The sequence below is a fragment of the Bifidobacterium thermophilum genome, from assembly GCF_037482445.1.
Classification (GTDB): Bacteria; Actinomycetota; Actinomycetes; order Actinomycetales; family Bifidobacteriaceae; genus Bifidobacterium; species Bifidobacterium thermophilum_B.
The window spans coordinates 115,343-173,013 of record NZ_JBBHLY010000002.1 but is presented as its reverse complement, the minus strand read 5'-3'; the positions used below and the strand labels follow the sequence as shown (position 1 = coordinate 173,013).

Below are 57,671 nucleotides of genomic sequence, written 5' to 3'. Positions count from 1 at the left end.
CAGTGATGACGGCCGCGATGCACGCTGCACGCGGCCGTCATTGCCGTGCGGGCAGACTTCGGCGGCGTGCCCGGAACACAACAAGGAGCCAAGGAGCAGGGAAGTACAGATGGCAGCAACGACATTGCATGATTTCGCGGCGGGGGAGACCGGCCGCGGCCCGTTCATCCCGACCAACCGGTCGAACAACCCGAAAGCCGGGCAATGGACGAACCGGATGAGCCACAACATGATCGCCGACTACAAGCGGTTCCTCATGACCGACGGCGAAGGCATCCGCTGCTCCCTGTACGTGTCCGGATGCCCGTTCCACTGCGTGGAATGCTACAACAAGTCGATCTGGGATTTCCAGGCCGGCCACGAATACAATGACGCGCTCGAGGCGCAGATCATGGACGACCTGTCGCAGTCCTACGTGCAGGGCATCACCTTCCTCGGCGGCGAGCCGTTGCTCAACACGGGCGTGCTGCTGCCGCTCGCGCGCAAGATCCGCGAACGGTTCGGCCACACGAAAGACATCTGGTGCTGGACCGGCTACACGTGGGAGGAGCTCATGCGCCCCGGCGAGACCCAGGACAAGCTCGACCTCTTGCATGAGATCGACATTCTCGTCGACGGCCGGTATATCAAGGACCTGCACGATTCCTTGCTGCAATTCCGCGGGTCAAGCAACCAGCGGATCATCGACGTACCGAAATCCTTCGCCGCAGGCGAACCCGTCATCTGGGGCAAACTGCACGACCAGGAGCGCTTCATCCCGGAAATCTACGGCAAGGACCGTGCCGCCGGCGAAGGCCACGACAGCATCTCCTCCGAGCAGTGAGCCGGGTGGGATGCGCGTCCCACCCGGTCACACGCCGGGAATGGCGGATTGCCGCGGGTGGCGGACTACAGCAGACCGGCGATTACAGTGGCTAGGGTGATGAAACGAATCGGGTATGCGCTGTATGCGGCGTCGCTGAGCGTGATCGTTCTTGCGATTGCCGCGCTATTCCTCGTGGTGGAGAACACCGCGGTTACGCTGATTTGGGAGGTGTGGGCCGTCCGGGTGCCGTCGCGATGGGCGGTCGCCGTGCCGGTCGCGGTCGCGGGCACCCTGCTGCTGGTCTGGGGCAAACGACGCTGGGGCGACATCCCACACACCACGCGCGATGTCATCGGCGCGTTGAAACGCGGGGAAGCCATCAACTACCACACCGCATGGCGTGACCTGCTCATCGCGCTGATCATCCTCGCCGCAGGCGCGGGCGTCGGCCCGGAAGCCTCGCTGATGGGCGCGGTCATTGCGTATTCCGTGTGGCAGTGCGACAAACTGCGCTACCTGCGCACCCATGCCGACAGCGTCAGCGCCACTCCTATGCCTCAACGTCTGCGCATGCTCTACCATCCCACACGATGGATTGAGCCGGCCGCCAGCACCACAGATGCCGCCAATACCGCTGGCGCCGCCGACTCCAAGCGCACGATCCGCGTATGCGCGGCCAACAGCCTCATCGTCATCGTCATGTTCGTCGGCATGACCACCATGCCGAAATTCTCCGATCAGGGCATGGACACCCTTGATTTCTGGCGGCGCGCCTGGATCGCGCTCCCGCTCGCCGCCTACGCGCTCGCCGTCGCCGGGGTGTGCGTGCTGTTCAGGGCTGGCATCCGTGCGCTGTCGAGGCGCGTCAACGTGCCGATGACCGTACGCCTGCTGGTCGGCGGCGTGCTTGTCGTGCTCGTGGTCACCATACTGCCGGTCCTGTCGACTTCCGGCCAACACCAGATCCACACCATCGGCACGCTGTTCACCACACTGGGTGCCGGTGCGCTCTTCGCCCTCGCCGCAGGCAAGCTCCTGTTCGCACAGCTGTGCATCGAATGCCGCTGGACGGGCGGCGATATCTTCCCGATCATGTTCGCCGCGCTCCTGCACGGGTGCGCACTCGCCAAGCTCCTGCCCGGCTGCCAGCCGGTGGTCGTGGTGATGACGGTAGCCTTCTGCACGGCCATCGTGCTGGTCGGCAACGCCCCGCTCGCCGGCATCCTCATGGCGCTGTTCTTCCCCGCGAGGCTCCTGCCGCTGGAACTTGCCGTCACCCTGCTCGCCTGGGGCGCGATGCGGGTCGCCACGGCGGTGTCCGCTGCCATGAAACGCCGGCGGACCGGGAGAACGGCGGCCCAGGCATGAACGATATGAAATCCGCGCGTAGCACGACTTGCGGTACAGGTGCCCGATGGCTGTACCGTTTCGCTGGAGGCGAGTTTCGCTGACGTCCGTATGCGTTAGCATTCACTAGAGGAAATTCGGCGGGGCGGGTGCGGGCGTATGGTGCCAAGTCGCCCGGCGCCCTGCCGACAATGGATATGAGGTGTAGATGGTGGAACAGGCTGAACATGTCATGACCGGCGAACACGGGAACAAACCGTTGCGTGTCGGTCTCGACATCGGATCGACCACGGTCAAGGCGGTGGTGCTCGACCAGGGTGACACGCTTGACGACGCGTTGTTCTCCGATTATCGGCGTCACCATGCCAATGTCCGCGCCACGGTCGCCGGCCTGCTGGAGGACATCCACGCCGCGCTCGACAAGCTGGGGCGTGGCGACGAGCCGATCCGGCTCGCCATCACCGGTTCCGGTGGCCTGACGCTCGCCGACAACATGCACGTGCCGTTCATCCAGGAGGTCATCGCCGAGACGCGCGCGATCGACCAGGAGATCCCGCAGGCCGACGTCATCATCGAACTTGGCGGCGAGGACGCGAAAATCACGTATTTGAAGCCCACGCCGGAGCAGCGCATGAACGGCTCATGCGCGGGCGGTACCGGCGCGTTCATCGACCAGATGGCCACATTGCTGGATACGGATGCGGCCGGCCTCAACGAGATGGCCAAGCATTACCAGACCTTGTATCCGATCGCTTCGCGCTGTGGCGTGTTCGCGAAATCAGATCTGCAGCCGCTGATCAATGACGGCGCGGCGAAACCGGATCTGGCGGCCTCGATCTTCACCGCCGTCGCCACACAGACCATCGCCGGCCTCGCATCCGGCAGGCCCATCCACGGCAACGTCGTCTTCCTCGGCGGCCCGCTGTTCTTCATGTCCGAGCTGCGCGAAGCCTTCCGCCGCGCGCTCGACGGCAAGGTCGACGAGTTCATCACCCCGCAAAACGCCCACCTGTATGTCGCGTTCGGCGCTGCGCTCATCGCCGGCGACGACAATGACGACGAGGACGACACGGGTACTGTCGCGGTCGCCGAGCCGCGTACCTGTGCGCAGATTCTTGACGATCTTGAGCGACTGAAGAACCTGCCGAGCAACACGAAGACCATGCCGCCGCTGTTCCCCACCGAGGCGGACCGCGAGGCGTTCAACGCCCGCCACCACCGCGAGCATGTGCATGTGGGCACGCTCGAAGGGGCGAAAGGCCCGCATTTCCTTGGCATCGACGCGGGATCGACCACCATCAAGGCGACCCTCGTCAATGACGACCGCGAAATCGTATGGTCCTCCTATGCCACGAACGAGGGCAGCCCGCTGACTGCCGCCGTGGATATCGTCAAACGCATCCAGGCGCAGCTGCCGCCCGAAGCGTGGATCGCGCGCTCCTGCGCGACCGGCTACGGCGAAGGCCTGATCTCCACCGGTCTGCACCTGGACGAGGGTGTCGTCGAGACGATGGCGCACTACCGTGGCGCCGAAATGGTCAGCCCCGGCGTGACCGCCGTCATCGATATCGGCGGCCAGGACATGAAATACCTCGCCATCAACGACGGGGTCATCGACTCGATCGCCGTGAACGAGGCCTGTTCATCCGGCTGCGGGTCCTTCCTGCAGACCTTCGCCCAGTCCATGGGCCTGAGCATCGAGGAATTCACACAGAAAGCCCTGAATTCCACGCATCCGGTCGATCTGGGTTCGCGCTGCACCGTGTTCATGAACTCCTCCGTCAAACAGGCCCAGAAGGAAGGCGCCTCCATCGAGGACATCGCAGCGGGCCTGTGCTATTCGGTCGTACGCAACGCGTTGTACAAGGTCATCAAACTGCGTGACGCCGACGCGCTCGGGGACACGGTCGTCGTACAGGGCGGCACCTTCCTCAACGACGCCGTGCTGCGCGCCTTCGAACTGCTGACCAAACGCGAGGTCACCCGCCCGAATATCGCCGGCCTCATGGGCGCGTACGGCGCCGCGCTGACCGCCCGCATGCATTACATCGACGCCGCGGACGACGATCCCGCCGCCGAACACACGCGTTCGGGTATTCTCAGCGGCCAGGCGCTTGACAACCTGTCGATGACCACGTCCCGTGACGTGTGCAAGCTGTGCCAGAACCATTGCAAGCTCACCATCACGACCTTCCAGGACGGCTCGCGCTACGTGACCGGCAACCGGTGCGAGCGCGGCGGCGACGCGAAGAAGAAGCGTTCCGACCGGCCGAACCTGTACGACTACAAGTACAAGCGCTGCTTCGCCTACCGTCGCCTGACCGACAAGAAAGCCACCCGCGGCGAGATCGGCATCCCGCGTGTGCTCAACATGTACGAGAACTACCCGTTCTGGTTCACCCTGCTCACCAACCTCGGCTTCAAGGTCATCATCTCCGGGCGTTCCAGCCACGAACTGTTCGAAACCGGTATCGAATCCATCGCCTCCGAGAACATCTGCTACCCGGCGAAGCTCGTGCACGGCCATATCAAATGGCTGCTCAACAAGGGCGTCAAGACGATCTTCTACCCGTGCGTGAGCTACGAGGAGAACCTCGTGCCCAACACCGACAACCACTACAATTGCCCGGTCGTCGCGAACTACCCGGTCGTCATCGGCGCGAACATACCCGAACTGCGCGAACCGGGCATCCGCTACATGCGCCCCTATTTCAACCTCGCCAACCATGAGCTCATGGCCAAGCGCATCGTCGAGGAATTCGCGTGGGCGAACGTGACGATGGACGAGGCGCAGGAAGCGGTCAAGGCCGCATACGCCGAAGACAAGCTGTTCAAGTACGACGTGCAGCAGGAGGGCCTGCGCGCGCTCGCCTACATGAAGGAGCATGACTGCCGGGGCATCGTGCTTGCCGGGCGGCCGTACCATATCGACCCGGAAGTCAACCACGGCATCCCCGAGACGATCTGCTCGCTGGGCATGGTCGTGCTGTCCGAGGATTCGATCTGCGAACTGCAGCCCGGCGAGGACCTGCATTTGAGCGACTACCTTGAGGCGGGGGAGAAGAGCCCCCGATCCCATGACGCCGCAGGATTCCGCGAGGTGGGCGACCGCAAAGTCACCCGTATGCCGTTGCGTGTGCAGAACCAGTGGGCCTACCATGCCCGACTGTATTCGGCGGCACGCTTCGTGTCCTCCTATCCGGGGCTTGAACTCGTGCAGCTCAACTCTTTCGGCTGCGGCCTCGACGCCATCACCACCGACCAGGTCAGCGAGATTCTCGCCGACAAGGCCGACGTGTACACCGTGCTCAAGATCGACGAGGTCAGCAACCTCGGCGCGGCCAAGATCCGCCTGCGTTCGCTGAAAGCCGCCGTCGAGGAGCGTGAACGCAACGCCAAACGGCAGCATCAGGATGCGCGGGACGGGCATAAAACGCAGTCCGCCCGAATCACGTCGGCCGCGTCGGTCGTGTCCGGCAAGCCGGTTGCGCCCGCCACGCAGGCCACGCCCGACGACGGATTCCGCCATACCGGTGGACCCGCGCCGACCCCCGGACGCCAGGTGATGCTCGACGCCGTGATGGCCGACAACCCGAAGCTCACCGAAGCGGTCAGGCAGGCATCGCGTCGCGCCGCAGCCCAAACACCGCAACTGGACGGCGCGAAGGCCGGCAAGCGCGGCGGATCGGCCCGCAACGAGGCCACGATGACCCGGTACGCACACAAGGTCCGCTTCGAGAAATCCATGCGCGAATACACCATCGTCTGCCCGCAGATGAGCCCGGTGCATTTCTCGCTGGTCGAATCCGTCATCCGCTCGGGCGGCTACAAATTCGACGTGCTCAAACACGCGAGCAATGAGGATGTGGAAACCGGCCTCAAATACGTGAACAACGACGCCTGCTACCCGGCGATCATGGTCGTCGGGCAGCTGGTGGACGCCATCATCCAGGGCAAGTACGATCCCGACCATGTGGCGCTCGCTATTTCGCAGACCGGCGGCATGTGCCGCGCCACGAATTATTATGGCCTGATCCGCAAGGCGCTGATCGACGCCGGATACCCGCAGATCCCGGTCATCGCGCTGAGCTTCCAGGGCCTGGAAAGCAACCCTGGATTCAAGGCGACGCCGGCGATGCTGGAACGCGCCGGCAAGGCGCTCGTGTACGGTGATCTGCTCATGAAATGCCTGTACCGCGTGCGCCCGTACGAGGCGGAACCGGGCAGCGCGAACGCCTTGTACGAACAGTGGGACACGATCCTGCGCGAGACCATCGAGCACCACGGGTATTCCAAGACCGCCAAGCGCGTGTACGGCAAGGGCTACTGGCTGTACCCGCAGCTGCTCAAGAAGATCGTGCGCACTTTCGACGAGCTGCCTTTGAAGAATATCCCGCGCAAGCCGCGCGTCGGCGTGGTCGGCGAGATTCTCGTCAAATACCATCCGGACGCCAACAACCATGTCGTCGACCAGATCGAGGCGCAGGGCTGCGAGGCAGTGGTGCCGGGCATCGTCGAATTCATGACCCAACACCCGTACACCGACAAGTGGAACGAGGACCATCTGGGCACCGGCGGCAGCCAGGTGGCGGACGCGATCATGCGCTGGGGCCTCAACCGCGGGCTCAACCCGGTGCGTCGTGCCATCGCCACCGCGCACGGCAAGTTCAGCCAGGACGAGCGCATGGAGCAGCTCGTCAAGACCGCCGACGAGGTCACGTCCGTCGGCGTGCAGGCAGGCGAAGGGTGGCTGCTGACCGCCGAGATCATCGAACTCATCGAATCGGGCTGCCCGAACATCGTGTGCGCCCAGCCGTTCGCGTGCCTGCCCAACCATGTGACCGGCCGCGGCATGTTCGGCAAGATCCGCCGCCTGTACCCGCAGGCCAACATCGTGTCGATCGACTACGATCCGGGCGCGTCCGAGGCGAACCAGCTCAACCGGCTCAAGCTCATGATCGCCGCCGCGAAGAAGAACCACAAGGCGCTTCTCGATGAACCGATGCGCGGCGGGCACGGCGATGCCGCCGGGCACCGCGAGGCCGCCGGACATGCGCCGTTGTCCACCGCGGACTGAACCTCCCGGACCACAGGCTGCAGACCGGCCCGCATGTCCACTGGCCGGAGATGCGGGCCGGTTGTAGTAGGGTACGCCGGCATGCGCCATGCGTGTGCCGGGCCTTCAGCGGTCAGGCGGGATGGCAAGGTCCGGTCGGGTTTGACTGGAATCGGCTGGGGTTGGCTGGTTTTGACCGGAGCCGTCCGGGCTTTGGTCAGGGCCTGCCGGGGTTGGCCGGGGCTCGGCCAGGCTCCCTGGTGATGACCCCGGCTCCGGATGCATCCGCCCGCTTCTGCCCGTCTGGTTCCATGGATGATGCCGGTTACTTTTCCATACCATCGGAACCGGACGGACAGATTGCATCTTTGGAGGCGGCGAAGCGTCCCGCCGAATCCCGCCGGTTACCCTGATAACCTCGGATCCTTGGTATTCCGCCGTTGTTTGTGTGCTGTGCCTCCGGCTGCCTCTATCCACTGCTGCTGATTCCACCGCATCCTCCTGGTTTCTGCCCCGCACCATGCCAATCGCGGCTCGAAACCGCGGGCGTGGAACAGGTCGGCAGGTCCAGGCAGGGTGGTGGCGGGCGGTTTTCGGACCGGATTCGCGGAATCCCGCTCTTTCTGGGTTGTTGGTTTATTCGGTGGACTCTCCAGTCATCCCCTGTTCCGCATCATTGTCTTCGTTACTGTTCCACACTGTTGGAATCGGACGTCGAATCTCCCGTCGTGGCATCGTCTCGAGGGCGCTGATGACGTCATCATGACATCATCATGCCGACCCCGTCCAGATGATCCGCACCACCGCCGGCAATGCCCCGATGCAATCCGCTATCAGTTTTTCGTAGAGCGTACGGCGCTGCCTTGCGCGCGTGGCGGCTCCGTTTCGCCTACGATGGCACCATGAGCACACCACGCATCAGCTACGCGCATATGAACGCCACCGTCAATCCCAAGCATGTCGACAGCCTGGTCCGTTTCTTCGAAAGCGGCGCCAAGCCGGAACGCAACGACGGTTACGGGGTCGAGATCGAGCATCTGCCCGTACGCAACGGCACCGACCAGGCGGTCAACTATTACGAGCCGAACGGCATCGAGGAGCTGCTCAACCGCATGCGCCCCTACTATGACGCCGACAAGGAATACTGGGAGAACGGGCATCTGGTGGGCCTAGCCCGCAAGGGGATCTCGATTTCGCTGGAACCGGGCGCCCAGGTCGAATGCTCGATCGGCGTGTTGCATGATCCGCAGGAGCTGGCGGTCGAATACGGCCGCTTCCGCGACGAGGTCGACCCGATCCTTGATGCGCTTGACTTCCGCCTGGTCAACTACGGCTACCAGCCGAACACCAGCTATGCCGACATTCCGGTGAATCCGAAAAGCCGGTATGCGGCGATGACCGATTATCTGGGACGCGTCGGCCAGTACGGCCTGTGCATGATGCGCGGTTCCGCCTCCACACAGGTGAGCATCGACTACCAGAATGAGCAGGACGCGATCCGCAAGCTGCGCGTCGGCACGGCGGTCGGGCCGATTCTGGCGTGGTTCTTCCGCAACACCCCGTATTTTGAAGGCGTGGGGAACCCGTTCCCGCTGTTGCGCCAGCGGATGTGGGATTTCCTCGACTGCCAGCGCACCAACCTGATCCCCGGACTGTACGATGACCGGTTCGGCTGGGAGGATTACGCGGTGGACGTGCTGAGCACGCCGATGATGTTCGCCGACCTGACGCACACCCCTGAGGCTGAAGGGTTGCCCGAAGAGCAGAAGCATCGGGCCGCGTTCCGCGACAACGCGGGTGAGATCTACCCCGATCGCGAGCTCAACGCGTATGAGATCAACCATGTGCTGTCCACGCATTTCAACGATGTGCGGTTGAAGAACTTCATCGAACTGCGTCATTGGGATTCGCTGCCGGTCGAACGCGCCCAGCGGCTGACGGAAGTCATCGGCTCGCTGTTCTACAACGATGCGAACCTGGATCGTCTCACGTCCTATTTCGACGGAACCAGCGATCTTGATGTGCTCGAGGCGAAGGCGAACCTGCAAGCCCACGGCCCTGAATCGACGCCCTACGGACAGCCGCTCGACTTCTGGCAGGAGTTCCTCGGGCTGGAAGGCCTGCTCGCCGACGTGCCGGGCGACCCCGCCCACCCTGACGTGTTCCAGGAGTAACCTGGCGGTCCCGGCGGGCATGGCATACGCGCCTATCGTAGGCATGCGCGTCTGGTCATGTTTTCCCGACACCGTTTGCCGGCACTGGCGTGTGAGTGTCGGTGGAGGGTGTCGGCTGACGGCGGGTGCCCACGGCGACGGGCGGTATCGGAAGTCCACGCCATGACATGCTGAATGTTGTATATGCAACAAACGTCTATGCTAGGACGTATGAGCATGCCACCATCGCAATCATTGGAATCGTCGGAATCGTCGGAATCATCCTCGGAATCTGCACCCATCTCCCCGGTATCTGCGGCTGAATCCAATCCGGTCCGCCATAAGACCATGGGCAACCGCCGACTCATCGTCGTCGTCATCGCCTTGTCCATCCTCACTTTTCTCGGCATTCTGTCGGAAACCTCGCTCAACATTTCGTACGCCACCCTGATGGGCGAATTCGCCTTGTCGGCCGACGTGGTGCAATGGTTGACCACCGGCTACCTGCTGCTGTTGTCGGTGGCGATCCCGACCTCGCCGTTCCTTGTCCGCACCTTCCCCACCCGCACGCTGTTCATCGCCGCCGTAGCCCTGTTCGGCACGGGCACGCTGATCGGCGCGCTCGCCGTGAACTTCCCGATGCTGCTTGCGGCCCGGCTGGTCATGGCGTTGGGAACCGGCGTTTCGCTGCCCCTGCTGACCACCATCATTCTTGATCAGGCCCCGTTCGACCGACGCGGTATGATGCTTGGCCTGGTCAGCCTGGTCACGTGCGCGGCACCCGCAATCGGCCCGGTATTCGGCGGGCTGGTCATGCAGTTCCTCAACTGGCATTGGATTTTCTACACCATGATTCCGTTCCTCGTGGTCTCGCTTCTCCTCGGTTCGGCGACCGTGCCGGATGTGCGGCACGGGGAGAAGGGATACCTGTCCCTGACGTCACTGCTGTTGGTCGCCTTGGGGTTGTCCGGGTTGATTCTTGCGGTGAGCTGCTATACGCAATGGTATGGCGATTGGCGGTTCTGGGCGGTGCTTGCTGCCGCTGTCGTGGTGCTTGCGGTATTCGCGGCGGTACAGCTGCGTATGGAGCATCCGTTGATCCAGGTACGTACCTTCGCCTATCCGGGGTTCACGCTCGGTATGTTGATTCTGCTTATGGCGTCCGGTGGTGTGCTCGGCGTGAATTTCCTGCTGCCGATTCTCCTGCAACGCGGACTTGGTCATTCGAGCATGGTGGCGGCGCTGATTCTGCTGCCTGGGGCGGTTGCCGGGGCGGTGTCCGCGCCGCTTGTCGGTGGCTTGTTGCGTGACCATTTCCCGCCCCGGTTCATTGCGGTTGGCTTCATGGGCATCGCGCTGATGGATGTCGGCATGATGTTCGGATGCCGGCATGAATTGCCGGTCGCAATGTCGTACGCGGTGTTCTCCGCGTTCGCCGGATGTGTGCTCGTGCCCGACCAGACGCATGCGCTCAACCAGTTGCCGCAACGGATGAATGCCGACGGGTCGGCGGTGCTCAATACCGTCCAGCAGATGGCGGGGGCAATCGGCACGGCACTCGCCTCGGCGTTGATCGCAAGCGGATCACAGGCCGCGGCTGCTGGTGGATTGGGCGAAGCGCAAGCGTATATCTCCGGATTCTCCTCCAGTATGCGCGTGTTCCTTGGTATGGCGATTGCCGGCGAAATCATGGCGCTGCTCATGTTCCGTGTGACCCGATCCTCGCGCGACGCCGCTTGATCCAACCGAACCGGCCTGCCGGAGCCGCTCGGGCCGTGACTGTGTGAGCGAATCCTCACACAACCGCCCCCAGTCAGGCTGCATCGCCCGTCCGGGTGTGCCCGGGGCTGTCATTGTGTGAGTGGATCCTCACAGGACGCCGTCCGACCCATCCGATTCTGCCTGCCGGCGCTGTCCGGGCCGTCATTGTGTGAGTGGGTCCTCACATGATGACGCTCGATCCAATCGGGCCAGTCATCAGCCACTGCTCAAACCGTGACTGTGCGAGCGAATCCTCACATGGTGCCGCCTATCCCGATCAAATCACCTGCTGCGTACTCCTCAGGCCGTGACTGTGTGAGCGAATCCTCGCACAACGGGCGGGCGTCGGGAAGTCGTGCGGGCGACGTCATGATTCGGGCTGCTGACTGGTGTCGTCATCGGTCGCCCGTGAAGCATGCCGGGGGTTCGTATCTCGTTTATCTGTAGTACTTCCTGAAGCGCATCTTCGTTATCTGTGTTCCTGATGGCCGCAACCCCGAGTACCATCCGCGGAATATCAACAGCGCTACCGCAGGTATCGGACGTTGGCGAACGCAAATACGCGAGATAGCCTCCAGCAGGTACTACAGATAATGCAGATAGCGGTGCCCGACACGTGATACACGGCTGTACCAGTCTGCGACTCTCGCTGGAGCCGATCAGATGCCATTGCCGGCCGATCTCAAACAATGAGTGCCGGAGATGCGTCGCGAGCATGATGTGGGCGTGCCTAAGCTCGATGCTGACCCATCTGATGCGCTATGTATCTCGGCAGATGCATGACGTGCGTGGTGTGACGTGGTTTCGGTGGTATTGCTGAGGATCTGTTGTGTTGTGTATGTCGTGGGATGCGCGACGGGAATGATGTCATGGGGTTAGGGGCTGGCTGGTCGTGCATCTGCCGTGTTGTGTATGTCGGGACATGCATTGCTGGCGCGATGCTGCGGGATGACTGGGGATTGCCGGGGGTCTGTGGCGTTGCGTATGCGTTTGCATACATGATGCGGCGGAGGCGCGCGGGGTGTTGGCGTCGGGGGTGAATAAGGGAACCGACTACCGGCAACAAACCGGTTCGACACGCCAAATGTTGCATATACAACTGTTGTATAGGCTACCTATTAGGATGCGATTCCAGGTGGCGCGTAACAATCGACGAACGCCGCCAATCGCAAGCCCGGCCCTACAGCAATCAGACAGGAGCAGACCGCATGGTCACAGGCACCGATTCCATGGATGCGCGTAATCCTGCGGATACGCACGTTACCGCAGACGCCGACGCATATCCTCCGGAACGGACCGCATCGGAGACTATCCTGCCGCCGGATGTCGATGCCGTCGCAAATGATGCCCTTCCGCCGGCCATGGCCCCGCCCGGCCGCGACCCACTTCCCCTGAGCATTGAGATTCAAGGACTCAGCCGTGTCGTCCGCCGCTATCTCGGCCTGACCATGCCGGTGAACGCACGTGTGGCGACCGACGGCAACGCGAATATCATCATGTACCTTGACCGGCATCGTGACGGCGAGGTGTTCCAGCACGACATCGAGTCACGCTTCCGCATCACCAGATCCACCGCCTCCCGGGTACTGACCCGCATGGAGCGCAAGGGGCTGATTGTGCGCCAGCCGGTCGCCCGTGACGCACGGCTCAAGCGCATCGTGCTCACCGAGCAGGCCGACCGGATCGTCGCCGACCTTGCCGCCAACGGCGATCGCACCGAAGACATCCTCGCCGATGGTTTCACGCCCAGCGAACTTACACAATTGAGGGACTATCTCGGCAGGCTCCGTCATAATATGGACGCCGCACTTGATGTCGCCGCCCGCGCCCAGCCCACACGGGCGCCGTCACGGCAACCGATCGAAAACCAGGAACCCCAGTATCAGGAACCTCAGTAGCGACAACCCCGATACCGAGAACCTCGGCGGATTACACGCGGCCAACCCATCGGTCGCAAGCCGAGCCAAAAGCCCGGAGAACCCCTCCAACGCCAGCAGAACACCGAGGAAGGAAAGGAACGCAACCAGTGACCGAGAGCACACTCGCGAATACGCCCAGTGCCGCCGATGCGCCGGCGAAACCCACGCACGTCATACGAACCCTGCTGCACAGCCTGCGCGAATACAAGAGAGAAAGCCTGCTTACCCCGCTCGCCGTCGGTATCGAAGCGATTATGGAAATCGTCATCCCGACGGTCATGGCGCATCTGATCGACCAAGGCATCACCGGCGGTTCCATGCCCGCCGTGTGGAAATTCGGCCTGATCCTGTTCCTGTGCGCGCTGCTGTCGTTCGCCGCCGGCACGCTCGCCGGTCGGTTCGCCGCCGTCGCCTCCGCGGGCTTCGCGAAGAACCTCCGCCACGACGTATTCGCCAAGGTGCAGGGCTTCAGCTTCACGAACATCGACCGTTTCTCCACGGGCTCGATCATCACCCGCAGCACCACCGACGTGACCAACCTGCAGAACTCCTACCAGATGATCATCCGCATCGGCGTGCGCGCTCCTGTGATGATGATCGCCGCGTGGATCTGCTCGTTCCGCATCAGCAAGCCGATTTCACTGGTGTTCCTGGTCATCGTGCCGATTCTGGGCATCGCCCTGATCGCGCTCGCCGCGTTCGTGCACCCCGTGTTCGAACGCGTCTTCCACACGTACGACAAGCTCAACAACGACGTGGACGAGAACCTGCAAGGCATCCGCGTGGTCAAGTCGTACAACCGCGAAGACCACGAAATCAAGAAGTTCGGCCGTATCTCGCAGGCGATCTACCGTGATTTCGTCAAGGCGGAACGCGTGATGAGCTTCAACATGCCGCTTATGGACGCGTGCATCTACATCGCCCTGCTCGCGGTGTCCTGGCTGGGCGCCAAGCAGATTGTCGCCTCGGGCAACAACGCGGCGCTCGGCATGACCACCGGCGACCTGACCGCACTGGTGACGTACGCGCTGCAGATTCTCATGGCACTCATGATGATCTCGATGATCTTCGTCATGGTCATCATCTCGCAGGCGTCCGCCGAGCGTATCTGCCAGGTGTTGCAGGAACGCAGCACCGTCACCGATCCCGAACACCCGATTGCGCAGGTGCCGGACGGCTCCATCGAATTCGACCACGTGACCTTCCGCTACTCGCGCAGCTCGGAGAAGCCGGTGCTTGACGACATCAATCTTGATATTCCCTCGGGCTCTGTGGTCGGCATTATCGGCGGCACCGGTTCGTCCAAATCCAGCCTTGTGCAGCTCATCCCGCGTCTGTACGACGTGACCGAGGGCTCGCTGAAGGTCGGCGGGCATGACGTGCGCGAATACGATCTGCAGGCCTTGCGCGACCAGGTCGCCATGGTGTTGCAGAAGAACGTGCTGTTCAGCGGCACCATCGCCGAGAACCTGCGTTGGGGCAACCCGGAGGCCACCGACGAGCAGATCCGCCATGCCGCGCAGATCGCTCAGGCGGACGGCTTCGTCCAGGAATTCCCCGACAAGTACGACACCATGATCGAACAGGGCGGCACGAACGTGTCCGGCGGCCAGCGCCAGCGCCTGTGCATCGCCCGCGCGCTGCTGAAGAACCCGAAGATCCTGATTCTGGACGATTCCACCAGCGCGGTGGACACCAAGACCGACCAGCTGATCCGCGAAGGCCTGCGCTCCGAGGCACCGGACGTCACGAAGATCATCATCGCCCAGCGGCTGAGCTCCGTGCAGGACGCCGACATGATCCTGGTCATGGCCGGCGGCCACATCATGGACAAGGGCACGCACGAGCAGCTGTTGAAGACCTGCGACGAATACCGCGCGATCTATGAGCTGCAGACCAAGAATCACGGCGAAGCGGATGCTGCGGATGGCGTCGCAGCCACCGCTAGCGCCCAGTCCACCGCAAGCACCACCCAGGAAGGAGAGACACGATGAGTACGCAGAACACCGCGCAATCCACGGATACCGCCAAGCCCGACGACGTGTCGGCGAAACCTGGCGCCCAGACCTCTGCGTCCGGAGCCGGCCGTAAGCCGCGCGCGAAAGTCCCGCGCGGCACCGTGAAACGACTGTGGGGCTACATTTCCCAATACCCGGTGCGTCTGGTCATCGTCATCCTGTCGATCATCGTGTCCGCCGCCGCACAGGCGCTGTCCATCGCGTTCCTGCAACGGCTCGTCGACACGTACATCATCCCGCTGGTCACCGCCACCCACCCCGACTGGGGGCCGCTGATCCGCGCGCTCACGCTGCTCGCCATCATGTACGCGGTCGGCACGTTCTGCGCGTGGCTGTGGGGCTGGCTGATCATCGACATCGAACAGGGCACGCTTAAGAAGATCCGCGACGACATGTTCGCCCACCAGCAGCGTCTGCCGATCCGCTATTTCGACACCCACGAGCACGGCGATGTGATGAGCCGGTACACCAACGACACCGACACCTTGCGGCAGGCGATTTCGCAGTCCTTCCCGCAGATGTTCTCCTCGCTATTGTCCGCGCTCGCATCTCTCATCGCGATGATGTGGCTGTCTGTCCCGTTCGCGCTGTTCACGCTCGTGTTCGCGATCATCCTCTTCGTGCTGGTCAACAAGCTCGTCGCCCGCTCCGGCAGCCAGTTCGTCCGCCAGCAGCGCGTGCTCGGCGACGTCAACGGTTTCGTCGAGGAAGCGGTCAACGGGCAGAAAGTCATCAAGGTGTTCAACCACGAGGACGCCACGCAACGCGAATTCGACCGCCGCAACAACGAGCTCTTCGATGCGGCCGCCAAGGCGAACACCTACGGCAACATCACCATGCCGATCGTGAACAACTCCGGCTACCTGCTGTACGTCGCCACCGCGATTCTCGGCGCGTGGGCGGGCCTGTCCGGCATGCACAACTTCGGTTTCGGCGGCGCCGGGACCATGACCCTCGGCACCGTGATCGCCATGCTCACCCTGTCACGCGGTTTCATCAACCCGCTCGGCCAGGTCTCCATGCAGTTCACCATGGTCATGATGGCGCTCGCCGGCGCCTCGCGCATCTTCGCGCTCATGGATGAGCCGGTGGAAGCCGACGGCGGTACGGTCACGCTCGTCAACGTCGAACTTGGCGAAGACGGGCGCACAATGACGGAAACCGACCGGGAGACGCAACACTGGGCGTGGAAGCGCGCCGCGGATGATGACGGTACGCGCTCGCTCGCCGCCGCCGCGAAACTGCGCGGCCAGGCCCGTGAGGTGGCCGCAAAGGCCAAGCAGAGCGCGATTACCTCGCCGGACGGCCGGTATACGCTGCTGCGCGGCGATGTGCGCTTCACCGATGTGACCTTCGGGTATAACCCGTCCAAGCCGGTGCTGCATGACATCACGTGGTTCGCCAAGCCGGGCCAGAAGATTGCGCTGGTCGGCGCGACGGGCGCGGGCAAGACCACGGTCACGAACCTCATCAACCGCTTCTACGACATCCAGGAAGGCCAGATCCTGTATGACGGCATCGACGTGCGCAATATCCGCAAACCGGATCTGCGCCGTTCGCTCGGCATCGTGCTGCAGGACGTGAACCTGTTCACCGGCACGGTGATGGACAACATCCGCTACGGTCGTCTTGACGCGACGGATGAGGAATGCATCGAGGCGGCGAAACGCACGAACGCGGACGGGTTTATCCGCATGCTGCCGGAAGGCTATCACACGGTGCTTTCCGGTGATGGTTCCGGTCTGTCGCAGGGCCAGCGCCAGCTGATTTCGATTGCGCGCGCCGCCGTGGCCGATCCGCCGGCGATGATCCTGGATGAGGCGACCAGTTCGATCGACACCCGCACCGAGGAGGTCGTGCAGGCGGGTATGGACGCACTGATGAAGGGGCGCACGGTCTTCGTGATCGCGCACCGGCTGTCCACTGTCCGCAATGCGGACGTGATCATGGTACTCGACCACGGCCGGATCATCGAACGCGGCAACCATGATGAGCTCATCGCCCAACGCGGCGAATACTACCAGCTGTACACCGGAGCGCTCGAACTCGAGTAACGGGCAGCTGCGCGCACCGGTGCAGGCCGGTGCTCTCAAACCGTCTGCCGACGCTGACATCTCTCAGCGTCGGCAGACGGTTTTGTTTTTCCTCTGTCGACGCTGGCATCCCTTCTGACACCGGGAGGGTCGTGGAATTGGCCCGACGGGGTGACGGGGGCGGTGAGGGGCTGGTGGTGGGTAGCAGATGTCGATGTGAGTTTGCTTACTTTTTACCCACGGTGGATGGCAAATGTAACAAGATTATTGGTAATATCGAACCGGTTTTATGTCGGGGTGCCACCAACACATTGACTCATCCGCGACACCAGAAGGTTGTCGGTAGGGGCGGGCATTTGGCGGGCGGCATCAAGGGAATCGGTACCCCCGTACATCGACTGCGGAAACTGAACGCAACCTAGGTCTGGAATGGGAGAGCTACAAGTGCGCAAGACAATGATTCGTAGTGGATTAATCGCCCTCGTTGCGATGCTGTGCACCGTCGCGATGATTGTGCCGTCATCGTTCCTGAAGAACACCGCGGCATCGGCGGCCGACACGACGACGAATTCTGATGCAAACTCCCTCACCCGCGCGCTGACCATCCACGCATGGGGCAACGATGCGGCCGGCAACCCGCAGTACGACACATCCACGTCCACATCGACCGGCGAAAGCGTGCGCAAGGAGATCGCCGGCGCGCAGCTGACCCTGAGCACGACCGACGGATACATCAAGAAAGACGCTTCCTCCTCCGTCGACGTCACGATAGCCTCCGACGGACGCTCCGCCACGTGGACGAGCACGACCACGGCGCTGGTGGTGCAGGTGGCGGCGGGCTCGTACACGCTGCACGAAGACAAGCCGTCGGACGGCTATTACTCCGCCGCCGACGTGACCTTCACCGTTCCGCAATACCAAGAGAAGGTCGATACATCGAAGGACTGGAAAGCGACGAGCGAATTCCCCGTCAAAGCCGACAGCACGAACCCGTGGGAGTACAAGGACGTCACGTGGACGAGCCGCCAGGCGATCGCCACCACCGGCGACGGCAAGAGGGTCGATCCGCTTCCCTCGATCTCCGTCACCGACGGCAGCGGAACGCCGTCCGTCGTCTATTGCTACAACTACCTGAGCACGGCGCCCCGAGGCCCCCAGGCTTCCAGCGGCACGCAGTACACCCGGTACAACGAGTCCGAGGGTTCCATCGCCAAGCTCTGGACCAGCGCCGCGTACAGGCTCCAGTCCGATGCCTACGGCACTATTTCTGACTCCACTGAATTCGCGCGCCGCATCATGTCCGTCATCACACGCGGATACCCGAATAACACCACCATCAACGCCAACAACCCCACCGACCTTCTGGCGGGCCTCGACGCGAACCAGCAGCGCATGGTCACCCAGCTCGCTGTGTGGCATTACACCGACGGCGCCTACGCTAACCGGTACGATTCAAACTCTTCCTTCGCGAAGCTCGTCGAGCCGACTGCCGACAACTACTACGGTTTCAACCAGGCGATGATCGACGCCTACAAGAACCTCATCAACCCGACCGGCTACACGCTCCAGGCCAGCGAGGCACTCCTGTTGTACCAGCCTGGCTCCGAGGTGAAGAACTACCAGAATCTCCTGGGCACCACCTCCATCACGCCGACCGCCATGGAGGCGAGCATCGTCGACGATTCCATCGACTACTCCAAGAACCCCGCCACCGCCACGATCAAGGGCACCAAGACCATCAACGGCAAAAAGCTGTCCGAATACGGCACTACGGGCGATGACGATGCCGTCCGCCGCCTATTCGGCACCTTCAAGTTCCGTATCGCTACCGATACGAACGCGCCGCTGCCCGCCAGCGACACCGCGACGGTAGGTGATGATGGCACTTTCAGCTTCGGTGATATCACCTACACTCAAACGGGAACCTACGTGTATTCGGTTGCGGAGATTCCGGGGAATGATCCTGACATCGGCTACGACAGCACGGCGCATACGGTGACCGTCAAAGTCACCAAGGGCACCGGGGCGGATGTGGGCAAGCTCGTCGCCACCGTGCATTACGCCGACACCGGCGGCATTACGGTAAACAACGTCTATACCAAGGACGCCACCGCGCAGCTGGAAGTCACCAAGACCATCGACGGCAAGATCCCGGAGCGCGGCGCCTACAGTTTCAAGGTCCAAGCCAACGACAACGCCCCGATGCCGCAAGGTGTCGCCAAGGGAGGGTCGACCACCATCACCAATGATTCGGTCGGCAAGGCGATCGTCAGCCCGATTGTCTTCACCAAAGCTGGCACCTACACCTACGACATCACCGAAATCAAGCCCGCCGACGCCGACGCGGGCATCAGCTATGACACCGGCACGGTGACCGCCACCGTCACGGTGACGCGAGACGATGCCACGAACGAGCTCAAGGCTTCCGTCTCCTACAGCAAGAAAGCCGCCGACGGCACCGTCACCACCGGCAACGGCGGCAACGCCTTCCAGAACACCACGATCGCCCCGAACCCGGTCGACGTCTCGATTGGCGCGAAGAAAACGCTTGACGGAAAAACCGGCTTCGTGCCCGACAAGTTCTTCTTCACGCTGCAGGCCAATGCCGACGACACGCCGATGTCGACCGACCCGGCCGACAACGGCTCCCAGCTCACCGTGCCCGCCGGCAGCGACGGCACCATCTCCTTCGACACCATCCGCTACACGACGGAAGGCACCTACACCTACACGATGACCGAAAGCAAAGGCACCGACGCCGATATCGCCTACGATTCCTCCGTGGTGCTGGTGACAGTCAAAGTCACGCGCGACAAAACGACCAACACGCTGTCCGCAACGGTCACCTACAGCGCTAACGGCAAGGATTCCGCCGATCCGCCGACCTTCAAGAACACGACCATCCAGCACGACGACATCAAGGAGCATCTGTACTCATACAAGACACTCGCCGGTGAACCCGCATCCAGCGGCCAATTCACCTTCCGTCTCACGGCGGCGAAAGACACGCCGATGCCTTTGACCTGTACCACCCCGGCAACCGACGAAAACGGCGATATCTACTGCCTGACCGCAAACGGCGAGAACGGCCTTATCGATTTCGGCCCGATCGTCTATTCCCAGGCCGGAACGTATCGTTACACGATGACCGAGGAGGCACCAAGCGACCCGTTCATTTCCAAGGACACCGCGTCCCACTCCGTGACCGTCACCGTGACGCGCGACCCGAACACGAACAAGCTCAGCGACACGGTCAGCTACGACGCCGGTGACGCGCCGGCCGGCTTCTCGAACAGCTACGTCAAGGCTGTCCCCACCACCGCGCAGCTGCGACTGACCAAAATGCTTGACGGCATCCCCGCGAGCACCGACGGCCAGTTCTCCTTCGAATTCGAACTGCAACCGGTGTCCACGGACGCCACTGATACCGACGGCAACGCGGTGAGCGTGCCGATGCCTTCCGATGCCAAGGCCAATTCCGACGGCACGCCGACCTCGACCACGACCAACCAGGGCGCCGGCCACGCCTCCTGGGGCGATATCACCTTCGAATACCCCGGCGTCTACAACTATGCAATCCACGAAGTCACCGGGACGGACCCGAACATCGTGTACGACAGCAACGTGTACGCCGCGAAGGTGACGGTGACGCGCAACGACGACAACACGCTGTCCGCATCCGTCAGCTACGCGGGTAGTGACGCGTTGCTGGTCATTCAGAACACCACAACCACCGGCTGGGTGCAGATCAAAGCGACAAAACTGCTTGACGGGAGCCCCGCGAAGGCCGGCCAATTCACCTTCTCAGTCACCCCGTCCGGCAATGCGCCGAAACTGACGAACACGACGGTGACCAATGGTGACAACGGTCTGATCAATTTCACCGTGCCGATCACCCTCGCTGACCTCGACGGCAAGGATTCCGCCGAGTTCACCTACACCTTCCGCGAGGTGGACGGCGGCGACCCGACCATCACCTACGACACCACCGAACGCACGGCGACCGTCCTGGTGAAGAAAGTCGTCAAGGACGGTGTAACCGGCTTGCGGGCGATGGTCGTCATCGATCAAGACAAGACGAGTGACGACGACCAGAACAAGGACTACGTAGCCTACGGCTGGGACGGCGTGACCGACGGCACCATCTACCACGCCAAGGCGGGGGTGAACATCACCGAAGACAATTTCGACGACGCGTCGAACTTCGATCTCGTGGCCACGCCGGACCAAGGTGACGCCTATACGAAGCATTACCCGAAGATTTACAACACCACGAAGCCGGTGACATCTGCGACCGCGAACATTACGGCCACCAAGACGATGGACGGCGTGAAGGCGGCTGACGGGGCATACTCGTTCACGCTCACCGACCCGACCGGCAGCGCCCCCATGCCTGACGGGGCCACGACTTCGACATCCACCGGTGCCGACGGCAACACCACCACTGTCCAGAGTGTGACGGTCAAGAACGGGAAAAACGGTGCCATCGACTTCGGAACCATCACCTATAAGGAAGCGGGTTTATACCAGTATACGATTACGGAGAATATTCCCAAGGAAGCAGCTACGGGCAAGACGTTGTATGACACGACGACCCACACCGCTTCGGTTGGGGTCGCGCGTTCGTCGTCCGACCCGAACAAGCTTGTGGCGACCGTGGTGTACGACACGTCCACCCCGCCGGTGTTCGCGAACACCACCGTGCCGACCACCGCGGTGAAGGTGAGCAAAACCGTGGAAGGCGGGTGGCCTGCGGGCGCCCAATACACCTTCACCATGACCGCGCTCGGCGCGAATGACGACGGCGGCTCAAGCGATGGGGCCGGTCCGTTGCCGTCAGCCAAGACGCTTACGTTGTCCAAGGGCTCGGACGGGTCGGAGAATTCCGGTTCGTTCGGGGCATTCCCGTTCACTGCGGCCGACGCGGGGAAGACCTACGTGTACGAAATCCGCGAAAACGGCGCGAACAGCGGTGACGCTGGAGCTGGAGGCATCGATGGTGCGACCGGAATCAAGTATTCGAAGGCCGTCTACCTGGTGAGCGTCACCGTCAAGGACACGGTCACCGATGCCACGCAACGTGAGCTTGGCAACAAAGCCGGCGTCAAGGTCACGCAAGTGACTGATGATGACGGCAATACGCTCGCCACGCCGAAGGTCGTCTACGATTCGAGCGCCGGTGACGATACCGGCAAATCCAGCGCCAATCAGCTGAGCTTCGCCAACGAGCGGGTGATTACCGCCGTGCCGCTGACCGGCGGGTCGACCGCGCGGACGCTGATTTCCGGCGGTCTGATTGCCATCATCGCCGCCCTTGTCTGTGCCGAAATCGCCCGACGCCTGCGCCGAGCCGGCCAGCTCGTGTGACTCCGATCGGTTGCCTGCGCCGAGCCGGCCAATCCGCTTGATCGGCCCGGCGCGCTCGTCCCGCCCGCGGTGCTATCATGGCGGCTGTATGAGGCGATGATCCGTTATCAGCGGGGAGCCTTCGGAAGAACAGGGTCCGACAAATCAACCAATCGGCGGCGTACCAAATCGTCGAATCGGCAAATGTCAAGCCCCCAGTAGAACCGACGGGTCCGGCCCGACACAGCCGGGCACAAGCGGTCGCGCACAACCGGCAACCCGGCGAAACGCGGCAAGCGAGGTGGTACCGCGGCGCAGGCGCAAGCCCCGTCGTCCTCGTGGCAATGTCAACCAGCCAGTCGAGGAGAATATGGTGAGCGAAACCACCGATCACGTGTATCCCAAGGCATCAACCGGCGAGCAGAGCGCCAAGGTCGCGCCGAACCCGGACTTCCCCCAGCTTGAACAATCCGTGCTGGAGTATTGGGACACCGACGACACCTTCAACAAATCCGTGGAGCGCCGCCCGTCCGGCGACCACTCCCAGAACGAGTTCGTGTTCTTCGACGGCCCGCCGTTCGCTAACGGCCTGCCGCACTACGGCCACCTGCTGACCGGTTACGCGAAGGATGTCATCCCGCGCTACCAGACCATGAAGGGGCACAAGGTCAACCGCGTGTTCGGATGGGACACGCACGGCCTGCCCGCCGAGCTCGAAGCGCAGAAGGAACTCGGCATCGACTCGGTCGACGACATCAAGAAGATGGGCATCGCCAAGTTCAACGACGCCTGCCGCGCCTCCGTGCTCAAATACACCAACGAATGGCGTGAATACGTGCATCGCCAGGGCCGCTGGGTGGACTTCGACCACGGCTACAAGACGCTCAACATCCCGTACATGGAATCCGTCATGTGGGCGTTCAAGCAGCTGTACGAGAAGGGCCTCGCCTACAAGGGCTACCGCGTGCTGCCGTACTGCCCGAAGGACCGCACCCCGCTGAGCAACCACGAGCTGCGCATGGATGCGGACGTCTACCAGGACCGTCAGGACACCTCCATCTCCGTGGCCGTCAAGCTGCGCGACGAGGACGCCTACGTCGTGTTCTGGACCACCACGCCGTGGACCGTGCCCGGCAACCTTGCCATCGTGGTCGGCGCCGACATCGACTATGTCGAGGTCGAGCCCGCGGAAGGCAAGTTCGCCGGCAAGCGCTTCTATATCGGCAAGCCGCGTCTTGAGGCCTTCGCCAAGGAACTCGGCGAGAACTACACGGTCGTGCGCGAACTCAAGGGCTCCGAGCTCGAAGGCCGCAAGTACTGGCCCGTGTTCCCCTACTACGCTTCCGACGCGCAGCTGGCCGAAGACGGCACGCCCGGCCCCAACGCGTTCACCATCTTCACCGCTGATTACGTCGACACCGTCGAAGGTACTGGCATCGTGCACCAGGCACCTTACGGTGAGGACGATATGGCGACGCTCAACGCCAAGGGCATCAAGAGCGTCGATTACCTCGACGAAGGCTGCGTCGTCACTTCCGAATGCCCTGAATACGAGGGCCAGTATGTCTTCGACGCCTCCAAGTCCGTGCTGCGCGACCTGCGCAACAGCACGGGAGCGCTCGCGGCAATCCCCGAGGAGCATCGCGCCCTGCTGTTCCAAGAGAAGAGCTACGTGCACTCCTACCCGCACTGCTGGCGTTGCGGCACCCCGCTGATCTACAAGCCGGTGTCCAGTTGGTTCGTCTCGGTTACGAAGATCAAGGACCGCCTGCTCAAGCACAATCAGGAAATCAACTGGATCCCGGAGAACGTGAAGGACGGCCAGTTCGGCAAGTGGCTCGCCAACGCGCGCGACTGGTCCATCAGCCGCAACCGCTTCTGGGGTTCGCCGATTCCGGTGTGGGTGAGCGACGACCCGAAGTATCCGCGCGTCGACGTGTACGGTTCGCTGGACGAGCTCAAGGCCGACTTCGGCGACTACCCGCGCGACGACAAGGGCGAGATCAACATGCACCGCCCGTATATCGACCGCCTGACGCGCCCGAACCCGGACGACCCGACCGGCAAGAGCCACATGCACCGCATCACCGATGTGCTTGACTGCTGGTTCGAATCCGGCTCCATGCCGTTCGCGCAGTTCCATTACCCCTTCGAAAACAAGGAGTATTTCGAGCAGCACTTCCCGTGCGACTACGTGGTCGAGTACATCGGCCAGACGCGCGGCTGGTTCTACACGCTGCACATCATGGCCACGGCGCTGTTCGACAAGCCGGCGTTCAAGAACGTCATCTGCCACGGCATCGTGCTCGGTTCCGACGGCCAGAAGATGAGCAAGCACCTGCGCAACTACCCGGATGTCAACGGTGTGTTCGACAAGTTCGGTTCCGACGCTATGCGTTGGTTCCTCATGAGCTCGCCGATCCTGCGCGGCGGCAACCTCATCGTCACCGCGGACGGCATTCGCGACACTGTGCGCCAGGTCATGTTGCCGGTGTGGAGCTCGTACTACTTCTTCACGCTGTACGCGAACGCGGCGAACGGCGGCAAGGGCTTCGACGCACGTCGTTTGCGTGCCGACGAGGTCGACGGCCTGCCGCGCATGGACCAGTATCTGCTTGCCCGTACGCGCCTGCTGGTTGAACGCGTCGAGAAATCGCTGGATGATTTCGCGATTTCCGATGCGTGCGAGGCGGTCACCGATTTCATCGACGTGCTGACCAACTGGTACATCCGCAACACGCGCGATCGCTTCTGGAACGAGGATGAGAACGCGTTCAACACGCTGTACACCGTGCTGGAAACCTTCATGCGCGCGCTCGCCCCGCTCGCCCCGATGGAGGCGGAAACCGTGTGGCGTGGTCTGACCGGTGGCGAATCCGTGCATCTGGCGGATTGGCCGTTCCTTGCTGACGAGAAGACCGGCGAGCCTACGGAGCTTGGTCTTGTGCTCAAGGCCAATGATGCGCTTGTTTCTGCGATGGATCAGGTGCGCGAGGTGGTCTCCGCGACCCTGTCGCTGCGCAAGGCCGAGCAGATTCGCGTGCGTCAGCCGCTGAGCAAGCTCACCGTCGTGGTCGCCGACCCGGAGGCGGTCGAGGATTACGTTGAGATTTTGAAGTCAGAGCTCAACGTGAAGTCCGTGGACTTCTCGACGCTTGAGGACGCGCCGGAACATGGGCTGAAGATCATCCACCAGCTCAAGGTCAACGCGCGCGCCGCCGGCCCGCGTCTGGGCAAGCAGGTGCAGTTCGCCATCAAGGCGTCCAAGACTGGTGCCTGGCATGTGGATGCCGCCAGCGGCGCCCCTGTGGTCGAGACGCCGAACGGCGATATCGCGCTCGAGGATGGCGAGTTCGAGGTCATCAACCGCGTGGAGGAGCAGGATGCCAAGCAGGCCGCCAATTCGGTGTCCTCGGCGCTGCCGTCCGGCGGGTTCGTGATTCTCGACACCGCGCTCGACGACGATTTGCTGGCCGAAGGCTACGCGCGTGACGCGGTCCGTGCAGTGCAGGATGCCCGAAAGGAAGCCGATTTCAACATCGCCGACCGGATTGTGCTGACCCTGACCGCACCCACGGCAGACGCGCCGAAGCTCGAGCAGTTCCGTGACCTGATCGCCCACGAGACGCTCGCCACGACGCTCGACATCAAGCCGAGCGATACCGCCAAGGAGCTCGAGGTCGCCGTCGCCAAGGCGTGACGCCTCAGGGCGTCGTGCCTGTGTGGGATGCCTAGGCGATGCTTAGGGGCGTTGTGCCTGTGGGTGTGAGGCCCGCTGGTTCGACGTCCCGAGGGCCGTGCCTCGCCGAGTATCGACGCCCCAAACTTCACAAACTGGTTACGCTGGTGAGTCCGCTAGCGTAGCCAGTTTGTGTATCTGCCCATCTGCATCTCTGTTTCTACCGACGCTGAGACCCCTGTGAGCGTCTGTAGAAGGTTGGGGGAGAGACAGGAGTCGGGGGCGGCGGGCATACCGGCAGCGATGACGCCGCGGCGGTCTACCATAGGAAACTCAGGCGCCGCGCAGCGCCGGTTACCGACCGACAGGAGCATGATGAAACAGATCGTCGCGGGCGTGCTAGCCCACGTGGATGCGGGCAAAACCACACTTTCCGAGGCGATGCTGTACGTGTCCGGCGAAGTGCGCCGGCTTGGCCGCGTCGATCATGGCGACGCGTTTCTCGACACCGACGCGTTGGAAAAACGACGCGGCATCACCATCTATTCAAAAGACGCGATCATCGACTATCCGGGTATGCGCTTGACCCTGCTCGACACGCCCGGGCACGTGGATTTCGCAGCCGATATGGAACGTACGCTGGGCGTGCTCGATCTCGCTCTGCTCGTCATCTCAGCCGTCGATGGCGTGCAAGGTCATACCGAGACCCTGTGGCGATTGCTGGAGCGCTATCATGTGCCGACGGTCATCGTCATCAATAAAATCGACGCGCTCGCTCCCGGCATTTCGCGCGATGACGTGCTCGCCGGCATCCGCAAGCGATTCGGCGAGGCGTGCGTGGATGCCGGATTGCCGCAGAATTCTGCCGATATCGCTGATAATGCGGATACCCCGGTCACTGCGGACACCCCCGTACCTTCGGATGCTCCAGTTACCGCAGACACGCAAGTCGTCACGGGCGCATCAACTGGCGCGATTTCCGGCGGCTCGTCCGCCCAAGCCCAGATTTCCGCCGGTTCGCGAATGGAACACGATGAGGACGTCGCCGCGCTCGACGAATCCGCGCTCGACGAATACTGCGACACCGGTCGGATCAGCCCGGCGACCATCAGCCGGATGATCGCGCAACGCAAGCTTGTCCCGTGTCTGTGGACATCGGCGCTGCAATTGCATGGCATTCGCAACCTGCTGGACCTGCTTGCCGCATACGCCCCAGAACCGCGCTATGACAAGGATTTCGGCGCTCGTGTGTTCCGCATTTCGCATGACGCCCAGCACAACCGTCTCACCTGGCTGAAAGTGACCGGCGGTGATCTTCCGGTCAAAAGCGACCTCGAACCGTACGGGAAGATCGACCAGATCAGGCGCTATTCCGGTGCGAAATACGAGCTGCTGCAAGACGCCGCCGCCGGTACGGTGTGCGCGGTGACCGGGCTGGATGGCACGGTGCCGGGCCAGGGGCTCGGCGCACAGGCCGACGCCTCGCACCCGCTGCTCGAACCGGTGCTCACCTACACGGTCACAGCGAGCGACGGTACGGACGTGCACAAGCTGTTGGGCGCGTTGCGCGAGCTTGAGGATGAGGAGCCGTTGCTGCATGTGCGGTGGGTTGAGCGTCTCGAGCAGATTCACATCCAGCTCATGGGCGCTGTCCAGCTGGAAATCGTGCAGGAACTGCTGCGCACGCGCTTCGGCATCGAGGTCGCGTTCGACCGCGGCGGCATCGTATACCACGAGACGATTGACGCGCCTGTCGAAGGGGTGGGGCATTTCGAACCGCTGCGGCACTACGCGGAAGTCCACCTGCTGCTGGAGCCGCTTGAGCGTGGCAGCGGACTCCAATTCGCCAGCGATTGCAGTCTTGACGTGCTCGACCGCAACTGGCAGCGCCTGATCATGACGCATATGCGCGAACGTGAGCACCTGGGCGTACTCATCGGCGCGCCGATCACCGACATGCGGATTACGTTGCTGACCGGTCGTGCGCATGACAAGCATACGGAAGGCGGGGATTTCCGACAGGCCACGTATCGTGCGATCCGCGAAGGGCTTATGCAGGCGCGTCAGGGCGGGCATTGCCATGTGCTTGAACCGTGGTACCGCTTCCGTCTGGAGCTGCCCGCTGACCAGGTGGGGCATGCGATGGCTGATATCCAGCGGATGAGCGGCACGTTCGACCCGCCTGAAAATGACGGCACGACGGCGGTGCTGGAGGGCGAGGCGCCCGTCGAAGGCATGCGTGATTACGCGATGGATGTCAACGCGTACACGCACGGACGCGGGTCGCTGACCTGCGTGTCGGCGGGCTACCGACCGTGCCACGACGAGGACGCGGTCATCGCGGCAGCCGGGTATGATCCCGAAGCCGATCTGGAGAACACCCCGGATTCGGTGTTCTGCGCGCATGGCGCCGGGTACCCGGTCAAATGGTACAAAGTGCCGGAGTTCATGCACCTGCCGTTCGCGTGGCAGCAGGGGTAGCAGGGCTTGATGGATTCGCAGACGGCGGAATCGGTGGAATCGTTGGAATCGCAAGGATAGGGGCAGGCGGTGATGGTGCGGGTTGGCCCTTGCTGGAGCAGACTTTCCAGTGGGCTTGCCGTGAAGTGATCGATTATGGGCGGCAGGGGGTCTCTCACTGCGGACGCCCGGTTATCAGGTGCTCCAATCCTTGTGTTTTCCTGGCCGTGTGTTTTCCAAGCCGTGTGTTCTCCTGTGAAAGCGGGAGAACGTCCTCGGTTCCGCTTAGAGGAGACGATTTCCCGGTTCGTTGCGGGAGTTTATTGCGAAATCCGATTTTGGTGCTTTTTCTCCCAGAAACGGCTTCAGGGCCGATTTTTCAGAATCGCAAGATTCCAACGTTTCTGTTGGGAGATTTTCCGTGGAAGCGCCGGATTAGGCTGAACTCCCACGTCGCGTGCGGGAGTTCAATGGCAGATTACGGAACCACTCGAGTTCTCCCGGGAAAGCGACGTCTGACAGACCGTTCCGCGCCGAACTCCCGTCCGTCTGACGGCATCGCCTCAGCCAATCCAGTAAATCAAGCCCGCCGGCATCGTGAAACATCCGATATTCCGGATTCGTCTGGCAGTTTGACGGCATGCTTTGTGATTGCGGCAATCATGAACCGGTATTCATTGAACCTGCGCGCCGAACGGCCACAACGCGAGCTTCGCCATCTTGAACGACTGGATGCCGAACGGTACGCCGATGACGGTGATGCAGTTGAGTACGCCTGCGATCACGTAGCCGATTGCCATCCAGATGCCGACCAACACCACCCAGATGATGTTGGCGAGCAGGGAGCCGACGCCACCGCCATACACCACGGACTTGCCGAACGGGGTGAGTGTCAGGCCCGCCATTTTGAACGCTTGGATGCCGAGCGGGATGCCGACGATGGTGATGCACAGCACGATGCCGATGATCGCCCATGCCACAGCCAGTTCGAGACCGCCGAGAATCAGCCACAGGATATTGCCCAACGTGTTCATGCCGCCCATTGTGCACGGCGCGGGTGACATGGTCGGGCGGGAATTGATCGGTCAGGTGCGGTTGGATGGGCGTGGCTTGGTTGGGTGGGCTATGGACGGTTTGCAAAGTCGCGGGTGTGCAAAATCGCGTGGCAGGGATGACGGCTTGCACATCAGGCTGGACGTTGCCTGAGTGAATCTCAGAGTATTCACAGGGAAACATATTGTGAACCCAAGGTGACGTCCGTATCCTAAATCATGTCAGCAAAAGCTGACGGGGTTCTCCACTTGAATCCCATAATTCAATCCCTTCTCTCTTCTTTTCTCTCCTTTCAGGGCCCGGTCTTCCGGGCCCTTCTCTTTTCCTGTTCCGGCTGTCGTCGCGCGCGTCGGCGACGCAGCAGGACTGCCGTCGTAGCCGGTTTGCGTGGTTTCACAAACCAGCTACGCGGGGAAGGGCGCTAGCGTAGCTAGTTTGTGAAGGTGGTCGTCGGACTGATTGCGACTGGCCTTTCACAGCGGCACCGCATCCGGCTAAACCACAACCTGCTCATCTGTATCCGGCTCAATCGCCAACCGCAACCGCACTCGTTGCGGGTACAGTACGAACAGCTACCGCCCGTCGCTCGCAATCCGGTCGATGGCGGCGAGCTCGTCATCGGTGAAATCGGGTCCGTTCAACGCGCCGATACTGTCGAGCAGCTGCTGAGGTCGGGAAGCACCCACGAGCACGCTGGTCACTTCGCTCTTGCGCAGCAGCCAGGCGAGCGCCATATCCGCAAGACTTTGCCCGCGCGCAGCGGCAATCGTATTCAACGCTACAATCGCGTCATGTGTGCGTGCCACGTCGGCTTCGGTGAGGAACCGGCCGTCCCGGGCCACGCGCGAATCCGCTGGAATCCCGTCCAGATACCGGTCGGTGAGCAGCCCCTGGTCGAGCGGGCTGTAAGTGATCAGCCCCTTGCCCAGCCGGCTGACGGCATCGAGCAGTCCGTTGTGTTCCACGGTCCGGTCCAGGATGTTGTAGCGGTTCTGCGCGATGATGAACGGCACATGCAGTTCGTCAAGGATCGCGGCTGCCGCTTCGAGCCGTTGCCCGTCATAGTTCGACAGGCCCACGTACAGCGCCTTGCCGCTTACGACCGCCTGCGCGAGCGCGCCCATGGTTTCCTCGAGCGGCGTGTCCGGGTCGGGGCAGTGGTGGTAGAAGATGTCGACATAGTCAAGGCCGAGTCGCGTCAGACTCTGGTCGAGACTGGTGAGCAGGTATTTGCGACTGCCGTGGTCGCCGTATGGGCCGGGCCACATGTCGAATCCGGCTTTGGTGCTGATGACCAGCTCGTCGCGGTGCGCGCCGAAATAATCGTGCAAAATCCTGCCGGCGTTGCGTTCGGCGCTGCCGGGTTCCGGCCCGTAGTTGTTGGCGAGGTCGAAATGCGTGATGCCGTGGTCGAATGCGGTGAAGCACAGGTGTTTCATCGTGTCGTATGACGAGAAATCGCCGAAATTATGCCAAAAGCCGAGGCTGATGGCAGGCAGTTTCAGACCGCTGCGGCCGCTTCGCCGGTAGGACATGGTCTCGTACCGGTCGGGGGATGGCTTGTATGTGCTGATTCCGGTGGCGTTGGTTGATGATGGCATCGTTGCCTCCTGCATGCTGGGTTCGTGTGCGGCGTTCGTGCTTGCTGTTCGCGCGGTGCGCGGGCGGTCGGCTTTCGGCTGCGGATGTCCGGATTGCGCCGTGCCGTATCGTGCAGTGGCGTATCGTGCAGCGCTGTGCCGCTGGTTGCGCCCTCATCTTAGGCTGGAGCCGTGAAGTTTCTCATTGCGATGGATTCGTTCAAGGGTTCGCTTGACGCCGTAGCGGCGTGTCGTGCGGTTATGCGCGGGGTGGAGGCGGCTTGCCCGACGGCGTGTTGCGATATTGCACCGATGGCTGATGGGGGAGAAGGCACGCTGGATGCGCTGCTGGCTTCCGTTGGCGGGCGGCGCTGCAGTGCGATGGTCCACGATCCGCTGATGCGGCCGGTTCGCGCGGAGTATGGGTTGTTGGATGCGCAGAATATGGGCGGTGTGCGAGACATCGCGGGTGCACGGGGAACTGCTGGTGCACGGGGAATCGCGGGTGTGCTGAATACCGGTGGTGTACGAAACGCAGGGAGCGCGAATCGCACGACAGCGGCCGAGCCCGGGCGTGTCGCCGTGGTAGAGATGGCGCGTGCCAGCGGACTGCAATACGTGGACGAGCATACGCACGACCCGTTGCGCGCCAGCACCTTCGGTACGGGTGAGCTGATCAGGCACGCGCTCGATGACGGGGCGCGCACAATCATCGTTACGCTCGGCGGCAGCGCGACCAACGACGGTGGAGCCGGCATCGCCCAGGCGCTTGGCACCCGATTGCTTGACTCGAACGGGCAGGATTTGGAACCGGGCGGCGCGGCGCTCGCGCGACTCGACCATATCGACACCGCCCGCATGGACCCGCGACTCGCGCATATTGAGGTACGCATCGCCACCGATGTCACCAATCCGCTGACCGGGCCGACCGGCGCATCCGCGGTATTCGGGCCGCAAAAGGGCGCAACCCCAGCAATGGTCAGGCAACTCGATGATGCGCTCGTCCAGTTCGCGCAGGTCATCGAGCGTGATTTGGGACGTTCTGTCGCCGCGGTTCCCGGAGCTGGTGCCGGTGGCGGAACCGGGGCGGGACTGCTTGCCTTCACGGACGCGACCATCGAACCCGGCATCCAGCTCGTCGCGACGGCATCGCGGCTTGCGGACCGAGCGCGGACGGCGGACGTGTGCATCACCGGGGAAGGGCGTATCGACGGGCAGACCGCCTACGGCAAAACCCCGGCCGGTGTCGCCCACATAGTCAAGCAAGCCAATCCGCGCATGGTGGTCGTAGCGCTCGCCGGAGCGGTCGCCCGCGGTGTCGCCGCAGTGCCGCAGGCAGTCGCCGGAAGCTGTGGCGAGACTGACCATCTGGATTCTGCGACAGATGCCGTCACTGCTTCGAGTGACTGTGATTGCTCGAATCTTGAGGCCGCGGGGGCTTCGGCGATGGTTGGCCGTGCTGATTCCGTGCGTGTCGGGAATACGGCTGGAGCTGACGATGCTGGCGGTGTTGACGATACTGATTGTGTTGACGATACTGATTGCGCGGCTGCCGGCATCCAAAATGCGGATGGCCATGCCGGATTCACCGTCGCGGGACTTCAGAGCATGACTGACCCTGCCGATACCGTGATCGCCGGGGCTTGTGACGGTGCGAAGCGTCCAAACCCCGAGGATCTCTACGCGTGCGGCATCGACGCGGTGTTCCCGATCATCCGCGAACCGCAATCCCTTGCGGATGCGTGCCGCGAGACCGCTGACAACCTCGCCGCCACCGCCGCAAACGTCACACGGCTGCTCGCCGCTGTTGCGGACGCAGACAGGTGAGAGCTTGATGCGGCTCCTTCTCGCCGGGCGATGCCGTTGTGTGAGGATTCGCTCACACAGTGACCGGTGCGGCGGTTGGAATCAGCTGATTGAGCTGGTCAGGGTCCGTTGTGTGAGAATTCGCTCGCACGGTGACGGGTCGGGAGGCTGGGGTCGCCGGATTCGGCGGGTGGAGGTGCGGGTTTGTGAGGATTGGCTCACACGGTGACCGGTGCGGCGGTTGGAATCGTCCTGTAGGGCTAGCCAGGTCGCCGTTGTATGAGGATTCGCTCGCACGATGAATCGCATCTGATATGTCCCTTCGCTAAATGCACTGAGGATGACGCCATTCAATGAGCCGAGGCATGACGAGTTGTGTATGCCGGGGTATGCGCAATCGGTAATTATCATCGGATGGTCAAGCGATTCAATGACGATGTGGTGAGTTTCGTATGTCGAGGCGTACGCAATCACTGATTTCATCCCGGGGGTCCGGTGGTCTAGCGGTGATGTGGTGAGTTGTGTATGTCTGGGCATGCGCGATTGGTACGTTGCGTGCGGGGAACGGCTTGGGCGGTGACGATGTGGCGAGTCATGTATGCCGGGGTATGCGCAATCGGTAATTATCATCGGATGGTCAAGCGATCCAATGACGATGTGGTGAGTTGTGTATGTCGGGGGCGTGCACAACTGGTATCCCGACCATGGGATACTGCCAGTCCAACGACGAACGGACAAGTCGTGTATGCCAACGCATACGCAACCAGTAGTCGAGTGCTGTGCCGGAACAGATCCGCCATCATTGGTGCCGATTGTCCCCGATTACCGCCGATTGTCCTTCGGCTGCAGCGCTGCCACCTGCGCGTCGCGCCCGCCGCCCGTGAAGCGTCCGCCTCCCGCGTGTCGCGCTCGCCGAACTCCGCCCGTCAAGCGGCAAAACCCCAATCGCCGCAACGGTTGTTAGCTGCATATAAGTATCCCGTATGCCTTGCAGCTTGTATCTGCGAGCCTTGCTGGATTAGGTTCGTAACCAACGCGAGGCCGAAAGGTCCCGCCGCCGGCAACACGGCAAGCACAACACAACAACACAAAAACCAAACCAAACAACAACACAACAACACAACCAAACCAACCATCCGCCCGGCCCGCCCGCGGCGCTTGCGACACTACCTAGGGGGTGCACTATGACGAGGTTCAACACTCAGCTGGTCCACGGACTGCCGGTGAACGATAACACGACCGGGGCCGTGAATCCGCCTATCTACAACTCATCCACGTATGCTTTCGAATCGGTCGAGTCCATGCCCCGCTGGGATTACGCGCGCAGCGGCAACCCGACCCGTGACTTCCTCGAGCGCCAGATCGCGCAGCTCGAACATGGCACCCGCGGTTTCGCGTTCGCGTCCGGGCTCGCCGCCATCCACGCGGTCCTTTCGATCTTCAAGCCGGGCGACCGGATTGTCGTCGGCAGCAACGTCTACGGCGGCACCTACTCGCAGTTCAACGAGCATTTCACCCGTTGGGGCCTGGTCAGCCAGCCTGTGGACACCAATGATTATGAGGCGCTCGAAGCGGCGATCAGCGGTGTCGGCGTCGCCGGTGACGAGGATGGTGCCAGCGAACCCGCCAAGGCCGTCTATTTCGAGACCCTGACCAACCCGCTGCTACAGGTCAATGATGTCGCTGCAATCGCGCGGATCGCCCACAAGTACGGTGCCATCGTGATTGTGGACAACACCTTCGTCACACCGTATCTGCAGCAGCCGCTGGATCTGGGCGCGGACATCGTCCTGCATTCGGCGACCAAGTATCTTGCCGGACATTCGGATGTCATCGCCGGTTTGGCCGTCGTACGCGACGACAAGCTGGGCGAGCGCGTCTACTACGCGCAGAACCGGCTGGGAGGGGTGCTGCCGCCGGCTGAATCCGACTCCGTCCGTCGCGGTATCCAGACGCTCGGCCTGCGCATCGAACGCCAGCAGAGCAACGCCGTCGCCATCGCGAACTGGCTGTTGGACAACCCGCTCGTTGCGACCGTCCACTATCCGGGAGTCGCAGGCGGCCGCCAGCCCGGCGACACCGAGAAGGGGCTCAAAGGTTTCGGCGGCGTGCTCAGCTTCGAAGTCGTCAAAGGCATCGACCCGGCGGAAATCCTCGACAACCTGCACCTGTTCCGGCTCGCCGTCAGCCTCGGCGCGGTGGAAAGCCTCGCCGAACTGCCGTGTCGCATGACGCATTTCGAACTGCCACGCGAGGAACGCCTCAAAGTCGGCATCACCGACGAGCTCATCCGCCTGTCCATCGGCATCGAAGACGTGAACGACCTCATCGAGGACCTCGACCAGGCGTTCGCGGTCGCGGCGAAGGCGGCTCAGCCGCAGTTGGCGGAGACGGTGCGGTAGGCAGGAAAAGCAACCTGACTGTGTGGATACTGTGACGGGAACGTCGCCAAGTGTTTCGCAAGAACCGTAACCGCATCCCGCAAGGGTCAATGAAACGTACAACAATACATATCAAGGAACACGCGCATTATCATGCCTGATTTATTCAATGGGAAATTGGTGTTCACCCAGATTCCGCAGCTGTTGCGTTATCTGCCGGTCACATTGGAACTGACGGTCGCGGCAGGCGTCATTGGCCTTCTGCTTGGCTTCGTGATCGCGCTTATCCGTGTCAAGCGTACGCCGGTATTGTACCAGATCAGCACGGTGTATATTTCGGTGCTTCGCGGCACCCCTATCATCGTGCAGCTGTACATCAGCTACTTTGGCATCCCGATTTTCCTCAAGTACCTCAATTATTGGAACGGCACGGACTGGGATATCAACAGTGTGCCGCCGGTCCTGTTCGCGATTCTCGCGCTTGCGTTCAACCAGTCGGCGTTTATGGCGGAGGTCATTCGTGCGGCGATCACCGCGGTCGATCCGGGGCAACTTGAGGCGGCGCGCTCGCTGGGCATGTCTTCGGCTCAGGTCAGGCGGCGGGTCATTCTTCCCCAGGCGGGTGTCATCGCCTTGCCTGGTCTGATGAATTCGCTTATCGGCCTGATCAAGGGCACCTCCTTGGCGTTTGTGTGCGCGGTCGTTGATATGACGGCGGCTGGCCAGATTATGGCGGGCTCGTCATACCGGTACTTTGAGATGTACTGCTCACTGGCAATCATCTACTGGGTGATCACCCTGCTACTGGAGCGGGTTGGTGCCTGGCTCGAACGCCGACTGTCTGTCCCTGAACAGGCACCGGCCTTGCGGCAGGTGGCGCAAACCGAACCCGAACAGGCGCAGCCGGTTCAGACGACGCCGGCGCGTGGCTCGGTGCGCAGACTGCCTGCATTGAACACGCCGGGGATTGCAACCTTGGCAGGAACGGTAGCCAAGGAGGCGGTCGCCCGTGATTAGCATCAGGAATATCAGCAAATCCTTCAATGGGCACAAGGTACTCGACGGGGTCGGCATTGATATCGAGGACGGCGAGGTCGTGGCGTTGATCGGCCCGTCGGGCACGGGAAAATCGACATTTCTGCGTTCCATCAATCTGCTGGAGCACCCCGACACCGGCGAACTTGAAATCGACGGCAAGGCATATGACCTCGCCCACGCGTCAAAGGACGAGACACTTGAGATTCGCCGGTCGACTGCCATGGTGTTCCAGCAGTTCAACCTGTTGCGCAACCGTACCGCATTGCAGAATGTCATGGAGGGGCTGACCGTGGTCAAGCGCCTGCCGAAACAGCAGGCACAAGACAGGGCGTTGCGCGAACTACGCAATGTCGGTCTGGAAGCTTGGGCCGACCATTACCCCCAGCATCTGAGCGGCGGACAGCAGCAGCGTGTTGCGATCGCGCGGGCACTGTCCATGGATCCGCGACTGTTGCTGCTCGATGAGCCGACATCGGCCCTCGATCCCGAGCGCGTGAACGAGGTACAGCGCACGATTGCCGCAGCCGCCGAGGCGGGCAACACCATGCTGCTGGTCTCCCACGAAATGGGTTTCGTGCGCAGCATCGCGAGCCGGGTCATTTTCCTCGAAGGGGGAAAGATCGTGGAACAGGGGACCCCGGAGGAGATTTTCGGCAATCCGCATACCGACCGGTTGCGTGACTTCCTGTCCTCCTTCGAACGATATGGGACGAACCATCCCGGCTCGGGCGCTTCCCAGAACGCTTCTTGGCATGCGCAGGAGGCGCTTCGCGAAGAGCATGAGCGTGAGGGTCTCGCATTGGAGGCGGTGTGAATGACGGTGACTGCGTATGCTGACGCAAGCACGCTACCAGCTGGTCTCAGGGATTGGGATTTGGGCTCCGGACTGCATCTGCGGCTTGCACATCCCGACGAATATGACGAAGTGGGGCGCACGCTGGTGGAGGCGTTCTCCACGAATGGTCCGATGACCAAGGAATACCATCATCGGCTCACCGATATTTCTGGAAGATCGGCGAAAGAGGATATCTGGGTCATCTCCGATGCATCCGGTGAGCTGTATGGTGCATGCACAACAGTCAAGCCCGCATTGAGCAACGAACCGACATTCGAATTCAATACCATGGGTGTGTTGCCAAAAGGGCGCGGCCACGGGTTGGGCAGAGCCTTCGTGGAACACAATATCGCGGTCGCCAAGGCATACGGCTATAGACGGCTGCTCATCCATTCAGGCCCCAATATGCCGTACGCGCATCGCCTGTACCAACGGTGCGGTTTTGTGCGGCACCCCGAGATGGAGACATTGATTGTCGATGGGGGGCAGCGGTTGTTGTTCTTCATTTACGACATCACCGAATAGAACATGATTGGCCGACGGCATCGCTGGATTGTTTCCGGTGATGCCGTCAGTTGTTTCTTACATCATGCGGCGAAAGGACAAGAGATATGACGGATTACGAGTGGGAATCGCATGACAGGGCGACAACACCCGGCGAAAACGCAATCAGTGACGACAACGCGCAGGAGCGACTGGTCCCAGCAGTGACCAGACACGTGCTGCATGCCGAGGATGGGGATTTGCCTTATACCGCTGTCGCAGGCTATCTCGACTTGACCGAGGAGAACATCAGTGGTCCGCTTGCGCAGGAGCCCTCAGTCAAGGCGCGGGTCTTTCTGACCCAGTATCTCGGTGATACTGATACAGATAATCAGGGGAACAATCCCAGACCGGTGATTTTCGTGTTCAACGGAGGACCTGGTACGAGTTCCGCGTGGCTGCATCTGGGATTGTTCGGCCCGCGGATTGTAGACGTATTGCAATCCGACGGTGTCACGCCGTCCGCCCCGCCGTATCGTCTGCGCGACAACCCGCAATCGCCACTTGCATACGCGGACGTGGTAATCATCGATGCGATTTCGACAGGATACTCCCGTGTGGTTGCCGGGGAGGATGCGAACCAGTATCATCACGCGGATGTCGATGTCGAGGCGATGGCCAATATCATCCGTCTGTGGATTACGCGCAACGAGCGTTGGAACTCGCCGTTGTACATTACAGGCGAATCCTACGGCGTGTTGCGGGGCTCACGTGTGGCGGCGAGACTGGCAGTGAGGTACGGGGTGTATCTCAGCGGGCTGATTCTGATCTCCTCGCCAATCACTTTCGGGCGAATGGGATTCGGCCCGGGCCAGTTCCTCGGCGTGCAGGCCTTCTTCCCTACATATGCTGCCGTCGCCCACTATCACGGCGTCCATCCGGAAAAGAGTCTGGGTGAGGTGATCACGGCTGCAGAAGAGTTTGCCGACACCCAGCTGTTATGGGCGCTGAATCAAGGGCATCGCCTTGATACCGCCGAACGTGCACGGATTGTCGCCCGGTACGCCGATTTGACCGGATTGCCGCCGGTCTTGGTCGACCAAGCCGACCTACTGGTGACTCCCGGACAATTTCGCACGGAGTTGCTCCGATCGCGTGGCGTAGTGCTTGGCGAATATGACGCACGGTTCACCGGGTGGAACGAGGACCGACTCGCCCGCGAACCTGAAGCAGATTGCACGGACCAGACCGTTCGTGGCGCATTTGCAGCAGGCATCAACTCATACCTGCGTCAAGAGCTTGAATACAACAACGATTTGAGCTACGAACTGGATACCACGCGGGTGAAACCTTGGCGGATGGATTCTGGTGTGCACCGCAATCCGTTCCATGTCATCGGTGCATTGGGCGAGGCGATGCGGGCGAACCGCACGCTTAGGGTCCTGTATCAGGTCGGACATTACGATTTGTGCACGCCGTTCTATGGCGCGGTCAGTGATGTCGCGCTCCTGCCTATTCCCGAGGAGCTCCGAGACAATATCACGGTGAATGAGTTCGATTCCGGTCACATGATCTATCTCGACGAGACAAGCAGAATAGCCCAGTCACGGCAGATCCACGATTTCGTGACTCGTCCATAGCCTGGACTGCAGGTTGCGTGGCTCCGCATGAACCTAGCCTAGGGGATGCTGCGCCGTGATGCAGATACGCGCGTCATCAACTTTGCTGATAATACGGAATCGTTATATCGACACTGCATAAACGGTGATAGGCGCGACGTTGTGTTCGTGACTGTGGACGCCGATAATCGGAAATCAGGCAACCGGTTCATCGAACCGGATTCCAATCCCCGTACAACATCAACATGAGGAGAAGCATATGGCATTCGATTTTTCGAGTAACGGGCAGTCGCTGTCAGTTGTCGCCGCGGATGCGTGCGGCGTTGCAGCACACCGTGAGCGCGTGTCCCGTCCCGGACATGACGAGCAGGATCGTCCTGTGGAAGAAACGACCGTCGAACAGACGCCGGATGGGGCGTTCCGCCGCCAACGCAACGCGTTCACCGTCCGTTTCGGCTCTGGTCCGGGTCAGGCGCCGGTGCAGGCCGGACGTTACCACATCCTTGGGGCACTGGGTTGTGGGTGGAACCGTCGTCAGCGTATCGTCATTCGACTGCTCGGCCTGTGGGACGCGTTCACCCCTGAAATCGTGTACGGGCGTGACGAGAACGGCTGGAAACTGACTCACACTCCGGGAGGCGTGGCGGATCTGTTCGGTTACGAGCGGCTCAACGATTTCTATCGAGCCACCACCGACCACTTCACCGGCCGCGGTACTTCGCCGACCGTTGTCGATTTGAGTACAGGGAAAGTTGTGACGAACAACTATCACATCCTGAGCAACGATCTGGAGACCGCTTGGGCGCCGTTCCACAAGGAGGGGGCGCCGGACCTGTACCCGCAGGAGCTCCGTCAGGAGATTGACCTGCTCAATCAACAGATTTTCGACGATGTGAACAACGGCACCTACAAGGTGAACTTCGCCACGTCGCAAGGTGCCGCCACCGCCGCTTACACAATTTTCAAAGCTCGCCTCGCCGATTACGATTTCCGTCTGGCTTCCCGTCGTTATCTATTCGGTGGCCGGATCACCGACAGCGACGTACGGCTGTTCCAGACCCTTGAATCCTTCGAAAGCACGTATCGTCCAGGCTTCGTGCGCACTTTCGGCACTGACGAGATCATCCACATCTGGGATTATCCGAACCTGTTCGCCTATGGCAGGGACCTGTTCCAGACGCCTGGATTCATCGATGACGAGGAACTGTATGCTCTCGGCTTCACGCCTGACGAGAACGGCAACTATCGCGCAGCGACCTGGGAGGAGAACGACGGTCCTACACCGCAGACGGTGAAAGATGAGCATAAGGCGCTGTATGAACGTTGGCTGGAACCTGCCGATCGCACGCATCTTGGAGGTTCACCCCTGTATTCCGGCCCGGGCGGCGGCGGCAGCTTCGAACTGTGGCAGTTCGGCGCGTACGACGGGTTCTACCGGGACTGAACCTCACGCTCGACGTAAGGAACAGAAGAGAAGGAAACTGATATGACAGACACGATATCAACGAGGACCGGCCGTAGCCTGGCGTCTGCTTGGCGGGCGGGTGCGGCGGCGGTGTTGGCCGTACTGCTGGCTGCGGGCACGGCTGCATGCAGCGGTACGGGAACCGCGACGAGCAGTACGGCGAACTCCGGAACCAAAGTGCGCACCATCACGGCGGTATCAGCAGGTGCCCCGGCGCCGTTTATCACCAAGGCGTCGGACGGATCATTGGACGGGCAGAACATCGAGCTGACCAAGGCGATTTTCGCTAAACTGCCCCAGTACAAGCTGGTGTGGAAGACCGCGGACTTCTCAGCGATCTACCCGGGACTGGACGCGGGCAGGTACCAGATGGGTGTCAACAATTTCTCCAAGACGGCGAAGAACAAGGACAAGTACCTGTTCAGCGACCCGTTGTACTCGGCGCCATACGTGGCGGTGGTGCGCAAGGACGATTCACTGGAGAAAGTCTCATCCTTCGCCGATCTCGCCGGTAAGCGTATCATCGTGCCGCCTGCCGGGCTGTACAATATCGTGTCCTCCTTGGAGGCTTACAACAAGAAAAACCCGTCGAAGGCATCCAAGATCGTCTACTCGCAAGCCGAGGAAGCCGATGCCATCCGCCAGGTTGAGAACGGCACCGGCGACGTGTACTTCCTTGACGGGCCGAGCTATTACTATCTCGAGGATAAAGCCGGCATCGACGCCAAACGCATCGATATCGGTGAAGCGGTGGAATCAAAGTTCTCCGCAGACAGCCATGCCTACCTGATTTTCTCGAAAGACCAGACGCAGCTGCGCGACGATGTCAACAAGGCGCTCAAGCAGGTCATCAAGGATGGTACTGCCGCCACAATCAGCAAAAAATGGTTCGGCGAGGACTTGACAGGTTCTTCAGGGGACTGAACGGTCCGGGGACGCTCCACAAGACGGCCCGTGCCATCCCGCAAGGTGGTGCGGGCCGTCTTGCGTTTTCGGCGCGGTTTTTCGGTGTTCCTGTCACCGGTTGCAACACGTTCCAACTTTCCCTGATATGCGTTCTGCAGGCGGATTTCCCCGAAAACATGCGTCCCGATAGCCTGCCATAACCACGCCTTGTGAAACAGGGGGCGTTTCATGCGCATCGCGCCAATATCGTGCGGTACATACCAATCATCGAACGGATGCCAACAGGACCCGCAGGGACAATCCACGGCAATCGTGCAAAGAGACATGGAGACAACATGAAGAACAAGGGACTGGTTATCAAGGCTGCCGCATCATTGGCCGCCATCGTATTCGCTGCATCCGGGCTGTCCGCATGCGGCTCGGGTTCGGCGTCGTCATCCACGGCGTCATCCTCGTCGGGCACGAAGACCCGCACAATCGTCGCGGTCACCGGTGGTGGTCCTGCGCCGTTCGTGTTCAAGGATGCCGATGGCAATGTCAGCGGGCAGAACGCCGAACTGACAGAAGCGATTTTCGCCAAGTTGCCCCAATACAAGCTTGAATGGAAGACCGCGGAGTTCAGCGCTCTGTTCACCGGTCTTGACGCAGGCCGGTATCAGTTGGCCGTCAACAATCTGAGCAAAACCGAAGAGCGCGAGCAGAAGTACGAGTTTACCTATCCGATCTACCAGGATCAGTATGTCGCGGTAGTCAGCAAGACGAGCGGTATCAAGACAATCAACACGCTTGACGATCTGGCGGGCAAGAAGGTCCTCGTCTGCGCCTCGGGATGCAATATCTCGCTCGCGTTGAAGAAATATAACGATGCCAACCCGTCCAAGGCATCGAAGCTTGTCTACACGCAGAATGAAGGGCTTGACACCATTCGGCAGACGGAGAACGGCACCGCGGACGTGTACTTCCTTGACAAGGCGACATTCGGCTATCTCAAAAAGAAGGGCGGTCTCGATACCAAGGCATTGACCCTGGGGGAGAAGGCGCAGTCTTCACTGTCCTCGGACAGCTACAGCTATCTTGTCCTGCCCAAGGGCGAGACGAAGTTGCGTGATGACATCAACAAGGCGTTCAAGGAAGTCGTCAAGGACGGGACATCGAAGAAGATCGACGTCAAATGGTTCGGCGCCGACCAGACGCCTGACGCCAGTGTCCTGAAGTGAATAGGCAGACCTTAGCGGCATCGGAACACGAATACAGAACGAAGGAGCAGTACCATGGCACAACAGATTACTTTGGACAGGGCCGTACGCGCGGCCTGCCTGCTGAACAACGCGACCAACGACGGCGATGGAAGCGGCAAGGCGTCCCTGAACCGGGTGAAAGACGAAATCACCGCAGAAGGTGACTTCCGCCGCCAAGGCAATAGGATCTCCCGTCGATTCGGCTACGGCAGAGGGCAGATTCCGGTTATTCCGAACCGGTATCGGGTGATCGGGCTGATCGGATGCGGGTGGAACCGACGTCAGCGCATCGTTCTGCGGCTCACCGGTCTCGACCAGGTGGTGGCGATTGAGTCCGTGCTCGGCAAAACCGATGCCGGGTGGATTCTCGATCCCGAAGGGCTGGGCAAGAAATTCGGCTACACGCACCTCGTGGATTTCTATCGTGCTACTGATCCGGAGTTCTCGGGACGCGCCACTTCGCCCGCCGTCATTGACGAACAGACCGGCAAAGTCGTCACCAATGAGTACCAGACCTTGACGCTGGATTGGGAGACCGTATGGAAACCATACCATAAGCAGGATGCGCCTGACCTGTATCCGGATTTCCTCCGCCCGCAGATCGACCTGCTCAACCAGCAGCTGTTCGATGACATCAACAACGGCACTTATAAGATCATCTTCTCGCCGCGACAGGATGTTGCGCAGGTCGCACTTGACGTGTTCGAGGCCAGACTCTCGGAAATCAACCAGCGTCTCGAAAACCGGAGGTACCTGTTCGGTCCATACCTCACCGACAGCGATGTACGCCTCTTCCAGACGCTCGCTGCCTACGAAGTGACCTACCGTCCACGCGTGGTCAAACGCGTCGGGCACGATGTGCGGCACTTGTGGGACTACCCGCACCTGTGGTCGTATGCCCGGCAGCTGTTCCAGACCCCGGGATTCATTGACGATGAGGAATTGCGCGCCTTGGGATTCCTGCCGTTCGATGACGGTTCCTACGCGTATTCGTTCGGATACACGACCACAACCGACACCACCGAGGACAACGGCCCGGCCGACCGACAGGCCTACTACGAACGTTGGAACGAACCGGCGGACCGGTCCGCACTGACCGGCTCATGGCAATATTCGGGTCCGGGAACCGGCGGTATGGACGCGCTGTGGAGCTTCGGCAACATCTGATTGCCGGCACTGCGATTCCCTGAACTGTATTGCTCTTATCCGAGCGGCAGACACTACGAAAGAAGACACCAATGCCCCTGAGCGACAGCCAACTGCACGAATGGTACCGCTGGTTCCACCAGCATCCGGAACCGTCCTATGCTGAATCGGAAACCACGGCGAAGATTGCCAGCATCCTGCACGACCACGGTGTGACCATCCTCGAGACCGGGCTGCATACCGGGCTGGTAGCGCAGATTCAAGGCACGCGGACGGCCTCCGGCATCACGTCCCCGGACGCGACAGGCCATCATGTGGTCGCGCTGCGTGGGGACATCGACGCGCTGCCCATCCAGGAACAGACCGGATTGCCGTACGCCTCGCTCAACCCGGGGTATCTGCACGGGTGCGGCCATGATTTCAACCTCATGGTCGCCCTCGCCGCGGCACTCGAGTTGCAAGAGAAGCGCGGCGAATTCGCAGGTACGGTGAAAGTGATCTTCCAACCGGCGGAAGAAGTCGCCGCCACCAAGGACACGCCGACGGGTGCGGTCGCCGTCCTACGTACAGGGGTCTTGGATGACGTCGAGGCGTTCTTCGGAACCCACGATTCCAACGCGCTCGAGCCCGGGCAAATCGGTATCAGCACCGGACCGGTCAGCGGTGCTGTCGACAAATTCTCCATCACTATCACTGGACAGGGGTCGCACGCCGCCCATCCTGATGCCGGTCGCAGCCCTATCCGGCCGCTGATAGGCCTGGCCCAAGGGTTGGAAAGCCTCGCGGGCCTCGACCTTGACCCCACCCATCCGCGTGTGGTGAGCATCACCCACATCGAGGCGGGCAGCACGTGGAATGTCATCCCTGACCGGGCATTCATCGAAGGCACCGTGCGCACCGCGTATCCCGAGGACCGGCGCATCCTCCATGACCGGATACAGGCACTGACAGGCGCAGTGGCCGGAGCATGGTCGGTGGATGCCGATTTCCACTGGGACTATGGTTCGCCCGCGGTCGTCAACGATGCTGGCTGGGCGCATGTCGCCGAACAGGCCGCCCGCCAAGCCGGACTTGTGCCACAGTCTTCACCGGTCACGCTTGGGGGAGAGGACTTCTCCTACTATCTCGGCCATGCGCCGGGCGCTTTCCTGCACATCGGCGTAGGCAACGCCGACCGGCCGATGCACGGCCCCACCTTCTACCCGCAACTTGACGCGCTCGCCCCTGCCGGCAGAACACTGGCGACACTCGCGCTGCTTGCGTTGCGCAAACTTGACAGTACCGACGATGCCGGCGACATCGATGATGCCGCAGATTCCGCCAGCGCCGACGACCAAAGCAGTCTGGCGCGGTAACGACGCTCCCCGCCATACCCCCTATCCATCCCCACGTATTCCAAAGGCGATGACCCCAATGACCAACTCTTCCGTTCCCGTTCCCGACCACACTCCGGCAATCGCGGCGCCTTGCACGACTCCTGCCGGTGACACCCCGGATAGGGCGTTCGCCACCACCGCGATCCATGGGGGATACGATACTGCCGGCAATGCCGAAGCATGCAACGTGCCGATTTACGCGACCGCGGCATTCGACATGCACACCGCGGAACACGGCGACGACCTCGCCTCCGGGGCGGTCCAAGGATTCTCATACTCTCGCGTCGCCAACCCGACCACCGCCGTACTGGAACGGCGGCTCGCCGAGCTCGAAGGCGGTGCCGAAGCAGTCGCCGTGGGCTCCGGCATGGCCGCCGTCTCATACGCGCTCCTGTGCGCCGCGGAAGGCGGCGGGCGCATCATCGCCCCCACCAGCCTGTACGGTGCCTCGGTGGACGCGATGCTTTCGTTCTTCCCCCAATTCGGCATCCACACCGATTTCGTCGACGACATCAACGACCTAGACGCCGTCGAAGCGCTGATTACGCCGCAGACCCGTGCCATCTTCGCGGAATCCGTAGCCAACCCCTCAACCGAAGTGGCCAATGTGCCCGCGCTCGCTGCGCTGGCCCACCGTCACGGCGTCGCATTGATTATCGATAACACCGTCCCCACGCCTTACCTGTACCGGCCGATCGAACATGGTGCGGATATCGTTGTCCACTCCACCACCAAAGGCATCACCGGGCATGGCAACGCCATCGGCGGAGTCATCATTGACGCGGGACGATTCGACTGGTCCCGTGGGCGTTACCCGCAGTTCACCGCAACCGAGCAGGTCATCAGCGACGAACGCAACGGTGAATTCCACAGTTTCTGGGACAAATTCGGCTCTCTCGCGTTCATCCGGCGCATCCGCGTGAAATACCTGCGCACGCTCGGGGCAGTACCCAGTCCGTTCAACAGCTACCTGCAGCTGGTCGGACTGGAAACGCTCGCCGCGCGAGAGCGCCAGGAAGTCGCGAGCGCCACCGCCATCGCCCGCCATCTGTCGCAACATCCGCGCATTGAACACGTCAACTATGCCGGTCTGGGCAACACTGCGCAGGCGGCCTTGGTCGCCCGTGATTTTCCTGATGGTGTGGGTACGATTCTGTCGTTCTTGCCGCAAGGTGACGAGAACCGCGTGCTGCGCATCATCGACGCGGTCCGAGTATTCTCCTACGTGCCCAATATCGGGGATTCGCGCTCGCTGATCGTCAATCCTGCGCGCATCACGCACCGCGAAGTGCCCGCGCGGTATCTGCAGGCCGCCGGCGTGGACGACCAGCTGATTCGCCTGTCGATTGGTCTCGAGGATGTCTCCGACCTGATTGCCGACTTGGACCAGGCGATTGAACGGGCGTACCGGGATTGAGCCATATTCGATGAGGGGCAGAACGCCCTATAACCAGTTGTGATAAGCGAGATTTGTGATCGGCGGATGAAACGGGGTTTACTGGTAATCAAGGGATGACAAGCTCAATCCCGCAGACCCCGACATCAAGGAGGTGAACGATGATTAGTTTGCATGATGAAGTCCGTGGCCATCATATGAGCATTGAATGGTCGAATGATGAAATCACGACTGAGACGGTCTACGGCTCCGCCGATCAGATGTTCGAAGTGAACAGGTTGATACCTGCACTGGGCATCTACCAGTTGTGGTGATTCTTCACGGATGCGGGACATCTGGCCGCATGCGGTTATCTGTTGCCGTACTCGTGAGAACTTGTCCATTGCCGGGCAAGCAGGGAATCCAAACCAATTTCACCTTTTACTTAATATTCTATTCTCATCCACACACATCAAGAGGAAACGCATGAAACGTAGATACTGCTGCCGGGGAATCCGCAGATATGTCGCGTCATGCAGCTGTGTGCGAATGCGTGGCCCGCTGGCATAGCGGGCAATTCCCAGTTTTCTATATCAGCTTCGCCGGATGCAGACGAAGTCCTCTTTTCGTACCTTGTTGCGCGGAATTCCACTATCGCGCAGTCGTACGTGCATCAGATGCGTCGTCTTGCACAGCCCTACATAACTGTTGGCATGACATGTATCACAACACAAACCATACCCAAAATCCCGGGATGACAAACCTGTACCTCCCGGATACAGAAAGGAACATCATCATGGCAATCGATCCGACATGGCTGGAGGCGCCGGGCGTGGCATCCGCTGTGGATTATGACCTATACGGTACCATCTACGAGCCGCGGAATGTATCTCCGGCAAGCTCTCTCGTCAATCATGAGCCAACCCTTGAGGAAGCCTATCCGATTCAAGGTCATATCGGTGACCCGGAACATCCCATAGAACCTGGAAGATACCATTTGTACATCTCCTGGGCATGCCCAATCGCCCAGCGGTCGGCAATCACCAGAAAACTCTACGGGCTTGAAAATGTCGTCACCGTCTCCGTGGTTGACCCAATCCGGGATGGCCGTGGTTGGGCATTCCGCAATGTGCCGGATTCGACACTCGACACCGCGGGCAACGGATTCGCGTTCCTACGTGAGGCTTATGACCGGACCGTGGATGGAACATACACGCACCGCATTTCCGTACCAGTGCTTTGGGATAAGCAAACACGCACCATCGTGTCGAACTATTATCCGGTCATACCGCGAGAATTGGCGAAACTTGCTCAATTTGGCGTCACCCCGCATGACAATCTCTACCCCGAGGACCTTCAAGACGACATCAATGATGCCGAAACATGGATCAGCGAAGACATCAATAGTGGTCCATACCGCGCCGGATTCGCCACGACACAAGAGGAATACGAGGAAGCGGAAAACCGTTTCTTCCAATCCGTGGAACGCCTTGACTCGATATTCGCCCGCCAGCGCTTCCTGTTCGGCGACCGGCTGACTGAAGCGGACATCAACCTATGGACCAGCCTGTACCGCTGGTGGGTCGTGTATGAAGTGCATTTCAAGCTCAACCGCCACAACCTGCTGCATTACCGGCATGTCGCACGATTCGTCAAGGAGCTCTACCACAATCCGGCATTCAAATCCACTACGAATACCGATCACATCAAACGGCATTATTACAACACGCAACGACCGGTAAACCCGAACGGCATCGTGCCGGCGGGACCGAGTCTCGACTGGCTGGATGAGTAGGAGGACACCGATGAGCCGACATATCGCCACCACCCATTCGGGGAGCCTTCCACGCGTGGAGGCTTTGGACCGTGCCAACGAAGAACGCGGACGGCTATCCCGGGACGGTATCACACCCGGGGATGCCGCTGATATCGATTACGATCGCATCATCGCTCAATCCGTGGATAGCATCGTCCAGCAGCAGCTCGATTTCGGACTGGACATCATCAATGACGGGGAATACGGGAAATCGGTTGTCAGCAACATCGATGCGCACGCCTGGTTCGGATACATCGAACAGCGCGTCAGTGGATGGCAGGTCTTCGACCATCCGCAATTGCCGGAGGAACAAGCCCCCTCGACCCGCAGTGCATTACGGCTTGGAGCGCACAGTGAGCGGCGCGACCGGATCAGGTTCCATGACGTATACACCGACCCCACATCTGGAGTACGCATCACCAAACAGACGGCGTTCCCGCGCATTACCGGGCCCATCGCCTATACCGGCCAACAGGCAGTGGCAAGGGATATCGCCAATCTCAACGCCGCGCTCGCCAAGCATCCGGGCGTTCAGGGGTTCATCTCATCGATTTCACCGGGAAGCGCCTCACGTATCGACAACTCCTACTATGCCACACAAGAGGAGTTGATATGGGCATGGGCCGATGCGTTGCACGAGGAATACCAGGCGATCGTCGATGCGGGGCTCATCTTGCAGATCGACGACCCATCCTTGGCGGAAAACTGGGATCAGATCAACCCCGAGCCGAGTGTGAGAGACTATCAGGAATTCACGCGCATCCGCATCGGCGCACTGAACCACGCATTGCGCGGTATTCCCGCTGACAGGGTACGTCTACACGTGTGCTGGGGGTCATGGCATGGCCCGCATACCACGGATATCCCACTGCGTGATCTGGTCGGCGTATTGCTCGAAGCCCATGTAGGTGCCTACCTGCTCGAGGCCGGTAACCCACGTCACGAACACGAATGGCAAGTGTGGGAAGAAGTGACGCTTCCTGACGACAAGATTCTCATCCCCGGCGTGGTCGGCCACTGTACCAATGTCGTGGAGCACCCCGAACTCGTCGCCCAGCGCATCGAACGATTCGCGCGGCTGGTAGGCCCTGACCGGGTGGTCGCCGGCACGGACTGCGGACTCGGCGGAAGAGTGCATCCACATATTGCACAGGCCAAGCTCAAGTCGCTTGTCGAAGGGGCACATATCGCTTCACGGCACCTGTTCCAGACTTCGTCAAGTGTGCTTGCGTGACATCCGAAAAAATAACAGCTACTAGGGGAGGAAGATTGATATGGCTATTCGCCGACGAAATAGGATTATCACGGCACTATCCGCTATCATGGCATTCGCGTTCGCTGCCGCGGCGTTATCCGGTTGCGGCGCTGCGGACGCATCGACATCAAATGCCACGGTCAAGGTAGTCAATGTAGCGACATCAGGTGGCCCTGCGCCATATGTGCTCAAGGGCAAGGACGGCGAGCTTGATGGACAGAACATCGAATTGTTGCGTGCGATATTCGCAAAATTGCCTCAGTACAAACTCAACATACAAACAGTTGATTTCTCAGCGATTTTCTCTGGTCTCGATTCCGGTCGTTACGATATGGGAGTCAATAATTTCGCGAAGACCGCCGAGCGAGAGAAAAAGTACACATTCAGTCTTCCGCTCTACAACAAGCAGTATGCGGTAGCGACAACCAGCGGTACCGGAATCACAACGGTCACCGGGCTGGAATCCTTTGCCGGGAAGACGTTGATTCAGTCACCGACCAACAATGTCGGGGTCGCGTTGAAAGCATACAACGACAAGCATGCCGACGCGCAAATCACATTGAAGTTCTCCCAGTCCGACCTGGGGGCGATGCTCAGCGAAGTTGCACAAGGGCGGGCAGACGGGTCGATCAATGATGTACCGGTCAACAATTACTACGCGCACACTCTTGGTTTGAAGCTCAAGCAGATTGTCATCCAGGGGGATAACGAACTGTCCGGCATTTCCCCGAGCTATTTCATTTTCCCGAAGGATGCCGATCGACAACTGGTGTCCGATATCAACAATGCCTTTATCACATTGGTGAAAGACGGCACATCCAAGAAAATCAACAACAAATGGTTCTATACCGATCTCACACCGAAGCTGAGTGAGCTTCAATCCGAGAACAAGCAGTGACCGGGGGCGTATGGCATGATTCATGTGCAGTCGGACATCGGACGGAAACAAGACGATGCCGACGATTCGGCAACCGGCTTGGGCGTGCCGCGTTGGCTATCGCAAGTATGCACCACGGTCGAAGAGGGCGGAGTATTCCCGGTCTGCGATGTCACCGTCAAGACATCGAAACCTCCAATCGACATCGCAGCGGGAATACCGGATCCAACACAACTGGCGTACCGCCAGATACGCCAAGCAATCTCCCAGGTGCTTGGCGATACGTCCCGTGCGTTCCCCGCGCTGTCCTACGGCGATCCACTGGGAGAACGGTCCCTGCGTGAATGGGTCGCCGGATTCAGGAATGTCGACGTTGACAGTGTCATCATTACCAATGGGGCAATGGAAGCGATTTTCCTTTCGGCGATAGCAACCCTTGACCCGGGGGATACGGTTATCGTGGAGCATCGGTCGTTCCCACAAGCGGTACGCATCTTTTCCAGATTGGGTATGCGGCTGCGTAGTGCGCCCCTAACGCCTCGGGGTGTCGACATTGAAGCGCTCAGCCGGCTTCTTGACAGCCAACACATTGACGGAAACAGGATAAAAGCGATATACACCATCCCGAATTTCCAGAACCCGACCGGCGTCAGTGCCACCGCCGACACCAAGCGGAAACTGCTGGAACTGGCCGAACGCCACGGCATCGCGGTCATTGCCGACGATCCCTACCATGATCTGTGGTTTTCTCAGCCTCCTGCGGAGTTCCCAAACGAGTACCGGGGAACCTCGGGAAGCCCATTGCTGGAGATCGGTTCCTTCTCAAAATGGCTGGGGCCTGGGCTACGCGTTGGATGGCTTATCGCCGATCCCGCTGCGGTGAGGAAAATCGCCGGGTACAGGCTTGGTGTTGACGGTGGGCCGACCACGCTGACCCAATACGCATTGTCGCAGGTGTTGCAAGGATCGTGGGGCAATCAATGGCTTGCGGCTGAACGACGGTTCTATGCCGAGAAAGCCAAAGTGTTGTTGGAAGCTTTGCGGTGCCGACTTGGAGAAGATATCGATGCCCTTCCCCCACAAGGTGGTTATTTCTTGTGGGCGCGACTTCCGGAGTGGTTCAATTCCTCTGCGGTAAGTGCCAGACGTGCGCTCGCGATACAGGGCATCAATCCGGTATGGGGAAATGTCTTCACGCCGCCCAGCGAAATAGATGTGGGGCAGCCCGATGATGATGCACGACATTGTATGCGTCTGTCCTTCGCCCATGTGTCCAAGAACAGACTCGAACGGGTCGCTGACCGGCTTCATGATGCATTGGATGACGTCAGACTGTCACATTGATCGGATACATCAATGCCCAATCGCCGATAACACCACAGGAAAGAAGATTGATATGCCATCTATTCAAGTGTCGTCAACCGACATGAAACCGACTATTGACATGATTGACATTCAGCATGTCAGAGAGGCGCTTATATCGCTGTCCAAGGAACTGCCCGATGGTGTGATTGTCGATGACCCGCCGACGATTCGGCATATGTCCGATGGACATAACCGGGACTCGGGAGGCTTGTTGCCTGTGGCGATAATCAGCCCGGAAAACGTCGAGCAGGTGTCGGCGGTTCTCGCGTGGGCCGATCGTTCAAGAATAGCGGTATATACGCGGGGCAGCGGTACGGGAATGGGCCATTTGTCCGATATTACGGAACCAGGTGTATTGCTGCTTACCGATCGGCTGAACCGGATTCTGGAGATTAACGGGAAGGGGCATTATGCGCGAGTCCAAGCGGGAGTGATCAACGCGGATATTACCAAGGCGGCTCGGCCCTATGGCCTGTATTATGCTCCAGATCCGGCAAGCAGCGCATTGTCGACCATCGGCGGGAATGTCGCTACCAATGCCGGGGGATTCAAATGCGCGAAGTACGGTGTGACCCGTGACTCGCTGATGTCTTTGAAAGTGGTTCTTCCGGGCGGAGACATCATCGAAACAGGACGACCGGTGACGAAAAATGTCGCAGGGCTTGACTTGACCTCGTTGATAACCGGCTCCGAAGGCCAGTTAGGTGTCGTTGTCGAAGCCACGGTCCGTTTGCGCCCGATTGTTCATGGCACGGCAAATGCGGTGGTGTTCCTCAAGGATTTGAAGGAATCGGGAGATGCGGTATCGGCGGTTCTGCAAGCGCCGGTACAGCCGACATCATTGGAATTCATGCCGGTTCCGTACATTCAGACATATCCGGATGCGTATGTGCCACTTGTGGGTGACGCTGCATGGATGCTGGTGGCGACCACCGATGGATGGTCAAAGGAACATGACCTTGACGTGATCGCACAGGCGTGGGAACGTCAGGGGCTGACAGTCGTCCGTCCGACTGATGAGGATTTGGAAACGTTTTTTGTACTGCGAAAGACCGGAAAGGCTTGTCCTCATGGGGATGTCTGGTCCGTCGAATCAGACGCTGCGGTGCCATTGGACCGTTTCGCGGATCTGCTGGTATATATCGACAATCTGGCGCGGGATGCCAAAGCCTCATTGTTCTTGCTGGCACACGCCGGCGATGGGAATATCCACTTATCGCTGATGCTGCCTCGAACCGAGAACGATACTGAGCCACCTGTCCGGCTGGCGGCGGCACGTAGCCGTCTCTTGGATACCGTGTTGGCAATGGGCGGTACGATCACGGGCGAGCATGGCATCGGGTTGGAGCTCAAAGACTATCTTCCACGGCAACTGGGGGCGCATAACCTTGAACTTCAGCGGGCCATTCGTCGGGTGTTTGACCCCAACGGCATCCTCAATCCAGGGAAATGGCTTGCCTGATTGCGCATGTCTGGGCATGCAGAAAATTGTTCTTTTGACTGATACGACGAGTCGGCTGAATCGTCCATTGCTGTGTGAGTCAATCCTCACAAACTGGGCGTGAGGAAGGCATGGATGGCTGGTTTCAGCTCGCAACCATGCCGGTGTGTGAGCCAATCCTCACAAACCGGCAGGTAGGCAAGGCAAAATTCCAATCAAGTGATGCTGAATCGCCTGTTGTGTGAGCCAATCCTCACACAACAGACCTGTTAAGCGGGTTGTCTGTCCGCAATGCCCGCCGCCGCGTTATCGCCACTCACCTCACCCTCCCCAACCCCCTCAACCCGCACAATCTGCGGCTCGTCGATATCCAGCCCCCACGCGATATCCCGCACCTGCCGGTAGGTCACGTCGTCGATCGGCACACTGTCGTGGTGCCGGGCGATTGCGGCGCGTTCCTTGTCGCCGGGGAACAGCACGGGATGCCCGTCGCTGGAGGGCAGGGAACGCAGGCGTTTGGCGAGTTGGGAGACCCGCGCGGCGAGCGCATCGCTGCCGCCGTAGGCTTCGGGGGATATGACGAGGATGCTGTGGCTGATGCGCGTGCCGTTCAGGTCGATGGATGCGGGCGCGTCGCCGAGCAGTCCGGTGAGCAGTTCGACCGCGAGCCCCAGGCCGTAACCTTTGTATCCGCCGCCGTTTTCGCCCGGCCCGCCGAGCGGGGTCAGGGCTGCCCGGCGTGGCTTGGAACGGATGCCGTCCATGATGGCGGCCGGATCGAGAGATACGGTTCCGCGCGCGTCAACCGCCCAGTCGGCGTCGATGGGCGTGCCGGTCTTCTCGTGCACCTCGACTTTGCCTAGCGACACTGTGCTGGTCGCCGCGTCGTAATCGAGCTGGTCGTCCCCGTATCCGGCTGCCACGGCGATCGGGTTGCTGCCCAGTGCGGGAACTGCGGTGTGTGTTGGCGCGACGATCGGGTTGGAGTTCGTCGAGACGATGCCGATGAACCCGGAATCGGCGGCTTTGCGCGCGTACTGTCCGGCGGTGCCGAAATGGTTGGAGTTGCGTACGGTGACCAGTCCCACGCCGTGCGATTGCGCCAGTCCGATGGCCAGATTGGTCGCCTCGCGCATGGCGAGCTGCCCCATGGCCGCGTGGGCGTCGATGAGCAGGCTGGCTCCTTTGCTGCGCACGATGCCGGGGCGGGCGTGCGGGTCGATGATCCGATGTCTGATTTTCGCGTCGTACATGGCCATGCGCTGGGTGCCGTGCGAGCTGATCCCCCTCTGGTCGGCGTCGATGAGTGTGCCGGCCAGATACAAGGCGTCGGTCGAGTTGAAGCCTTGCTTGCGGAAAATGGAGGACAGCGTGACCCGCAGGGACGGAACGCTGACCTGGAAGATACGTGGCATGCGGAACCTCCTTGGATGGGACATGCGGCATGCCGGCGTTGCGGCGCGATGGTGCGCGCCGTATCCGGCAGTGCGGTATGGCTGTTTGGGATGTGTTGATTGTCTTTGACCCTAACAATCCGCGCGTTGCCGCGTGGTGGCGTTGCGTTCGCAAAAATCGATAGCCGGCTCTCAGCTTTTGGGAAGCATGTCCTGAAAATGGCTGGATTCCGGTATTCTGCCCGGTTCCTGATACGATGGGTATGGCTGTTCGCGCAAGGATTGCGTGGACTCGGATGAAAGGAATCCCACATGCCGTTTGTTATCGCCCTGGTCGTCATCCTGTTTCTCCTGCTGTGCTCCGCACTGTATGTGGTCCCGCAGCAGCAGGCTTACATCATCGAACGATTCGGCAAGTTCCATAAGGTTCAGTATGCGGGGCTTCGTATCAAGATCCCGTTTGTCGACCGCATCGCCATGAAAACGAATATGCGGGTCAGCCAGCTGAATGTGAAGCTGGAAACCAAGACCTTGGACAACGTGTTCGTCACCGTGGTTGCTTCCACGCAGTTCCGTGTGGCCCCCGAATCCGTCGCCACGGCATACTATGAGCTGCAGGACCCCGCCGGACAGCTGCGCAGCTACATGGAGGACGCCCTGCGTTCCGCGATTCCGGCGCTCACCCTTGATGACGCGTTCGCCCGCAAGGACGATGTCGCCGCTGACGTGCAGAAGACGGTCGGTACGGAAATGAGCCGTTTCGGCTTCACCGTCGTCAAGACCCTTATCACTGCGATCGACCCGAGCCCGCAGGTCAAGAACGCTATGGATTCCATCAACGCCGCCCAGCGCGAGAAGGAAGCCACCCGCCAGCGTGCCGAAGCCCAGCGCATCCAGACGAGACCCAGGCCGCTGCAGAAGCCGAGAAGACCCGTCTGCAGGGCGAGGGCCAGGCGAACTACCGTCGTGAGATCGCCAACGGCATTGTCGACCAGATCAAGAGCCTGCAGGCCGTCGGCATGGATATCGCCGATGTCAACAACGTGGTCCTGTTCAACCAGTATCTCGATGTGATGCGCTCGCTGTCCGAGTCGCGCAACGCGAAGACCGTGGTGCTGCCCGCCTCCACGCCTGGCGGGTATCAGGATCTGTACGAGCAGGTCACCAAGGCCATGCTCACCGCCAGCGAGATCCCGTCCGATGCGGCTGCGGCTGCGTCCACGGCTGCGGCTTCCGCGCGCCCGGCCGGTTCGGCTCCACGCAACTAGTACCGAGCACGGATGTCCGCGCGTCCGCACTGATTCGGGCGTGACACGGATTCCTCATCAGTGGCGGGTTTCAGGTGCCAGATACGTCTGAAACCCGCCACTTGTCATGTGTGCCCACACTACCGCACAGACCCGGTACCTCGCTCACGCCGATCGTGGGCCTGCTGATTGCGCGGTAGCCGATTCCTTGACCGCCGATCGCGGCGGCAAGCCCTCCAGATTGCGTATGACCGTTTCGGATGCTTTGCATCGCAGTGGTCTGCGATGCGTGAAATCAATCAGATGGTGTCGGGAAAGCTCAGCCACATACTTGCGTGCGCTCTGCTTGGACAGCCTGAGATGATTGGCGGCTTCTTCGAGCGATACCGTTGTCCGTGGGCCGAAAAGTTGCTCCTGCATGATCTGGAAGAGAATCGTCGTGGCGTTCCGGGACAGGTTGAACGTGTCTTGCATGGTGCCGCATTGGATTTTCGCCTTCGCCAACTGGTCGAGTTTTATCCCGAGTTCGTCGATCAGCTCCCGCTGTGCCACACCGATCAGTCTGAGTATCGTGAGCACGAAACTTGTCAGTTCCCCGCAGTTCAGCTTGTCTTCGGTCTCAGTGAACGCCTTGTAATACGCCTCTTTGTTCTCGGCGATGATTCGCGACAGTGAAAGCACGGTGGGCAGGGTGAGTACGCGCTTCAGACTGAGCGCCAGCAGATACCGGCCGGTTCTGCCGTTGCCGTCATAGAACGGATGCACGTATTCGAAGAGGAAATGCGCCGCGATGGCCGACACGAGTGCGGGCATGGTATCCGAATCGACGAGATTGATCATTTCGGAGAGCATGACGCTGATGCGGTTCTCTCCGCTGACGCCCGTATGGATGCAGTCGCCGTGCGGCCCCAGAATGCCCACGTCGCGCAGGCGGAAAAGCTCGCCGTCAGGCTTGCTGTCTGCGGGGATTTCGTCCAGCGCGACCTTGTCGTAGATGTCACGGATTGCTTCGAGGGTCTGCGGGAATCTTGCTTGTGTATCCGACAGGCCGAGATACAGTTTCGCGAACTCCATGAATCGTGGCTTCTTCGCGGCGTTGCCATGCCGCTTCGAGACTGTAGCCGTGCCGGTATCGGTCTTCCGGGCGGCGTCGATGGCGGCCTCCACCTCTTTGCGCGTGCTGCGGACGCCCTCCATGGTGTTCGTCGCGAGCAGCTCTTCGGAGATGCCGTGCCGAATGTAATCCCATCGCATCACTCCCGGAATGTCGTGCCACATGCGTGAGATGGTGCGTTCATCGACGAGAATGCGTTCGATGGTAATGCTCATCTGCCGTGGCATGGCGATGAACAGCTCGCCAAGTGGCGTCCTGATGCCCGTCCTGAACGTGGAATCCGC

Annotated in this window: 33 protein-coding genes and 1 pseudogene (1 of these 34 cut by a window edge); 30 read left to right on the top strand and 4 right to left on the bottom strand. The window is 60.9% G+C overall.

Annotated elements, in window-relative coordinates; all coding sequences use genetic code 11:
• Positions 1 to 109 precede the first annotated feature (109 nt).
• The 11 genes from nrdG (at position 110) to WD012_RS02395 (ending at position 28,598) form a co-directional block, all read left to right on the top strand.
• On the top strand, positions 110 to 823 hold the full coding sequence (gene nrdG, locus WD012_RS02445) for an anaerobic ribonucleoside-triphosphate reductase activating protein (RefSeq protein ID WP_339562198.1): 714 nt from the start codon (positions 110 to 112) through the stop codon (positions 821 to 823).
• A gap of 96 nt (positions 824 to 919) precedes the next feature.
• The gene (locus WD012_RS02440; RefSeq protein WP_339562197.1) at positions 920 to 2,173 is read left to right on the top strand and encodes a voltage-gated chloride channel family protein; all 1,254 of its coding nucleotides are present in this window, start codon (positions 920 to 922) and stop codon (positions 2,171 to 2,173) included.
• A 187-nt stretch (positions 2,174 to 2,360) separates the two neighbouring features.
• A complete protein-coding gene (locus WD012_RS02435) occupies positions 2,361 to 7,229 on the top strand; it encodes an acyl-CoA dehydratase activase-related protein (protein ID WP_339562196.1) in 4,869 nt (1,622 codons plus the stop codon).
• Between the two features lie 881 nt (positions 7,230 to 8,110).
• The gene (locus tag WD012_RS02430; protein WP_339562195.1) at positions 8,111 to 9,382 is read left to right on the top strand and encodes a glutamate-cysteine ligase family protein; all 1,272 of its coding nucleotides are present in this window, start codon (positions 8,111 to 8,113) and stop codon (positions 9,380 to 9,382) included.
• Positions 9,383 to 9,592: 210 nt separating this feature from the next.
• Complete coding sequence (locus tag WD012_RS02425; protein WP_339562194.1) at positions 9,593 to 11,101, top strand: DHA2 family efflux MFS transporter permease subunit; 1,509 nt, start codon at positions 9,593 to 9,595, stop codon at positions 11,099 to 11,101.
• A gap of 1,229 nt (positions 11,102 to 12,330) precedes the next feature.
• Positions 12,331 to 13,020 carry a MarR family winged helix-turn-helix transcriptional regulator gene (locus tag WD012_RS02420; RefSeq protein ID WP_339562193.1) on the top strand — a complete coding sequence of 230 codons (690 nt, stop codon included), beginning with the start codon at positions 12,331 to 12,333 and terminating at the stop codon, positions 13,018 to 13,020.
• Positions 13,021 to 13,148: 128 nt separating this feature from the next.
• Positions 13,149 to 15,035, top strand: a complete 1,887-nt coding sequence (locus WD012_RS02415; protein WP_422614338.1) for an ABC transporter ATP-binding protein — start codon at positions 13,149 to 13,151, stop codon at positions 15,033 to 15,035.
• On the top strand, positions 15,032 to 17,113 hold the full coding sequence (locus WD012_RS02410; protein ID WP_339562192.1) for an ABC transporter ATP-binding protein: 2,082 nt from the start codon (positions 15,032 to 15,034) through the stop codon (positions 17,111 to 17,113). Before WD012_RS02415 ends, WD012_RS02410 begins: the two co-directional genes overlap by 4 nt.
• Positions 17,114 to 17,581: 468 nt before the next feature.
• The gene (locus WD012_RS02405) at positions 17,582 to 22,459 is read left to right on the top strand and encodes a Spy0128 family protein (protein WP_339562191.1); all 4,878 of its coding nucleotides are present in this window, start codon (positions 17,582 to 17,584) and stop codon (positions 22,457 to 22,459) included.
• A gap of 349 nt (positions 22,460 to 22,808) precedes the next feature.
• Positions 22,809 to 26,138 (top strand): mupirocin-resistant isoleucine--tRNA ligase, encoded by a 3,330-nt coding sequence (gene ileS / locus WD012_RS02400; protein ID WP_339562190.1) that lies wholly within the window; start codon positions 22,809 to 22,811, stop codon positions 26,136 to 26,138.
• Between the two features lie 354 nt (positions 26,139 to 26,492).
• Complete coding sequence (locus WD012_RS02395; RefSeq protein WP_339562274.1) at positions 26,493 to 28,598, top strand: GTP-binding protein; 2,106 nt, start codon at positions 26,493 to 26,495, stop codon at positions 28,596 to 28,598.
• 653 nt (positions 28,599 to 29,251) lie between these two features.
• Here WD012_RS02395 and WD012_RS02390 read toward each other — a convergent pair.
• Together WD012_RS02390 and WD012_RS02385 are read right to left on the bottom strand one after the other, a co-directional pair.
• Entirely contained in the window at positions 29,252 to 29,611 is a 360-nt protein-coding gene (locus tag WD012_RS02390) for a YccF domain-containing protein (protein WP_101451937.1), read from the bottom strand.
• 591 nt (positions 29,612 to 30,202) lie between these two features.
• Positions 30,203 to 31,231 carry an aldo/keto reductase gene (locus WD012_RS02385; RefSeq protein ID WP_339562189.1) on the bottom strand — a complete coding sequence of 343 codons (1,029 nt, stop codon included), beginning with the start codon at positions 31,229 to 31,231 and terminating at the stop codon, positions 30,203 to 30,205.
• Positions 31,232 to 31,420: 189 nt separating this feature from the next.
• On the opposite strand from WD012_RS02385, the gene WD012_RS02380 reads away from it, so the two are divergent.
• From WD012_RS02380 to WD012_RS02290, 18 genes are all read left to right on the top strand, one after another.
• Positions 31,421 to 33,037 carry a glycerate kinase family protein gene (locus tag WD012_RS02380; RefSeq protein ID WP_422614345.1) on the top strand — a complete coding sequence of 539 codons (1,617 nt, stop codon included), beginning with the start codon at positions 31,421 to 31,423 and terminating at the stop codon, positions 33,035 to 33,037.
• 1,163 nt (positions 33,038 to 34,200) lie between these two features.
• Positions 34,201 to 35,418 (top strand): trans-sulfuration enzyme family protein, encoded by a 1,218-nt coding sequence (locus tag WD012_RS02370; RefSeq protein WP_339562188.1) that lies wholly within the window; start codon positions 34,201 to 34,203, stop codon positions 35,416 to 35,418.
• Between the two features lie 132 nt (positions 35,419 to 35,550).
• On the top strand, positions 35,551 to 36,414 hold the full coding sequence (locus tag WD012_RS02365) for an amino acid ABC transporter permease (RefSeq protein WP_339562187.1): 864 nt from the start codon (positions 35,551 to 35,553) through the stop codon (positions 36,412 to 36,414).
• Complete coding sequence (locus tag WD012_RS02360; RefSeq protein WP_339562186.1) at positions 36,407 to 37,249, top strand: amino acid ABC transporter ATP-binding protein; 843 nt, start codon at positions 36,407 to 36,409, stop codon at positions 37,247 to 37,249. The genes WD012_RS02365 and WD012_RS02360 overlap by 8 nt, the downstream gene beginning before the upstream one ends.
• Positions 37,250 to 37,795: a GNAT family N-acetyltransferase gene (locus WD012_RS02355; RefSeq protein WP_339562185.1), complete on the top strand. Its 546-nt coding sequence runs from the start codon at positions 37,250 to 37,252 to the stop codon at positions 37,793 to 37,795.
• A gap of 86 nt (positions 37,796 to 37,881) precedes the next feature.
• Entirely contained in the window at positions 37,882 to 39,393 is a 1,512-nt protein-coding gene (locus tag WD012_RS02350; RefSeq protein WP_339562184.1) for a S10 family peptidase, read from the top strand.
• A 238-nt stretch (positions 39,394 to 39,631) separates the two neighbouring features.
• Positions 39,632 to 40,816 carry a glutathione S-transferase family protein gene (locus WD012_RS02345; protein WP_339562183.1) on the top strand — a complete coding sequence of 395 codons (1,185 nt, stop codon included), beginning with the start codon at positions 39,632 to 39,634 and terminating at the stop codon, positions 40,814 to 40,816.
• Between the two features lie 42 nt (positions 40,817 to 40,858).
• Entirely contained in the window at positions 40,859 to 41,761 is a 903-nt protein-coding gene (locus WD012_RS02340) for a transporter substrate-binding domain-containing protein (RefSeq protein WP_339562182.1), read from the top strand.
• A 317-nt stretch (positions 41,762 to 42,078) separates the two neighbouring features.
• Positions 42,079 to 42,960, top strand: a complete 882-nt coding sequence (locus WD012_RS02335) for a transporter substrate-binding domain-containing protein (protein WP_339562181.1) — start codon at positions 42,079 to 42,081, stop codon at positions 42,958 to 42,960.
• 54 nt (positions 42,961 to 43,014) lie between these two features.
• Positions 43,015 to 44,148, top strand: a complete 1,134-nt coding sequence (locus WD012_RS02330) for a glutathione S-transferase family protein (protein WP_339562180.1) — start codon at positions 43,015 to 43,017, stop codon at positions 44,146 to 44,148.
• Positions 44,149 to 44,219: 71 nt separating this feature from the next.
• Positions 44,220 to 45,482: an amidohydrolase gene (locus WD012_RS02325; protein ID WP_339562179.1), complete on the top strand. Its 1,263-nt coding sequence runs from the start codon at positions 44,220 to 44,222 to the stop codon at positions 45,480 to 45,482.
• Positions 45,483 to 45,540: 58 nt separating this feature from the next.
• Positions 45,541 to 46,920, top strand: a complete 1,380-nt coding sequence (locus tag WD012_RS02320) for an O-acetylhomoserine aminocarboxypropyltransferase/cysteine synthase family protein (RefSeq protein WP_339562178.1) — start codon at positions 45,541 to 45,543, stop codon at positions 46,918 to 46,920.
• Between the two features lie 140 nt (positions 46,921 to 47,060).
• Entirely contained in the window at positions 47,061 to 47,213 is a 153-nt protein-coding gene (locus WD012_RS02315; RefSeq protein ID WP_339562177.1) for a hypothetical protein, read from the top strand.
• Between the two features lie 461 nt (positions 47,214 to 47,674).
• Positions 47,675 to 48,673, top strand: coding sequence for a glutathione S-transferase C-terminal domain-containing protein (locus WD012_RS02310; RefSeq protein ID WP_339562176.1), 999 nt, complete (start codon positions 47,675 to 47,677; stop codon positions 48,671 to 48,673).
• 10 nt (positions 48,674 to 48,683) lie between these two features.
• Positions 48,684 to 49,928, top strand: coding sequence for a cobalamin-independent methionine synthase II family protein (locus WD012_RS02305; protein ID WP_339562175.1), 1,245 nt, complete (start codon positions 48,684 to 48,686; stop codon positions 49,926 to 49,928).
• A gap of 88 nt (positions 49,929 to 50,016) precedes the next feature.
• Complete coding sequence (locus tag WD012_RS02300) at positions 50,017 to 50,847, top strand: transporter substrate-binding domain-containing protein (protein WP_339562174.1); 831 nt, start codon at positions 50,017 to 50,019, stop codon at positions 50,845 to 50,847.
• Positions 50,848 to 50,862: 15 nt separating this feature from the next.
• A complete protein-coding gene (locus WD012_RS02295) occupies positions 50,863 to 52,170 on the top strand; it encodes an aminotransferase-like domain-containing protein (protein ID WP_339562173.1) in 1,308 nt (435 codons plus the stop codon).
• A gap of 52 nt (positions 52,171 to 52,222) precedes the next feature.
• Positions 52,223 to 53,653: an FAD-binding oxidoreductase gene (locus WD012_RS02290; RefSeq protein WP_339562172.1), complete on the top strand. Its 1,431-nt coding sequence runs from the start codon at positions 52,223 to 52,225 to the stop codon at positions 53,651 to 53,653.
• A 248-nt stretch (positions 53,654 to 53,901) separates the two neighbouring features.
• Here the strand turns inward: WD012_RS02290 and WD012_RS02285 are convergent, their stop codons facing one another.
• Positions 53,902 to 55,047 (bottom strand): Ldh family oxidoreductase, encoded by a 1,146-nt coding sequence (locus WD012_RS02285; RefSeq protein ID WP_339562171.1) that lies wholly within the window; start codon positions 55,045 to 55,047, stop codon positions 53,902 to 53,904.
• Positions 55,048 to 55,338: 291 nt separating this feature from the next.
• Here WD012_RS02285 and WD012_RS02280 point away from each other — a divergent pair.
• Positions 55,339 to 56,294: pseudogene (locus WD012_RS02280) on the top strand (SPFH domain-containing protein).
• A gap of 144 nt (positions 56,295 to 56,438) precedes the next feature.
• Here the strand turns inward: WD012_RS02280 and WD012_RS02275 are convergent.
• Positions 56,439 to 57,671 carry the 3' portion of a Fic family protein gene (locus WD012_RS02275; RefSeq protein ID WP_339562170.1) on the bottom strand. Its footprint extends 99 nt past the window's final position, so the window shows 1,233 of its 1,332 coding nt (coding positions 100–1,332); its start codon lies beyond the right edge, outside the window; its stop codon occupies positions 56,439 to 56,441.

Bases quoted from the DNA above. Each gene is read 5' to 3' on its own strand.
- WD012_RS02290 (WP_339562172.1), top strand. From the start codon at position 52,223: ATGCCATCTATTCAAGTGTCGTCAACCGACATGAAACCGACTATTGAC.
- WD012_RS02340 (WP_339562182.1), top strand. From the start codon at position 40,859: ATGACAGACACGATATCAACGAGGACCGGCCGTAGCCTGGCGTCTGCT.
- WD012_RS02410 (WP_339562192.1), top strand. From the start codon at position 15,032: ATGAGTACGCAGAACACCGCGCAATCCACGGATACCGCCAAGCCCGAC.
- WD012_RS02385 (WP_339562189.1), bottom strand. From the start codon at position 31,231: ATGCCATCATCAACCAACGCCACCGGAATCAGCACATACAAGCCATCC.
- WD012_RS02300 (WP_339562174.1), top strand. From the start codon at position 50,017: ATGGCATTCGCGTTCGCTGCCGCGGCGTTATCCGGTTGCGGCGCTGCG.
- WD012_RS02395 (WP_339562274.1), top strand. From the start codon at position 26,493: ATGAAACAGATCGTCGCGGGCGTGCTAGCCCACGTGGATGCGGGCAAA.
- WD012_RS02390 (WP_101451937.1), bottom strand. From the start codon at position 29,611: ATGAACACGTTGGGCAATATCCTGTGGCTGATTCTCGGCGGTCTCGAA.
- WD012_RS02315 (WP_339562177.1), top strand. From the start codon at position 47,061: ATGATTAGTTTGCATGATGAAGTCCGTGGCCATCATATGAGCATTGAA.
- WD012_RS02335 (WP_339562181.1), top strand. From the start codon at position 42,079: ATGAAGAACAAGGGACTGGTTATCAAGGCTGCCGCATCATTGGCCGCC.
- WD012_RS02345 (WP_339562183.1), top strand. From the start codon at position 39,632: ATGGCATTCGATTTTTCGAGTAACGGGCAGTCGCTGTCAGTTGTCGCC.
- WD012_RS02310 (WP_339562176.1), top strand. From the start codon at position 47,675: ATGGCAATCGATCCGACATGGCTGGAGGCGCCGGGCGTGGCATCCGCT.
- WD012_RS02325 (WP_339562179.1), top strand. From the start codon at position 44,220: ATGCCCCTGAGCGACAGCCAACTGCACGAATGGTACCGCTGGTTCCAC.
- WD012_RS02350 (WP_339562184.1), top strand. From the start codon at position 37,882: ATGACGGATTACGAGTGGGAATCGCATGACAGGGCGACAACACCCGGC.
- WD012_RS02370 (WP_339562188.1), top strand. From the start codon at position 34,201: ATGACGAGGTTCAACACTCAGCTGGTCCACGGACTGCCGGTGAACGAT.
- WD012_RS02365 (WP_339562187.1), top strand. From the start codon at position 35,551: ATGCCTGATTTATTCAATGGGAAATTGGTGTTCACCCAGATTCCGCAG.
- WD012_RS02405 (WP_339562191.1), top strand. From the start codon at position 17,582: ATGCTGTGCACCGTCGCGATGATTGTGCCGTCATCGTTCCTGAAGAAC.
- WD012_RS02425 (WP_339562194.1), top strand. From the start codon at position 9,593: ATGAGCATGCCACCATCGCAATCATTGGAATCGTCGGAATCGTCGGAA.
- WD012_RS02285 (WP_339562171.1), bottom strand. From the start codon at position 55,047: ATGCCACGTATCTTCCAGGTCAGCGTTCCGTCCCTGCGGGTCACGCTG.
- WD012_RS02380 (WP_422614345.1), top strand. From the start codon at position 31,421: ATGGATTCGTTCAAGGGTTCGCTTGACGCCGTAGCGGCGTGTCGTGCG.
- ileS (WP_339562190.1), top strand. From the start codon at position 22,809: ATGGTGAGCGAAACCACCGATCACGTGTATCCCAAGGCATCAACCGGC.
- WD012_RS02320 (WP_339562178.1), top strand. From the start codon at position 45,541: ATGACCAACTCTTCCGTTCCCGTTCCCGACCACACTCCGGCAATCGCG.
- nrdG (WP_339562198.1), top strand. From the start codon at position 110: ATGGCAGCAACGACATTGCATGATTTCGCGGCGGGGGAGACCGGCCGC.
- WD012_RS02435 (WP_339562196.1), top strand. From the start codon at position 2,361: ATGGTGGAACAGGCTGAACATGTCATGACCGGCGAACACGGGAACAAA.
- WD012_RS02295 (WP_339562173.1), top strand. From the start codon at position 50,863: ATGATTCATGTGCAGTCGGACATCGGACGGAAACAAGACGATGCCGAC.
- WD012_RS02430 (WP_339562195.1), top strand. From the start codon at position 8,111: ATGAGCACACCACGCATCAGCTACGCGCATATGAACGCCACCGTCAAT.
- WD012_RS02420 (WP_339562193.1), top strand. From the start codon at position 12,331: ATGGTCACAGGCACCGATTCCATGGATGCGCGTAATCCTGCGGATACG.
- WD012_RS02330 (WP_339562180.1), top strand. From the start codon at position 43,015: ATGGCACAACAGATTACTTTGGACAGGGCCGTACGCGCGGCCTGCCTG.
- WD012_RS02305 (WP_339562175.1), top strand. From the start codon at position 48,684: ATGAGCCGACATATCGCCACCACCCATTCGGGGAGCCTTCCACGCGTG.
- WD012_RS02355 (WP_339562185.1), top strand. From the start codon at position 37,250: ATGACGGTGACTGCGTATGCTGACGCAAGCACGCTACCAGCTGGTCTC.